Genomic DNA, 51,689 nt, shown 5'->3' on the forward strand with positions numbered 1-51,689 from the left:
ATCCGTCCACCGAAGACACCATTGATGCAAACGATGACCTCGTCACCGGGTTCGATCAAATTCGTAGCGATCGCTTCCATGCCGGCCATGCCGGTCCCCGAAACGGGGAACGAAAGTAGGTTTTTGGTTTGGTAGACCTCACGAATCAATTGGCATGTTTCATCCATATACTCGATGAATTGCGGATCGAGATGTCCAAGCGTCGGAGCACTCATCGCACGCAAGATCCTTGCCGGCACCGTGCTTGGCCCAGGCCCCATCAGGATGCGTTCACGAGGATTCAGCGGAGCGAAGGGGGAAGTCGGCATCGGGATGTCTTCGAGATTCGAGGGAAAGAGTCGAGGGAGAAGGAGAGCCCGAAAAAGGAGGGGCGCACAACGTCGAGGCCCCTATCTTATCGATTTTCTCTCTACCATTCGACTCGAGTTTAACGCCAGTCGTCATTTGCGCTGTAAAAGACGTCTCTGCGGATCGCAACTTGGGTGCGAGCGAGCGGCAATTTTCTTTGATTGGCACCCGTACTGCGCGGGCACCTCACGCGTGGTCGAGGTATGATGTCCCACTGAAATCCCTCCATTGCCACCTGCCTCCTTTAGGATTCCATCGATGAAATTGCAGCTGTGTGCCCTGTTCGTGTTGCTTGTCGCCGTTTGCCCGGGCGCGTTGTTTGCTCAACAACGCCTCGACCCTGTTCCGCTGATTTTTGACACTGACATCGGCAATGACGTCGACGATGTCTTGGCACTGGGCATGATCCACTCGCTCCAATCTCGTGGCGAATGCGAGTTGCTGGCTGTCACGATCACGAAGGATCATGAACTTGCGGCACCGTTTGTCGACGCAGTGAATACATTCTATGGTCGCGGAGACATTCCGATCGGCGTCTGTCGCAGCGGCGTGACCCCAGCCCCAGGGAAATTCAATTTACTCGCCACCCAGCGTGATAATGGCAAGCTCCGTTATCCACACGATTTGACCTCGGGCAACGATGCTCCCGACGCCGTGGCGGTGCTACGGAAGTCGCTTGCCGATGCAAAGGATGGTTCGGTCGTGATTGCTCAAGTCGGTTTTTCTACGAACCTTGCCAACTTGTTGTCGTCAAAAGCGGATCGCGTCAGCCCGCTCTCCGGCGCCGAATTGATCAAACAGAAAGTGCGTTTGTTGTCGATCATGGCCGGTGGTTTCACCAATGGCCGCGGGGAATACAATCTGATCAAGGACATTCCGTCCGCCAAGGTCGTTGTCGCCGATTGGCCCACGCCGATGGTATGGAGCGGATATGCCGTTGGGTTGTCACTGGCCTATCCTCACCAGAGCATCCTGCGTGATTACGGATACGTCGAGCATCATCCCCTCGTGGAAGCCTACATGCTCTACCAACCACCACCGCATGACCGGCCCACGTGGGATTTAACCAGTGTGTTGTACGGGGTGCGGCCCGACCACGGCTACTTCGAGTTGTCCGAGCCTGGGCAAGTGCTGATCGCCGATGATGGGGTGACGACGTTCAAGGCCGCTGCCAATGGTCGCGATCGTTATATTTTGGTTCGCGATGATTTGCGATTCAAAGTGCTCGAGGCGTTGCAGTTGCTTTCGAGTCAACCGCCGAGCAAATGAGCGTCGCCGGATGTCTCCGGCATCCGCAGCGACCCGCGTAAAATGTCACCCGACGTCGGAGGCGTCGGGTGACATTTCGCTTGGAGGACGCGTTAGGCTTTTTCGAGCAAGTCAACAAACGCCCGCATCCATGCCGGATGGGCGGGCCAAGCGGGCGCGGTGACGAGGTTGCCGTCGACGTGAGCCGAATCCATCGTCGCGGCTGGATCGATGTACTGGCCGCCGCTCAGGGTGACTTCGGGGCTGCATGCCGGGTAGCAACTGCACTGGCGTCCTTTTAGAACGCCAGCGGCCGCCAAGAGTTGTGGCCCATGACAGATCGCCGCGACCGGTTTGTTGGCGTCGAAAAAATGACGCACCAATTCGAGGACGTTCGCGTTGAGTCGGAGGTATTCTGGTGCCCTTCCGCCGGGAATCACCAGCGCGTCAAACGAGGCCAGGTCCACGGCGTCGAAGTCGGCGGTGATCGCGAATCGATGGCCGGGCTTCTCCGAATAGGTTTGGTCGCCGTCGAAATCATGGATCGCCGTGGCGACGGTGTCGCCGGGCGATTTGCCGGGACAGACCGTTGCCACGTCGTGGCCAAACGTTTTTAGGATCTGGAGTGGAACCATCGCTTCGTAGTCTTCGACATAGTCGCCCACGAGCATCAAGATTTGTTTACTGACCATAACGTCCAATTTGCTGAAGAGGGGGGGACTTAAATTCAGCTGAAAAGCTGAGGCGTTCGCTGTGCCCATTTAATCATCCGAGCTCCCATCGTGCCATTGGTGGCGAGATTTCGCCTTAAAACCGGTGTAATCCGCTCGTTTTGAGTTTTCATCCGGATGATTTCGGCGATCGTTCGCCATCGCGGAAATCAGCGATTAGAATAAACGAGACTATTCTCGTTGCTCGTCCCCTCATTTTTTGAGCTAGGTGTCCGCCGTGCGCATGCCCTCCGGTTTTCGCTTTTTCAGCAATCTGCTTCCTGTTTGCCTGATCATCTCGATGGGGTTCACGGTGTCAGAACCTCGGGCCAGCCATGCGGCCGATTTTTTGACCGCCCAGCAGGCCAGCCAATTGGGGTTGGTCGAGGCGTGGCGGCGGCAGACCGAAGTGCCTGTGGGGGCTAAATCGATCGTCGATCAGCAGTTGTTTGTGCATGCCGAGAATCCACATGAGTACGTGGAGGTTGTGGCGATTGAGAAACAGCCGGCTCCCGCGAACGAGAAGGCTGAGGCCGATGCGCCGAATCCGCCAGCCCCAGTTGCCGCCGACGCAGAAAATGCTTCCGCAAACGTGATCGTGCGAATTCCTACCGATCGTGTTGACGCCCACGGTAACGCGATCGGCAAAGCCGAAGCGGAGCGTTTGGCTCGCAATGAGCTTCGCCGCTTAAAGCGACGGGGCATCGAAGGCAAAATCGAAACGCGAATTGTTTCCCGCGTTCGTCTGTACACACTGGGCAACGATGGAACGTTGGAGTGTCGTGATGCGGAAACCGGGGAACCGGTTTGGATGGTGCGGGTTGGCACCGAGCGACTTGGCTACAAAGCGATCGGCGTCGGAGAGCACTTTGTGACCGTCATTAACGGTGGTAACCTCATCAAAATTGACGCCCTCAACGGCGAGATGATCCAATCGGTTCGCACGGTCAATATCCCTACGTTGGGAGCCATCAATACCGGCGACTTCGCCGTGATCGCTACGATCCAAAACGGAATCGAGGGCTATCCCCTCTTTGATCCCTCGCGATTGCCGTTTCGCGAACGCGTAGCTGGACGCGCCTTGGCGCTGCCCACCAAAGTCCCTGGGTCCACTCGAATTGCCTGGGGAACCGACCAAGGGTTTGTGTATTGCATGGAATCCGAAGGGGAGCCCTCGGTGATGTTTCGCTTGAATACCGATGGTGTCATCAATGGGCGCATCGCATCCGCCAGCGGAGGTCGATTTTTCTTTGGTTCCGACAGGGGGCAAGTCTATGGTCTCGAAGCAACGCGAACCGGCAAAGTGCTTTGGAGCCGCCCCTACGGTGAACCCTTCTATGACGAGCCGCTCATCGCCGGTGAGCAATTGTTAATTCGTACCACGTATGGAAGTCTGTATTCGCTCAGCCTCGCTGATGGCATCAGTACATGGCAAGACTTTGCCCCGAACGTTGATAAGGTGGTGGGGGCGATCGACGGCAAAATCTATGTGACCACGCTCAGCGGCGGCTTTGCTGCCTTGGATTTGAAAACTGGCAAGCCACTTGAGATGTTTTCAGGGATTCGCCCTGAGGTGTTGATTCGCAACATCATGACCGATCGGATGTACCTTGTCGGTCGTACGGGGACGGTGCAATGCTTGCGCGGCATCGATGCGGACCTTCCCACGATCAGGGAAGGTTATGGCGTTAGTACTGCAGCGCCTGAGAAGAAAGACGAGAAGAAAAAGGAAACGAAGCCCACCGAACCTGCTGACTTTGGCGTCCCGGCTGGGAATGACCCGTTCGCCGCGCCAGGTGCTGATCCCTTTGCCGCGCCGGGAGCTGATCCGTTTGCCGCCCCGGGCGGTGCCGATCCGTTTGGCGGAGATCCGTTCGGCGGAATGTAAGCGTTCCCGTCGTGGATCTTGCTAAAGGTCCTTCCTGCCTAAGCAACTAGGCAGGAATGATTCGATGTAAACCGAATCTTGATTCGGTCCCTCGTTGACGCGTCGGGTTGTAAAAAACTCGCAACTTCGTCGCTTATGCGTCGTCCGATGAATCCAACGGCTTGATCTGGTCGTTGCCGTCTTCCATCTCTTGGATATAGCGACGCAATCGCTCTAGCTCGTCCTCGGTTCCCTTCAACTTCAACATGTTCTCGACTCGCTTGACGAGTTCGACTTTGTTGACTGGTTTGCTGAGGAAGTCGTCCGTGCCTGCGGCAACCGCACGCTCGATGTCACCGAGTTCGTTCAGCGCCGTGACCATCAATATCATCACCCGGCTTGTCGCCGGATTGTCTTTGACCTGCTTACAGACCTCAAAGCCACTGAGCTTCGGCATCATCACGTCGAGCAGGACTAGGTCCGGCTCAAACGACTCGATCTTATCCAGCGTGTCTTGACCATCGACGGAGGTTTCCGTGTCACAGTCGACGCCAATCAAGTAAGCCTCGAGCAGTTCTCGGTTCGCAATGTTGTCATCAGCAATCAGAATGCGGTGCATGGCGTTTTCAGAATCGTGGACGATGTTCGAGAGAAGTGTGACAACCCGTCGTTGGGTTGCCACGGATAGAATTGCCGATTGCGTGCTTGATCCGCACTAGGCGGTGGCGTGGTCGCCTGCAGGAACGGGAAAGCTCTTGCAAAGTTCGCGGATCTCGTTGCGAATCGATTGATGCATCGATGCATCGTCCGAATTCGACAACGCTTGATGGATCCAGCCCCCGATTCGCTTCATTTCATCGGTTCCCATTCCGCGAGTCGTTAACGCGGGGGTGCCGATGCGAATGCCCGAGGGGTCCATCGGCTTACGCTGGTCAAACGGAATCATGTTCATGTTGACGGTGATGCCGCATGCTTCGAGAACCGCTTCGGCTTTCTTGCCGCCCAATCCAACCGCGGTCACATCGACCAACATCAAGTGGTTGTCGGTGCCGCCGCTGACCAACGGCAATCCCGCAGCCATCAAGGTCTCGGCCAATGCTTTGGCGTTCACCACCAAGGATTTGCCGTACTCTTGAAACGCCGGTGTCATCGCTTCGGCGAAACAGACCGCTTTGGCCGCGACCATGTGCATCAGCGGGCCGCCTTGGGTGCCCGGGAAGACATTGCGGTTGACCAGCTTCAAGTGTTCTTTCTTGCAAAGGATCAAGCCACTGCGTGGGCCACGCAGCGTTTTGTGCGTCGTTGTGGTGACATAGTCGGCGTACGGCACCGGGCTGTTGTGTTGCCCCGAGGCGACCAGGCCAGCGTAATGAGCCATGTCGACCATCAATTTGGCACCGACATCGTTCGCGATTTCTGCGAAACGATCGTGAGGGATCTCGCGGGGATACGCACTCGCTCCGGCAACGATCAGCTTGGGTTTGTGCTCGCGAGCCAGTTTGGCGATTTGATCAAAGTCGAGGCGGTGGTTTTTTGCATCCACCCCGTAGCTGTGGAAATTGTAGAGCCGGCCGCTGATATTCAGCTTCATGCCGTGAGTCAGGTGGCCGCCCTGAGCTAGGTCCAATCCGAGAACCGAGTCGCCGGGCTCTAAGCAGGAAAGGTAGACCGCGGTATTGGCTTGCGATCCAGCGTGCGGTTGAACGTTCGCTTCCTCGGCGCCGAACAGCTTTTTGGCTCGTTCGATCGCCAGCGATTCGGTCACATCGACATGCTCGCAACCACCGTAATAGCGGCGTCCGGGGTAGCCTTCCGCGTATTTGTTCGTCAAAACGCTGCCCGCAGCCTGCATAATTGCCAGGCTGGTGTAGTTTTCGCTCGCGATCATCTCCAACCCGTCCTGTTGGCGGGTGGCTTCGGCTTGGATGGTTTCCCAGATTTCAGGGTCTTGCTGCTGCAGCCAATTCATGAGTTTTTTTAGGGGGGGAGAAGGATAGAAGTGAGCTTGCGATCTTCGCACCACGGCGGCCACGATTGTCGACCGCAGAACGCAAAGCGTCAATGTCGGGAAAAGCAGGGAATTAGTGCAAAAACGGAAATCCCAGGCGTTTTTTGCCTGTGCAATGCTGAAAACACTCTCCCTTTAGGGAGGGGCGGCCGCGTTAGCGGCCGGGGAGGGTTGGTGGCGCTGAGCTTGGTGGCGCTGAGCCTGGCACGTTGCACCCTAACACCACGGTGCCTCACCCAGAGCCGGCTATCGCCAACTCAGACCTCCCCAGCGGGGAGGTGAAGTCCATGTGCGCCAAACCGTGCGCCGGAGCTGTCTACGACAGCAGTTCGGCGGCCAGTTCTTTTTTGCACGCCCCGATGACTTGGCCAATCAATTGGTCCGCTTGTTCACCACTGAGCGTGCCGTCGTGCAATTGCAATGACACCGACATCAAGACGCGTTTGCGATCCTTGCCGTCTTTGGCCTCGTCGCGATACGTTTCACAGTAGCGAACGCCCGCCAGCTCATCGCCCACCGCCGCCCGGACGACTCGTTCCAACTCGCTCCAGCGGACCGATTCGGCAACCACAAAGTTCAAATCGCGTTCGACCGACGGGAACATGCTGACGCTCTGTTGTTGAGGAACGAGCGAGGCAGCCTGCAGCAGAGTCGGTAGCGAAAATTCGGCGGCAACGACCGGTGCCGGTAACTTCCACGACTTCAGCACCTTTGGATCGACGATCCCGAGGTAGCCCACCATCCGCGTGCCACAGCTGACCTCGACCACGGCGCCCTTGGCAAATCCGCTTCGCTCGATCGCTTTGACTTGCACGGCATCGGCGATGCCCATGCGTTGGCACAGCGTTTCGATCGCTCCTTTCATTTCCAAGTAGTCGCAACCCGAAACCATAGCCAACGAGTATTGCTCGCTCGGCAACGCTTCGTTGCTTTTTTGTGGCAAGTAGATGTGCGCGATCTCGAACAAGTCCGCGTGAATGCTGGCCGAAGCCCAGTTGTTCGCACGCCCTTCGAGCAGGCTGGGGATCAACGAGCGGCGGAGTGTGCGAGCTCCCTTTAGCATCGCCGTTTCGGTTTTCAACGCTGCCAATTCCGTCCACGGGCTGAGCGATTCGTCAAGCTTGTTGGTCACGATGCTCGGCGTCATCGCTTCGGAGTACCCCGCGCTGGTCATCACCAAGCGAACGCGTTCCATCGCGACATCAAAGTCTCGTTTGCTGCTCGGTGCGACGGGGATCGGAGCATCTTCGGGGATGTTCTCGTAACCATGGATCCGCGCCACTTCTTCGATCAAATCGGCCTCGCGTCCCAAGTCATGTCGCCACGACGGCGGCACATACGTGTCGCTACCACTATCGTGCTGGCAGCCCAATTTCACCAGAATCCGCTCGATCTCTTCACGATCGATCTTGATCCCTAGCACGCGTTCGACTTGGCTCAGTCGCAACGTGACGGGCGCGTTCGGCGTGATCTCCGGCGCAGTGTCGATAACGCCCTGAGCCAATTGGCCCCCTGCGGTTTCTAGGATCAATTGACAAACTCGGCGGCTCGCCCAATCGACGCCGACGGGATCGACGCGGCGTTCGAAGCGGTAGGACGATGGGCTTTGCAATTTCAATTTACGAGCCGCACGGCGGACCAGTAGCGGTGTGAAAACCGCAGCTTCGATCACGACGTCGCTCGTCGCGTCATCGACTTCCGAAACCGCACCGCCCATCACGCCGGCGACCGCTTGAGCTGACTTGGCGTCCGCGATCACGCACATCGCTTCGTCGAGTTCGTAGTTGCGATGATCGATCGCTTCGATCGTTTCCTTTTTCGCCGCTTGGCGGACCACGACTTTCTGCTCCGCGATTTTGCTGTAATCGAAGGCATGCAGCGGCTGGCCGCACTCCATCATCACGTAGTTCGTGGCGTCGACGACGTTGTTGACCACACCGATGCCGACCGCCTTGAGGGCGTTGGCCATCCACTCGGGACTTGGTCCGACCTTGATCCCTTGGATGACTCGGGCGGTGTAGCGAGGGCAAGCTTCGGTGTATTGGTTTTCGACGCTCAACAGCGATTCGATTTTCGGCCCCGATTCGCTGAGCTCAATTTCAGGCGTTTTGACGTTCAAGTCGTACAGCACACCAATTTCTCGGGCGACGCCGAGATGTCCCAGACAATCGCCACGGTTGCTGGTCACTTCCAGATCGATCACGACGTCACCGTCGACGGTGGTGGTTTCTTCGTGGTTCAGCCCTGACAAACTCAGGCGGAGAGCCAATTCTTCGTGGCTCATCGGCAGATCGAGGTAGCGGGAGAGCCAATTCCAAGAAACGAGCATCGTGGTAGCAGTGGGGTAACAGGGTGAACGCGAGCGAACGAGACAGGCAATAGGTTATCCAATGGGACGATTTCGCAAAACCGATCGTCTCGTTTTCCTGTCCGGAACACCGTTTCGGTGCGATTTCGAAACCCTCCGGTTAGCAGAGCGGGGCAAGCCGTCCGGTCGCAGCGAGCAAAACGTTTAATTTTGACCGGGCGACCTGTGCCGCTCCGCACCGAGCCTGGAATCAGGGAAAATTTCACAACCAACTTCCGCAACAATCCGGGCTAGCGAGAACGAGCGTATTGGATTAGCATCTTCAGAACGTTGATTCAAACGTCCCGAACGCGAAGGGAAAGACACTTGTCTTCCCCGCCGTCGAGGGGGCGTTAACGACGAATCACGGGCCGTAGCGAAGCCTGGATATCGCGCCACACTGGGGGTGTGGAGATCGCTGGTTCAAATCCAGTCGGCCCGACTATTTAAAACGCCGTAAGTCTTTGTTTAATAAAGGTTTACGGCGTTTTTTCGTTAGTGTATTAAACTCGGGGGGAATTCCATTTAGCGCTGAACTAGAGCGTTGTCCCTGCTGGTTTCATGGAGGCAACGGAAACCGGAGGTCTCGCCCCCATTTTTAGACTCGGCGGAGCGCTGGCAGCCATTTGGCAAATGGCGTGATCCCGTTTCGGAACGTCCATTCGAAAATGACCTGACCCAGGTTCCTTGGTTTCCACCTTGAGGTCCTAGTCTCGACCGTCGAAAGCTTGCTGCAATTCGGCAATGTCCAATTTTTTCATCGTCCAAAGCGATTCAAGCATTCGCTGCAACGCTGCTGGATTGTCGCTGGCCAGCCATTGTTGCAGCGGTGCCGGAACGATTTGCCATGACATCCCGAACTTGTCTTTTAGCCAACCGCAAGCGGTTTCGGAGCCGCCGTCCGCGGTAAGGTTGCCCCACAGCGTGTCGATTTCGTCTTGAGTATCGCACCATACGGCCAATGAAAACGCATCCGTGAATTTCCAATCTTGCCCCGCGTTGAGGGCAACGAAGTGCATGCCGCAGAGTTCAAATTCTACTGTCAGCACGGAACCGTGCTCTGGGTTTTTGACCGTCCGTACCATCTTCGAATTGGGCAATGCTGAGACGTAAAACGTCGCCGCCTCTTCGGCGCGATCGAAGTAAGACAGGAACGGCGTAATTCTTTGTTGGATTTGCACTGAGGGCTCCTAAGTAAGCGAATGAATGCCGAACGTGTTGCCTTCGGTATCGGTTGCCAATGCGATAAATCCGTATGGGCCGATCGAACTCTTGGGCTTGCCGATTTTGCCACCCGCGGCTTCGACGCGTGAAGCTTCGATGTCACAATCAGCGGATGAAAAGTAAATCAGGGTGCCGTTGCCGTTCGGTGCGAATCCGTCCATCTTGCATAGCGCACCGGAGGCTCCGCTGGCTTCCATGTCCATGGGAAAGGCCAGCATTTCGATGTCCTTGGTGGGCGAATCCAAGCGGGTCAATTCAATGCCCAGCACCGTTTCATAAAATTGCCTGGCGCGGTCCAGGTCTTGAACGTAGATTTCAAACCAACCGACGGGATTGTGATTCATGAGATTGCTCCAATTGTTTGTGTCGTCTTAAAGCCCGATGAAACCTAATGGTTTTGGCGCTCGTTATTTAGGTCCGGCAACGGAAACAGAGGTCTGATTTCAACCGTGCCTTTCTTCGCGGGCGGCAACCGCGCAGCGATCGCGATCGCTTCGTCGAGGTTGTCGACGTCGATGATGTAGTAGCCGCCAAGTTGTTCGGTTGTCTCTGCAAAAGGACCGTCCGTGATCATCCGGTTGCCATCGCGAACGCGAACACTGGTGGCGGTCATTACCGAATGAAGCGGCGCCGAAGCGATCCACTTGCCTTGCTTTTCAAGTTCCTCGCAAATGCTCATCGACTCGATCATGCACTCGGTACGTTCGTCTTCCGTCCAGCCGCTTTCCGTGCCGTAGATCAGTAGCATGTATTTCATTGTTCGTTCTCCGGAGAATTTGATTGTTGCTTCCCAGCCGCGAGCCGAAATACGTCGGGATTACGCAGTCCGAGTGCGACCCACACGACAACCCCCATGATGATCGGAATAAAAAATGGCTCGCCGACACGAACATGCGTTGCTGTGGCACCGCCCATGTAAGCCGCGATCAGGATCGCGGCAACGAATGATGTCCGTGGAACGAGAAACAGAATCGAAATCGCAGCTTCGACAATGCCGATCTTGAACATCACCTCTTCCGTCCAGCCCATGTTGGCGAACATTTCAGCTTTGCCCTCCCACTGAGTGACTTTGCCCATTGCGCTAGCCCCGATCAGGAAGAGGGCGATTAAAACGCTCAGCCCCCATCCAATCATTCTCAATTTCTTTGATCCGCCTGTCATTTCTTCTCCCGTTTCTTCGTTGGATTTGGTTGATTGAATTCAAACGCACGTGCTTGTGATGGGATGCAAGTCGAATTGCACCGCGTTGCTTCGGACGTCAATTGTCCGTGTGCGTCAGGGTTGCTCTGCGGGGACCATCACCATCCATCCGACGCCAAATTTGTCGGTTACCATTCCATACCGCGGCGACCAGAAAGTCTTCATGAGCGGCATGTCGACGTGGCCGCCTGCGGCGAGTGCGTCAAATGCGGAATCGGCGGCGGTTTCGCTTGGAACTGACAACGCCAAGCGAAAACCATCGAGCTTTGAGTTGTCGTCGCAACCATCTGACGCCATGATCGTCATCTTCCCGATGGTAAACGACGAGTGCATGATCCTGTTCTCGAATCCAGCTTGCAACATGCCATCAGGCACTGGATCGGGACTTTCGTTGAAACGCATTTTCATGACGACGCTCGCGCCGAGCGCCTGCTCGTAGAATGCCAGAGCCTCTTCACAACGACCGCCAAAGAACAAGTACGGTTGAACCGAAGCTTCTTGCAGCGACATCTTTTGCAACAAGGAGGCTTCTTGATCGCGGATCTCGCCTTGGGGGTCGTTCTCGGCAAAGTCCTCCATCTCGTACAGCGGACGGATGTCGATGTCGGAGTCTTCGAGCATGGGATTGGGGCAGCGTTTGACCCATTCCACCGCTGCCTCGATTGAGGCGACTTCCCACAGCCAGAAACCGGCGATCAGTTCCTTCGTTTCCGCGAAAGGCCCATCGGTCACGGTTCGATCGTTGCCATGAAAGCGAACTCGTTTGGCTTCTGAGCTTGGCTTGAGTCCTTCGCCGGCTTTCATGACGCCAGCTTTGACCAGTTCCTCATTGAATTGGCCCATTGCGGTAAGCAATTCCTCGCTGGGCAATTCACCCGCTTCGGAACGCTTCGTCGCTTTGATGATGACCATGACCTTCATTTTTCGTTTCCTTGTTTTGGTATCCAATCGGTTGCAATTGTTTTTTGGAAGCCGCGTCAATTGGTTAGGTGCGAGTGTGTTTGCCAGCCATGAATTGTCTCCATTTTCCATCGTCAGCTTGCAACTCGCTGGTAAACAACCAATTTTCGTTGTCGAGGATTTCGATGGTGTCGCGATACTTGCAACGACCGCTGCCGTCGAACGCCGGGCCTTCGGATTCGAGTGGTAGTCGTTTTCCCGATTCGTCAACAACGCCCTGGTAATGCCAGATGTTGGTCATCATGGAACCGACAAACGTGCCGACATATTGCTTCCGTTGGGGGTCGTAACCGAGTGTCATGATCGAGGACCACAATTCGGCTTCCGACGATTCGCCGCTACTCTCACAGATCAGCCACATTCCGCCGAGCGACCGGCAATTCATCACACCCAATGTGGTTGAAATCTTGCCATCGGGCTCTTGGCATTCGTGCTCAATCTTCCACTGGCCGATCAGTGGGTCGAGCCATTGGTGTTCGTGCTGTGGTTTAGCGAACATGGTTGTTTTTTATCCTTTTTCTAAAATGGAGTAGCCGTTGATGGACAGCGTGGGGCGTCCGCAAACGGCATTTCGATACTGGCTTGCGTTGCTGAGTGTGTCTCTGAGTGATTTAAGCATCTCGGATGCCGAGGAAGATGATGCTGAGGAAGATTGAGAGGCAAACGATCGCAGCAACGCCTCACGCGATTGAAGTCGTGTGCAAACCGCTCGCAGACCCATCCAGGTAGCGCCGCCCAGGTAGCGCCGCCCCACTACGGTTCGGATTTTTTGAATTTCTGCGTGCACGCCGCGATCAGTTCATTGGTTTGTTCGTCCGCCGGTCGGATTTCAAACGGTCCCATCTTCACCCCCGGATGATTCGACATCAGTGCGATCGCATGATTCAAGTCGCGGGCTTCCAACAGCAAGATACCGCCGAGCATTTCCTTGGTTTCTGCGTACGGACCATCGGTCACGTCGACCGAATCGTTCTTGATTCGTAAGGTCACCGCGTTGCGAGCCGATTGCAGTGCTTCGCCGCCGAGAAAATGCCCGCCGCGACGCAGTTCATCGTCGTAAGCAAAGCACTCCTCCATCATTCGCGTGCACTCCTGTTCGGATAGCGATTCCCACTTTGACTCTTCAATAAATCCCATGCATACAAATTTCATGTCTTGGTCTCCGGGGTTGGGTTGAAGCACAAGCATCGTGCGATTCGTTGGCGTTTATGTCTTAGTCGATCGGCGGGGACCAAAATCGACATGCTTCCCAAAAAAAATAAGAAAGCCTCTGAAATGCGGTCGTACCCGCCTTCGGTAGCCAACGATCGATTGCCTTTCATGTTTGACCTGAGGGTGATTGACGATCTGGCGGTTGCCAGAGTGGCTCTCGGTCCGATGCGGAGCCGTTTGCTGTTTGAGCATTCGGAGCCTGAGTCGGCGTCCCCTCCCTGAGTCGGCGTCCCCCCCCCTTCTGTCGCGGCGTGCTGGGATCATGAACGCGGTAGGTGGGAATCATGAGGCAAAGGCTCATCCCCCTCCAGTCCTTCGGATACTCGAAACGAATGGCTGCTCGGTTCACCCATCCAAAGTCGATTTACCCAACGAAAGGCGTTTCGCCCAGCGAAATGCAGCTGAGGACCGCGCCCATGTGTGACGAGCCCTCCCTTCGGGGCTCGCCGATTCACAACCAACGTGCCGAATGTGCCGTGAGAATCAAAAGGGGCAGTGAAGGGAGCAGGGTGGCTGAGGGGAACAAGGTGGCTGAAGGGAACAAGGTGGCTGGTCATTTTCATGACTGGCGGGCGTCATGAAGTCGAATTGAGCGTCACGATTTTCTTTGCCAGGAACCGTCGTTCCGGCTCCTGCTTTGCCAACATCAAGGCAAGCTCGAAGGCCGCTTTCGCATCGGTGAATCGGCCTAAGCGGTTCAGCAGTTCGCCTCGTGCCGCATGGATGAGGTGGTAGCTCGGCAACTCGCCCCGTTGAATAATGTCGTCAATGATTTCCAATCCGGCGGAAGGGCCATCATGCATGGCGATCGCTGCCGCCCGATTGAGTTCAACGACGGGAGACGGGGTTGTGTGAAGCAACGCATCGTACAGTTGGACAATGTAGCCCCAGTCGGTTGCCTCGGCTGACTCGGCGTCAGCATGTGCAGCTGAAATAGCGGCCTGGATGGTGTAAGTGCCGACCGAGCCCGTTGCCATGGCTCGATCGATGAGTTGCTTTCCCTCGGCAATCAGTTGCCGATCCCAGAGTGACCGGTCTTGATCCACTAGCAAGACAATATCGCCATCGGGCGTAAGGCGGGCTGAACGACGAGATTCGTGCAGTAGCATCAGCGATAAAATGCCCATCACCTCTTCGGCGGCCAGTAATTCAAGGACGAGCCGAGCAAGTCTTATCGCTTCATCGGAGAGATGGGTTCTGATCAATGAGTCACCCGATGAAGCCGAATATCCTTCATTGAAGACGAGGTAGATCACCGAAAGCACAGCGTCCAATCGGTCGGGCATGTCCTGTTTCGACGGAATCACATAAGGAATTCCGGCGCAACGAATTTTCGACTTGCCGCGTACAATTCGCTGCGCCATGGTCGATGGATTGGTGAGAAACGCACTCGCGATTTCTTCGGTCGTCATCCCGCAGACCTCTCTCAGCGTCAACGGAACCTGGACTTTCGGGGCAATCGCGGGGTGACAGCAGGTGAAAATCAATCGCAGGGTGTCGTCTTCGATCTCAAGGGCCGCCCGGCTCTCGTTGGCTTGTTCAATTTCCTCAAATCGAGCCACAACTTCTGGCCGCAGTTCGGTCAATCGGCTCCTTCGCCGCATGATGTCGATCGCATGGAAACGCCCGGTCGAAATCAGCCACGTGCGTGGATTGTCGGGTACCCCTTCGACCGGCCACTGCTTCATCGCGGCGGCGAATGCCTCGTGCAAGACTTCTTCGGCAAGGTCAAAATCACCGAGCAAGCGAATCAGCGTCGCAAACACCTGGCGAGACTGGCTGCGATAAACCTGCTCAACAAGTTCAGGGAGATTGCTCATCGAGACGCTCCCGCTTGGTTCAATCCCGTTCGAAGCGTCCGTTCCGTCCAGCTCGAAGCGTCGTCGAGCCGTGCTGCGTTCCGACGACAAGGTCGGCGCTGTTGATGACGACGACGCTCCACAAGTTCCGCCTTTTCAAGAACACTGAAGGGGTTGGGGGATGGACGCCATGGTGACATCCAACGTCTTAATCCGTTGCGAGACTCTACTTTCGCCCCTAGCCCACTCGACGAAAATTGACGGGCCGTGTGAGGCCGAGAGCGTGTGAGGCCGAGAGAGCTTGAAACGAAATGGTCAGATCGCCTTCGGCCATGAACGGTTGCTCCTAATCTTAATCCTACTCTTACTCTTAATCATCAAGATTCGCGAGGCCGGGTTTGCGTCGAGTCGGGGTTTGCGTCGAGGCGGGGCGATGCGCGGTGACCGTCGCCGGCATTTCGGGCACTTCGATGGGGGGAACCACGCCAACGTTGCCTGTGGCAGTGAGTCTCAATCGCTGAATATTCGAGTCGTTAATTTCCGAGTCGTTAATCGTCTGGTCGCTCGTGTTGTCAACACAAACCGATGGCGACCGCCTCATTGACGCCGAGGTTGCCCCGCTGTCGCGGCTCTCCTGCGTCCGGAAGCAATCGAGATGGCCGAGCGTTGCCATCGAGCGTTGCCATCGAGCGTTGCCATCGAGCGTTGCCATCGTTCGGATAACGATTCAAGGCAAGATTGGGGATTAGGAACCCTGTTCATGGCCGAAGGGCGTGAAGGGTTGCGAGAATTTTTCGTTCATGACTGCTGACATTTTTCTTCGTCGCCATCGTTCAAGCCGTGGCCCTCGATCCAGCAAATGATGAGACGGACGCCGTTTTCACGGCGCGAATGACGACCGTTGCGATCCCCACGCCGTTCCGCATCCCCTCAGTAGGGCGTTGCTGGACCGATTCCGCTAAACATTTACGCTCCTGCGTCGAGCATCGAGCCTTGCGAGAGGAGTGCAAAAGCGTACGCTTTAGGCTCATTCTCTCCTTCCGCGTGCAACTTTTGACGGCAAGTTAACCATCCATGACGGGCTCTTTATTGGCGGTCTATTGTATTTTGATCATTGCCGGATCCGTCACGGGGGGATGGTTGCCTGCGATCATTCGGATGACCCATTTGCGAACTCAATTGCTGATGAGTTTCGTGGCCGGATTGATGCTGGGCATTGCGATGCTGCACATGTTGCCACATGCGTTTCAACTGATGCACTCGGCGCCGTTGGCCGGTGGAGCTGCGTTGGGGGGGATCGTTGCCATGTTCATTCTGCTACGCGCGTTCAATACGCACGCTCATGGGGCCATTGAAACCTCCAGTGGCGAAGCGAGCGGGGCTGGCCACGACCATAGCCACGATCACGATCACGACCATGATCATGGCCACAAACATACTCATAGCCACAAGCCATCCCGAGACATTGGTTGGCTGGGAATGTTGCTCGGGCTGGGCTTGCACACGCTGATGGACGGCGTGGCGCTCGCGGCGAGTGTGACCGCAGAATCCCACCACAATCCGTGGTTGGGACTGGCGGGGCTGGGGACGTTCTTGGCCGTCGTGTTGCATAAGCCGCTCGATGCCTTTGCGATCACATCGGTGATGCGAAAGGGAGGCTGGACATCGACTCAGCAAAGCTTGGTCAATTTGACGTTCTCGTTGGCGTGCCCCATCGGTGCGATTTTGTTTTACATTGGTGTGAACTACCTGTCCGCTGACGGAACGCTGTTGGGGTGGGGGTTGGCGATCTCAGCGGGCTTCTTTATCTGTATTTCGCTATCGGACTTGCTGCCGGAAGTGGCGTTCCATGATCATGATCGTTTAAAGTTGACCTCGGCGCTGCTGATCGGCATTGCCTTGGCCGTGGGGATCGAAAGTCTGCCTGGGCATAGCCACACCGTCACCCCACCGGTTGTGGATGCGGTGACGTTGGAAATGGCAAGCGAGACTCCCTAGCGCGGGCGATTCACCCGGGAAACGCAGCGCGCTCGCAGCACGATTCGCCCCCTACTCAGAACGCCACCGCGGAAGCACCGCAGTCTCTGGTGGTTCTGCTTCCCTTTCACGGCAAGGATTGACGCGTGCAAACGATCATCGATTGGTTGGCGACATTGCAATGGGAGCGACTTGTTCCCGAGTTGATTGGCAAGGCATTGGGCTTTTTGACCGGTTTTGCCGCCAGTTGGTTTTTGTTGTTTCGGCGTCGGCTCAATGCAATTCAGCGGATGCAATCGGGCGATTCAGATGACTTTATCTTTCAGATGCATTGTCTGTTTCCCTCCGCCGGCAACGACGATCAATTCGTGCTGTTGTTTCGCAACGTGGCGCCGAAAACCACGCTGAATGATTTGTATGACAACATCGCCGTGCGTGAGGTGCTGAAGGAAATTGCAGACCAAACGACGCTCGAGAATCCAATATTGCAAACGCAAGGAACGCTTGGGTTTGAGCTGCTGAACGATGCGGTCGGGCATCTCGCCGGCTTGTTGGCATCGACGCCGTTCAAACGCGAGGCTTGGTTGTTTGCGATGACCTGTGAAGATCGCCAAGTGGTGCGTAAGAAGTGCGTTCGCTGCTTTCTGATTCGGCCTGCCGATTTGGAGCGATTCTTGGATTGGCAATGGTGCCAAACCAACGTCTTGGTTGAAAAACCGTGGCATTGGTTTCGGGTCGTGGCATTGCACCGGATCGCGTGTGAGTGGCAGCTCGAGCAGCAGATGGCGATCCAAGAGGCAGATCGCGGGCAAGATCATGAGATGCCGCTCGTCGACAAACAGGTCCGTCACGATCGTGTGCGGATGTTGTCGCTAGGGTTGAATCAGGATGAAATTCCCGTCGGTCAACCGCATCGGATCGATTGGGAACGTCATCTACCAAGTCTCGAGAAAATGGGGCTCCGGTTAGCCGCGCCGCGACCCGACGAGGTGAGTCCTGAGGAACCGGTTCCACCCCCGTCGTGATGAACGCGGTACTGCGAGCGGATCAAGTCCGAATTTGATCGCGGGGAGTCAATCACCTCGAGTCAATCGCGGGGAGTTGTCCGGTTGTGTCGTGGCGTGTCTTGTTGTGGTGCGGTGTCGCAGACTCGCCCTGTTCCCTCGGCGACCTGTGCTTCGCAAAAGGTTAGACTACCGCATCGCTGTACTCCATTCACGCTCTCTCAACCCCCACGCACGCCTGCAATGCTTCAAGATCCCCCCGTTTCCGATTACGACCTGCACTTCGAATTGTTTGGATTTCGGGTCCGAATTGCTTGGTCGTTTTGGCTCGGAGCTTTAATTTTTGGATTTTATTTGGTCCGCGCCGTCGATGACCGATTCATTGCATCCGGAGACGGCAGTCCAGGAAAATTGGCGCTGCTAATCTTGTGGGCGCTATGCATGTTGGTCTCGATTTTGATCCATGAATTGGGGCATGCGTTTGCCTTTCGTCAGTTCGGTATTCAGTCTTCGATTGTGCTTTATCACTTCGGTGGGCTAGCGATTCCGAGCTCGACGTTTGGTACCGGTCGCGGGTCGGGACAGCTAAACGAGAAGCAAGATTTATGGGTGGCTTTGGCTGGTCCTCTGGCCCAAATCGTCTCGGCAATGTTGTTAGTCGGCGTCTTCGTGGTGTCGGGATTTCGAGTCGAAGCCCTGGCCTGGATCGACAGCGTGGTGCCCTTGGGTTTGACCAAGATTCCGGGGGTGATGGAGGGCGATCCGATCACCAGTTCCGGCTTGTATGCGTTGGTGTTGTTCTACACTTTTCCTAGTGTTTTGTGGGCGCTTTTGAATTTGGTTCCTGTTTGGCCACTCGATGGCGGACGGATCATGAACTCGCTTGTGCTACTCAATGGTGGACGTCGCGAACAAGCGCTTTGGATCAGCGTTTTTGCTGCGGGGTTGTTGACGCTGTATGCGTTTAACCATCGTCAAACGTTTATGGGCATCTTGTTTTTGTCGTTAGCGTTTAGCAATTACCAAATGTTGCAACAGACTGGACGTTGGCGATAAAAACCATGATCGATTTTGAAGTTCAAATGCACCGCATGCGTGGCAGCGGTGGTCCGCGCAAAAGCGAACTTCGATTTCAATCCACGACGCATCGCTTCGTCGACGCGTCGTGAAGATGGACGCTGCGATTTTTGATGTCCGTTGATCAAATCGAGATCAGCAAATCGATCGCGCAGCGACGTCACGTAACAAAAAAAACTTTCTCTGCAAGCGCATTTTTCATGAAAAAGATGTTGCGGAATTCTGAGAAGCGCGTACAGTTACGCGCAGTTTCTAAACGGTTGAAAGCAAGGGCATCATTGATGTGGATCATCAACGCTCTGAGATTCAACTTCCAATCACGATTGGTGAGCCGTGGCCGGTGACTTTTAGAACGCGGTTCTAATAAAGTCACAAGGACTCACCAACGTGCCCTTTCTCGCGGAGGAAGAACGTGGCCAAGAAAAAAGCAACGAAGAAAAAAGTAACGAAGAAGGCTGTAACCAAGAAGCCTGTTACCAAGAAAGCAGCAACCAAGAAAAAGGTCGCTAAGAAGGCTCCTGCTAAGAAAGCACCGGCCGCTAAGAAGGCAACCAAGAAGAAGGTAACCAAGAAAAAGGTAACCAAGAAGAAGGCCGCTAAGAAGGCTCCTGCGAAGAAAGCACCAGCGGCTAAGAAAGCTACCAAGAAGAAGGTCACCAAGAAAAAGGTAACCAAGAAGAAAGTAACCAAGAAGAAAGCCGCTAAGAAGCGTCGCTAGTCTTTGAGGGGCTTCCTTCACTCGACTGAGTGGCAACGGAGTTCAAAAAGCCGCGTCGGAGTTTATGCTCTGACGCGGCTTTTTTTTATGCCGTAAGTGACAACTCAATGCCAATATGGCAGCTTCGCGTTGATCGCAAGCGAGACCAACCCAAGGGCGGAGCATCGCCGATCGCGGGCACGATTCGCACTCGCGATTGCGTTCGCACCCGCGATTGGATGATCGCAGAGCGTGCCTACAGCGTTGGCAAACTGGGTTTCGGTGGGTTTGCGGCGGCCTTCGATGCGAGGGCGCGGACGAGTGCTTTCGCCGTCGTTTCGAACGGCTTTCGAGCGCGATCATTTTCGCAAAGCGCGGTTGCCAACCGCCCTTCGTCTCCCGCGGTCCGCAGTTCAATGTCGATCGGCAATGCACCGAGGAATGCAATCCCCAGCTCCTCGGCCTTCGCTCGCGCTCCACCGCGTCCAAAGATGTCGTAGGTCTTGCCACAGTCCGGGCACGTGAATCCGCTCATGTTCTCAACCATCCCCAAGATCGGAATGTTGACCTTGCGAAACATGCTGATCGCCTTGATCGCATCGAGCAAAGCGACTTCTTGTGGGGTGCATACCACCACGCTGCCCGCAAGCGGCAGCGCTTGCGAAAGCGTCAATGCGATGTCACCGGTTCCGGGGGGCATGTCGATCACGAGGTAGTCGAGTTCGCCCCAATGGGTGTCGCCTAAAAATTGGTTGATCGATCCGTGTAACATCGGACCACGCCAAATCACCGCTTGGTCGGGCTCGACAAGGAAGCCCATCGACATCACCGGCATCGGCGGACGACCGCTGTCATCGCTTAGCATGATTGGCTCGATCTTCTTGTCGGAGTTCACGGCGGGGCGACCGGACAATCCCAGCAGGTGCGGAACGCTAGGGCCGTACACGTCGGCGTCCATCAATCCGACCTTGCTGCCGAGTTGTCGCAACATCAATGCGATCGAAGCTGCCACGGTGCTCTTGCCGACCCCCCCTTTGCCGCTGCCTACTGCGATCACGCTTTTGACGCGTAGACCGACTTGGCCGAGGCGTGCGGGAGGCCGCACGTGCTCGATGACCTCGACCTTCGCTTGAGTTCCTGGCACTGCAGCGACGATCTTGGCTTCGATGGCTTCGGCCACCTCCTCCGCGATCGGTTGAGAGTGGGACGTCAGCGCCAACGTCACGGTGGCGGAGTGGCCTTCGACTTGGACGTCCTTGATTTGCCCCATCGAGCCAATCGGACGTCCAGTTTCAGGATCAGGAAACGATTCAATCGCAGCGCGAACAGAGTCAGGATTCAAAGCGGACATGGATATCGATTCAAAGAAAGTTGAGGGGTTGCGTTGCACAGGCGACTCGCCCGCGTTGTGAAAAAAATCGGGCCAGTCGCCCGCACGATGGATTCGAACCAGAAAGGTTGACCGCAATGCACCGCCATGGCAAGTCGGTAGCCGAATCAGTCCCGACGCGTCGGCGCTGCGAAACAACGCCGATTGATTCGGGCGGCGACGTTTTGTAGCGATTCAGGATTGCGTAATTGGATGGCGATACCGAACTCGGAGATCGCGGGGTGCAACGAGCTCGGAATCCGGGTGATGCCGGCCAATTGAATGACCTCCGGGAACGCCCAGCGGGTCTCGGTGATGATGCGGCACTTCGCCGCAATCGATTTGGGGGCAAGTTCCCAGAGTACGATCACGGGGGGGCGTCTGCGAAACGTCCGCTTGGGGTGACGGCCGGCAAGTCGGCCAGAAAGCAGGTTGGGAAGCTCTTCCGCGTCGCAGGAAATCACGACGGGAACCCATGGCTCCGCCAGCCCCTCGGCAGCGAAGCGACGCGCAGCGTCGGCCCAGCGGTTGCCCTGCTCGCAAACGAGCCAGGTCACGTCGTCGGAGGACTCAAGCAATTCATTGGCGATCGCTTTCATGTCTGCTCGCGATCCGCAGGCGAGGCAGGCTTCTTAGCGGTGGTTGTCGGCTGGGCGTGCTTCGGATCGCTTGTGACCGACTCGATTCGGCGTAGCAATCGCGAGCGTGTGATACCAAGCAAGCGGGCCGCCGCGGCGCGGTTGCCGTCGCTCGCCTCCAACGCGCTATGGATCATCTTCAATTCAAACGACTCAAGCATTTCGTCCAACGAAACACTTTGCACCTTGCGACGTTGTGCGACATCACCGGGACGGAATGAGCGTATCGCCAGAGGGAAATTTTCGGGGCCAATCGCGTCTCGCGTCGCACTTCGCACCGCGTGCCGCATCGCGGCATCGAGTTCTTCGAAATTGTTCGGCCAAGGATAGATGACCAACGCGTCAAGCGCCGCGCGACTTAGTCGTTCACCCACCCCTTCGCCTGCGGCATGACGTGCATCGACGACCGCGGCTGCTAGCAGTGGGATGTCTTCGCTGCGAGAGGAAAGGGGATCGATGGTGACGGTTAGCGAAGCGAGTAGATCGGCCAGGGCCGCGTCGACGGGTGGCTTGGCCCGCTCGCTAACGTTTGCATCGTTGCTGGTGCTCGTGCTCGAGATCGCGTTGGTATCAATGCACGACGCGTCGCTGCCAAGACCGAGCAACCGCAGACGGCCACTGTGCGAGAGCAGCAGGTGAACCAGATGTCGCTGAGCATCCAGCGGCATCTCATCCAACCCACGTACCAAGACCGTCGCCTGGGCTTCCGGCGAGCTTGCGAGTTGATTGACGACCGGTACGATCGACGCATCGAGTAGTTCAGGGTCCATCAAGGGGCCGTCGACGATCGCGATCGCTTCGCGCGGCGCCGATTGTTGGTGGATGCGCATCGCGATGGACTCCGAATGACACCCCGTGGGGCCAAACAGTCCGATGTGAGTGCGCACCGAGGATGCGACCTGAATTCTGGCTCGCAGACGTTTCGCCGAGGAGGAAACGCCAGCCGTGGCGATGGTGGCGATGCCCGCGTGGCGTTTTCGCCATGCATCGAGTTGTTGCCGCACCGCGGCCGCGTCGGCAAGTTCCTCGTCGGCCACGCGGTCACTAAACTGTCCACCGATCGCAATCGTTAGCCCCGACTCGCCTTGTCCCACGCGGACGAAGCGAACGTCGATGGGGGCGATGCGACGATTGGCATCGCCCGCGGGCTGGACACGCAGCGAAGCGGTGCCGCGCCGATCGAGCCCCGGAGGGGGCGAGAGCGTCGCGGCGAGCAGATCGAGGGGATCGTTTGAGAGCGGGCTCCCTGCGATCGCACGACGCTGCAGCAGGTGGGCTCCGTCGATCCCCAGCCATTTCGCTGTCGCAGCCGACAGGTAAATGAGTTTGCCCTTAGGGTCGATCGCCCAAAACGGTGCATCGGACGCGTCCAGTAGACGCATCAAGTTGCGGATCTTTGTTCCTGCGGTCATGGATTCGGTGTGCTCGCGACTTGAAACCCCGCAGACGCTTAAATGGGAGCCCCTCAGGCCGCCATTGCGCCGCGAACGCTGTCCCAACAGATTGCGGGGGGTTCCCCGCCTGCCGAGTCGCGTGTCGGTTGAGAGACGCAACGCAGGAGCCTGGGGACGATCGCAATCGAGGGCCCTGGTTGGCTCTCAGCAGCTGAGTGCTAGCGTTAGGAGTGCTTCGCCCTCGAAGCAGGGTTGCTTCGTCCTAGAACACGTCGAGGATAAAGTGATGGCCTTGGTGAAAGCGGCGACTGCTGGGGTAATAGTTGTGCCACTTCTTGTTGTACACCGGAATCCGCATTTCCTGGGGATAACGATGGTACAGGCTATCGCTGCTTTGGAAGTATTCTTGGCTGTAAAAGTTTTGCGGGTAATAGACGTAGGGGTAGTGATAGAACCGGTTCCAATCACGGGCACCCGCTTGCCCGCCCCAATTTTGACCATAAGCGCGTTGGTCGGCCGAGGCCGAATCGGCCAACGCAAAACAACTGCCAAACAAGACAGCGGCAAACAATAAATGGCGGAGCATCCGAGGCTCTCCCTCTGAGGGGCGACAAGTGGAAGGCCAAAATGGCCCGTGTGGTATCTCGCAAACGTGCGTACCGTCACTATCGGCACATCTGGTATCATCGGTTGAGTCGTTTTGGTCTGCGATTTTAAAGCGGAAATGTGTCACGATGATGGCTCACCCCCACCCTCGACTTCTCGGTTCCCCTCGCCTGCACCTATGATTGGGTGTTCGCCATGATTCCCTTGATGACGTTGCTATACTGGTTGCTATACTAGGAGCACGATCAATGGGGGGCTGCGTCCCTTGGTTTGTCGTCCCTTGGTTTGTCCTTTCAACTTGGTTCAATCTATGTCGTTTCGTATTTTCACCACCTCTCTGCTCGTGTTCGCCGTGGGGGTGAGCAGTTTTGTGGGGACAAAAACTTTGGCTTGTCCCTTCTGTAACGCGGTATCCCAAACGCTGCGTCAAGAAATGGCCGTCATGGACGCCGTGGTGATTGCCACCGCAGTCGACCGCGAATCCGCTCGTAACGAAGAAACGGGCGAAGTGCTGATGAAGATCGAAAAGGTGCTCAAGGGCGACACGCTTGTCAAAGTCGGCCAAGAGGTCAATGCGATCTATTACGGCGATGTCAAAGCGGGGCGGTCCTTTATGCTTTCCGGAGTCGATCCCCCTAAAATGCAGTGGTCGTGCCTGCCGCTCAGCGAGCGAGCCGAAGATTATGTGGTGAAACTCACCCAACTGCCTGACGATGACCTGACTCGACTGCGTTTCTATTATCGCTTCCTGCAAGACGAAGAAACGATGCTCTCGCGAGACGCTTACGACGAATTCGCAACGACACCTTACCCGGTGATCAAAGCACTCGCACCGGAAATTGATCACGCCGCATTGGTTAGCTGGATTAATGACCCAGAAGCGACCGTTGAACGCCGCCGCTTGTATCTGACCTTGTTGGGGGTTTGTGGTGACGAAAAGGACCTGCCGATGCTCGAAGCCCAACTTCGCAGCACCCAAAAGAGCTCGCGCAGCGGTCTCGATGCGTTGGTCGCTTGCTATTTGACCCTGTCCGGCGAAAAAGGCCTCCCCGTGATCGACGAACTGTTCCTCAAGAACAGCAAGGCTCCCTACGCCGATACCTACGCGGCGATCATGGCGATTCGTTTTCACGGGACCGAGGGCGAAGTGATCGATCGTAGTGCGTTGGTCGAATCGCTGCATCATGTGCTCGACCGAAAAGACCTGGCCGATCTTGTCATTCCCGACCTCGCTCGCTGGAGCGATTGGAGCCAGGTCGACAAGATGAAGCAGTTGTTTATCGAAGCGGATGCCGACAACAACTGGGTTCGCGTCCCCGTCGTGAACTACTTACGCGCCTGTCCACTGCCCGAAGCGGACGCCGCACTCAAGGAGCTGGAGAAGGTCGATCCCGAAAGTGTCAAGCGAGCCAATACCTTTTTCGCGATTCCCGTTCCTGCCAAGGATACGACGGGCTCTAGTTCTTCGGTTATCCGAAAATCGAAGGATCGTGACTATGCCGTGCTCGGTCCCAATGCAGGCGATTCGAGCTCTCGCGACCGTGGGAGCTTGGCTGGCGCTACGGCCGCCAATTCGCCCGTGCTGGCGGCTTCCTTTGCTGCGAGAACCGGTGCGGTCCCCGCGAACCCTTGGCGGTTGGCTTACGTAGTTTCCTTGGCGCTCTCCACGATCATGATCGGGCAGTTTTTATTGCTTTCCGGTGGTCCCGCCGCTGTCATGATTCCTGTGGAAGGGCCTAAATAAGTTGCCGCGTCTTTCCCGATTCAAAGAAACCAATGTCAGCTGAACTTCAAATGTCATCGTCTAGCGATGCGGTCGATTTCCCGTATCGTGCGGTCAGCCGAGCGGCAATTGCATCGATGATCTTCTTTGTCTTGGCGCTGCCAGGACTGATCCCCACCTTCTCGCCGCTGTTGATTTTGACAGCCGTGGGAGTGGCGGCAGGGATCGTTGGACTGCGAGCCACGAAGCAATTTCCCGACGAATTTGGCGGCGGGGCTCTGGCGAAATTTGGTTTGATCGCAAATGCCGCGTTGCTGCTTTGTGGGGTCTCGCTGCACGTCTATATTTACTTGACGGAAGTCCCCGAAGGCTACACGCGTGTTCCGTTTCAGGAACTCCAACAACCGCAAAGCGTGCCGGACTCGCCGACGCGATTTGCCTATGACATTGACGGCGAAAAAGTCTTTATTAAAGGCTACATTCACCCCGCCTCGGGCGGCGGAGCATTGCGACAATTCATTCTCGTTCCCGACCTCGGGACCTGTTGCTTTGGGGGCCAGCCCAAAAGTAGTGACATGATCGAAGTCACCGTCGCGCATGGGAAAAATGTCAAAGCGGGGCTAACCAAACGAAAACTCGCTGGAAAATTCCAGCTCAATCGCGCTCCCCAGAAGCTGACTGATTTTGACAACAACATCTTCTATCGACTAAAAGCGGACCAAGTCCGCTAGAGTCGGGGCCTGTCCTCGCTCGGCGAGTCACTCGCATTGTCCGACCCCTCCCAAAAAAACGTCGGCCAATCGAACCCCGCGTGTTATCCCTCAACGTGCACTCCCCTTCCAAAGACAAATCGCCATGCCTTGGTACAACACCGCACTTGCCCTCCTGGTCGTCGCCATTCCATCGGTCGTGTGGGCCGATTCACCGAAGTCGAGTGCGAACGAAGGGGCGTCCACGCGGTCCGCTTCCACTTCTCGGGAGAGGCCAATCGAGAAGGTGGCGGGGGTCGTCGAACGCAAAAGCAGTGAGGCGTCGATCGCCAAGGGAGACATTACCTTTGACGATTTGAAGTTTGAAATCGAGAAGGATGCCCCGTTTGCAAAGGAGGCGCTGTCGCAAGACGTCAAGCGACTCGATGGCATCAAGGTCAAGCTGCGCGGCTATATCCTGCCAAGCACCTTGTTCAAGGACACCGACATCAGCGAGTTTGTGCTCGTGCGTGATAACCAGGAATGCTGTTTCGGACCTGGTGCGGCGCTGTTTGATTGTGTGATTGTCGAGATGCTCCCAGGCCAAACGACCGACTTTGTGACCCGCCCGGTGACCGTCGAAGGCAAGTTCAAGATCGATACGGAAAAGTACAAGTATCCCGGCGGCAAAGGCCCTCGCGGGGCAACTCATTTCGCGATCTTCAAGATCGACGGCATGACGGTCAAGTAATCAGCGGGATGCGGATGCTTCGGCATCGCTCACCTGCTAGCCAGGCTGCGTCAATGCGCCGGAGTCATCGGTACAGGACCTAACTACGCCACGTGATTGCGCCGAACTCGGTGTGATCATGCCGCAATCATTGCTTCGGACGCGTCGCCGCGGAGGTGCTGTCACTCAAGGCCCACGTCGCGTTTAGGCAAAATCGCTACATCGCCGTTCGAAGCTGCGTTACTGCATCGGAAGTCAACGGTTTGCCGCCAATTCCCCAGTCCCCGCTGCTGACTTCCTCAACAATCACGACCGTCTTTTCACGTAGGCTTTCGCCCTCTACCGAGACGATCGCATCGGTGACCCTCTCGATTATCTGTTGCTTTTCATCCGCAGAGAAAACGTGTTCGATCACTTTAATGGTTGCAAGTGGCATCTAAAGCACTCCTTTCACGATCGAAGGTCGATTGAATCGCCATCATAATTTTAGGAGATTCAGCGAACGGGGACAAATCGTTGCCGTCTTTTCACGCTCCAAACCATGTGCCTCACATAACTGATGTTGGGTCGGCGTCGTCCACTTGCGGTGTGTATTCGCTTTGCCCGCGCGCCGCATTGAACGCCTAGCGTGTTGCCGGCGTTTCACGACCGAACGGTCCTGCGGGTAGCTCACCACAGGCTTGCAGGGCGAGGACCGCGAAGGCGCTGCCGACATTGGAGATCAGGTTGCCGCAATCTTTGACCGGGGACGGGGTGAACCATTTACCGCTCTCACGCTGATTGGCGTGCATCCATTCGACGCCACGCTGCAACCGCGCGTCGTTCGCTGGCAATCCGAGTTCCCGGGCGATCACGATGATAAGCCCGGTGCCATAGCCATCGCTGGTCTTGGTTTGCAGCGGACGGTCGTCGGGGCGGGCGAGTCCCTTCCAATCGCTCAGTAGTGCGGAGGTGGACCAGCCGCCGTCCTCGAGTTGTAAGGCAAGCAGCTCCTGCAGCGTTGCGTCTGGATTCGTTGGCGATGCCGTCCACTCGCACCGAGCACCACGCGAGCATGGCACGATGGTGTAGCGATTTTGGCGGATTGTCGTCAAAGTACTTGCGCAGCTTTTCAAGACCTGCGCGGGCCTGTGGCGTATCGGCGTACTCGTCCGGGGCGATGCCGACGGTCAGCGCGGCGAGCGTGAGGCCATAGTGATCGTCGATCTCCAATGGCGCGTAATCACAATCGGGCCAATTCCATCCGCCATCGGCTCGTTGGATGGTCCACATGATCTCGAGCGTCTCTCACGCGACATCGCTCAGTTTTCCAGTGGTTTGCAGGTCATTGAAGGTTAACCCCGCAGCGACGACGATCGTCCAAAAACCGTGGCCTTCGGACAGCGTTCGCTGTTGCCAACGCTGCCGGCGATAGTCTTCGTAAAAACGACGAACTTCGCCTGAGTCTGGCTGGATCGTGCTGAGTGCGGGCCGCGCCGCTAGATAGAACAGATTGGTATGGCAGGTTGCGCACTTCTTGGTCTTTTGCCAGTTCAGTGCGGAGCGATCCAGGTATTAAGCAGCGTGGGTCGCGGAATACGCTTTCGCGATCGGCTCGTCGGGCGAGATCTCCGGTAAGCCTTCTTCCACGTCGTTCAGCGTGATCGGTTGTTGGCCGATCGCAGGGACGCCAACAAACATCAGAGCAGCGAAAAACGTCGGTAAAATCGGTCGCATCGCAGCAGGTTCCTTGGCAAGTGAGATGGGGCCAGTATAACGTTTTCTCACCACGCAAACCGATCCATCGCTGTGAAGCGGAACGGCGCACGCGGGCTGTCGATTGGATCGACCGCATGGTCCCCAAGGTGCGACGTGGGTCGTGATTTACCGAGTATCGCTCCAATCTCGCTTGCTGACTCGTAAAGCGTTGCTTACTCGTCAAGCAACGCGGCGATGTTCTCAATCGGACGACCGATGGCCGCTTTTTGGTTGTGAACGACGATTGGACGTTCGATCAACTTTGGATGGGCGGCCAACGTGGCCAGCCACTCGTTGTCGGACAGCGATTTGTCGCCGAGCTGCAGTTCGGCAAACAGTTTCTCCTTTTTGCGAACCAGTTGTTCTGGTTTGATTCCCAGCATCTTGACGATTTTGCCAAGCTCCTTCTCGCTGGGCGGATGCTCCAGGTACTTCACTACATCAAATTGGATTCCACTCGATTGAAGCAGTTCCACCGCTTCGCGAGATTTGGAACAGCGAGGGTTATGGAAAATCGTTGTCATGTTTCGTTGATCAGTAATGAAAGGTTGGCGGGGAAGAAAGGTCAGTGCGGAGATTGCCCGTCCGAACCATCCGGTCGGTCGCAAACCCGCGGTGGTGAACGCCCGATTGTATTCGTAAATCGTGTTTCGGGCAGGGAGTCGGAAAGCGACCGTGTGCGGTGTTGATGTTGTTTCGAAAGCCTGTTTTTGTCGCGGCTCCGGTGCACCGAAGTGATTCTGTCACGCGATGAGACGCGTTGTAATGAACAAGTGCGAGCGGTGCGGGGTGCGTCTGGATTTGCTTGCCCCCTGAAACGGTGGGGTTCTCCTCGCTTGCTTGGACTTGTTGCATTGCGAAACGCCAGCCTATAGATTTGTAGGTGACTTTATGGACCCTATCTGGTCACGTTAGGCAACGTTGACGACCTCAATCTGAATTTAAGGTAACCTCTGGTGCGATTGTTTGCGGTAACTGTATTCATGGCAGCGGTGGTGACTTTAACGGTATCGGGGTGTGGTCCGGCTGCGGACGGGCGCGTGGGGGTTTCGGGAAACGTCACGCATCGCGGTGAACCGCTCCCATCGGGCAATATTCAATTCGTTGCGGTCGATGGATCGCAGATGGCCGGAGCGGCCATTGTCAACGGATCCTACGCCCTTGCCCCGGAGCAAGGCGTGTTTCCTGGCGAATTCACCGTTCGTGTCTCTGCGGCAAGTGAAGATACCGCAGTTCCAGTCCCCGTCGAAGGAGAAGCCCCGGGCGATCCTAGTTTGTTTGCGCCCCGCCAAGAATTGATTCCTGACGAGTACAACGCACGCAGCACGCTATCCACTCAGATCACGAGTGACGGGCCGAACACCTACGACGTCGAGATCCCATAGAGGATGCGAGACATTTTTGAGTAATTGCTTGTTGTTCTTTTTCTTACACTGGACTGAGGTCTGGGAGGCTGAAGATGAAACGTCGAAATGGGTTTACGCTTGTCGAATTGTTGGTCGTGATTGCGATCATTGGCGTCTTGGTCGGGCTACTATTGCCTGCGGTGCAAGCCGCACGCGAGGCGGCGCGGCGGATGCAGTGCAGCAATAACTTGAAACAGGTTAGCTTGGCGATGCACAACTACCACGACTCTTTTGGGTCGTTCCCGGCGGGTGCCTGGGGTTGGGGCTGGGGGACATGGGTCGTTGCTACGCTTCCCTACATTGAACAGGGGAGCTTGTATGAGCTGTATGACCATGGCAAAAAGTATGACATCCCAGATACGTCAGGACGTTATAGCTCGACGACCAATCGGCAAGTGACCGAGCAGCGTCTCAGTGCTCATACTTGTCCCAGCGACATCCCGGGCACTTACTCAGAAATGCCGCTCCATAACTATGGTGCGAACTTTGGCAACACCGATTATGCCCAGGCCGCCAACCTGAATGGCGTCGTGCACGGCGGCGCGCCCTTTCGAGTGGTCAACAACGGTGATCAGGATATTTTCAAAAAGTTCCGCGATGTCATCGACGGCACCAGCAATACTTTTCTGTTTGGCGAAATTTTGCAAGGCTTGGCTTCCAACGATCTTCGTGGGATGTCGTGGTGGGGGATCAATAGCAACTTCACCACCTATCTGCCCCCCAATACTAGTCTGCCCGATCGCTTGCACACGACGAGCTATTTTACAAATCAACCGGAGATGAATCTCCCCTGCGCGGTATCGACGACGACCGATCCCACCATGTTCGCCGCGCGGAGCCGCCACCCCGGCGGTGTTCAAGTCGGGTTATGTGACGGTTCCGTCCGGTTCATCACTGACTCGATCAACTTGAATACCTACCGAGCACTCAGTACCACTCAAGGAGGCGAGGTGGTGGGCGAATATTGAGTCGGCATTCAGCCGCAAACGGCGTCAACCCAACGGGCATCGGAAGCGTCGGCAACGACGCGGGGAAGCAAAGCGGGAAGAGGCGAATCCCCTTGCTTTGCGAATCCCTTGCTTCGCGTGCCCCTTGCTTCGCGAATCCCTTGCTTCGCTTGATAGGCACCGCCGAGGATTTCGCCGACGGGGTTATCTCGCCGGCGGTCTGCTAATCTTTGCGGCCCAAGATCGTTCGCATCGACGAGGAGACGTCCGGGTGTTCATAAACCCGGTCGATCATCTCTGCATAGACTTTGCTGAACCGTTCATTTTCGGCCAGATCGCCAAATACCGACTTCAGTTTCAGGAACGACAATTTGTCATCACCCGTTCCTTTGGCGGCCTTGTGCAAGTCATCTTTTAGCTTGTCCACGATTTCCAGTGGCTTGCCATGCTGGTCCACGCCTCGGTCGCTGTAGAAACACCAAGTGGCGATCACCAACGCCGCATATTGGACGCTGCCACCGCGCTGCAGATTCTCCATGACCGTCGGGATCAAGAACACAGGAAGTTTGCTGGAGCTTTCCAGACAGATCCGTGGAAGGCTGTCTTTAATATTCGGATTCCCGAATCGTTCGATCAGAGTCTCTTTGTAGGCATCCAGATCGATGCCAGCGACGGCGTCCAGCGTGGGCGTCGCTTCGAGGTCCATGAACGCGCGTAGATACGTGGCAAAAAGTTTATCAGTCACACACTCATCGATGGTTTCGTAACCAAAAACCGACCCCAGAATTCCCAGCACGCTATGGCCCGCATTGAGCAACCGGAGCTTCATCGTTTCGTAGGGAGTGACATCGGGGACGAACTGAACCCCGACCTTTTCCCATTCCGGCCTGCCATTGGAAAAGCGGTCCTCGATAACCCATTGGCAAAACGGTTCGCAAGTGACCGGCCATTCATCCTGCAAACCCAATTGATCGCTCAGGTACTTGATATCGGCTTCCGTGGTCACCGGGGTGATTCGATCGACCATTGCATTGGGGAAACAAACCTCGCTCTCGATCCACTCGGCCAGTTCGGGATCCTGTCTGCGTGCAAAACCCAGTAGCATTTTTCGGGTCAGGTTTCCGTTGTGCTGGATGTTGTCGCAGGACTGGACCGTAAATGCTGGCAGCCCCAGGTCTCGCCGTTTTCGTAGGGCGGCCGTTAGGTATCCGAACACCAATTTGGGATGGGTCGGGTTCTCGACATCGTGCTGCGCATCAGGGTTGGTGAAATCGAATTCGCCGGTGTTGGTATCCATGTTGTAGCCGCCTTCGGTGATCGTCAGCGAAACGATTCTGGTATCGGGACTCGCCATGGCGTCGATCACTGCCATGGGGTCGTCACACCCTAATAGGAATCCCATCAGCGACCCCATCACCCGATTTTCGATCTTTCCATCGGCGTGTTTAAGAATCAACGTGTACAGAAAATCTTGCTGCTCGAGCACGGCAGCAATTTTGCGATCCTCTGGCCGCAAGCCGACGCCGCAAATCCCCCACCCCGACGCGTCTCCGGTCTTCAGCAACGCATCGGTGTAATAGGCTTCGTGCGAACGATGGAACCCACCCACCCCCACATGCACGATCCCAGCGGTCAAGCGGCTACGATCGTATTGGGGACAAATGATTTCGCCGGACAGCTGCGGGAGGTTTTTCTGATTCAATGGAGTCGAGTGGTTCATGCGATTCTCGTTGTGTCTTGATAATTCAGGAACGGTTTATTCGGCCAAATGCTTGTTGAGTGCTTTGTCCCGTCGCAGATGCCAATAGGCAAATACGAAATACGTGACCGTGAAAACGAATCCCCAGGTATAAAATGTCGCGGCATTGCTTTGGTAGCTCAGCATGTCCGGACTCCAAAACATGACCTTGATTGCCAGAATCAACGTAAGTGCCAAGCTGGTTCGGGAGACGACACGCAAGCCTTTGGACAGCAGGGAATGATCCTTCACTGGCTCGCCTTCGGTGATCGCTTGCTGGGTCTGGAATTCCTTGATCGCCGTGTTCCTCTCCCGCTCGGCCTGTTCTTCAGCCGGATACTTCTCCGCAGCCCCATACTGCTTTGCCAACACGGTGTACAACAGGATCGTGAAGACCCACGTTGGCAGAAACAGATAGTAAAACGACATCACGTTCATCGCATTCAACCCGAATCCGAACGCCAGCCCGGCGATCCAGGAAGCGACCGCTGGAGTGCTGTGATTCAGCTTGCGGTAGGTCATCCAGTATCGAGTGAACCCGATGCGCGGAAAGAGGACGTGCTCGGCAAATACAATCGCCCCCACCGGCACGACCAATAACCCCGCATACGTCAGCAAGGGAAGCATTTGGCCAAACACAAATGGAAAACAGGCGATCACCACGGTCACACATCCCACCGTGAACGTAACCATTTTACGTGAATGATTGTGGAAGATCGCCTGGGCGGCTAACCCTGCCCGATACAGATTCGCGTTCGCCGTCGTCCAGCCAGCGACAATCACAATTACATATCCCGACCAACCCAAGGCGTTGTACGCTACGTCCCCCGGATCAAGCTGGGCGATGGTCGACTTCAGCAGCACCGCCGCCCCCGCCCCCATGATGCCTGAGGCAATCCAGGCGACATAGTGCCCAAACAGCATCCCCGCACTAGTACACAATCCATAGATCGAACGTTTTGCATAGCGCAACAACGCCATGTCGATCAAACCAAAGTGCGTGATCGTATTGGCCGCCCAGGCGAAGCCGATCACTTCCAACAATCCGATGCCTGGGGCTCCGTTGCTGTCCACTCCGGTCCAAATCGTCTGGTCTCCAATCGTGATGAATTCTCCGATGCTCCACAGTTCGGTGCGGCCCAGCACCGATTCCGCCAGCGCCGGGAACAACACTAACGCACCGCTGATAAACATCACCACCAACCAGGGCCCGCAAATCCCCGAGAATTCGGCAACCGCATTAAAGCCATACATCGCCACCAGCACGACGATCATTCCAACGGCCAGCACGACCAACACGAACAATCCATTGGTGGGATACCACTGCAATTGCGCAGGAATATTGAACAACAGCCGCACCGCTGTGCACGATACCGTAATCATGGCTGCCGAGATGACCGTAAAGATCAGCACGTTGGCCCAGTTGTAGAGGTTGGTCATCGAGTCACCGGCGATCTTGTGCAGATACGTGTACAGACTCAGCCGGGTTTGCACCGCAATCGGCGCGGTAATGAGCGTCCAACTGAGGATCGCCAGCACATTTCCGATCAACAGTCCGATCAGAATGTCTTGCGTCGTCGCCCCCAAAGCGACGAAGGTCGCACCGATCACAAACTCGGTCGCAGCGACATGCTCGGCTGCGTACAGACCGACGAAGTGCGTCCAGCCGTGAAGCTTATGATCGGGAATCGGCAGCTGCTCCGACTTCATACTCGCAATCGACTGCGGGTCCGTGCTGATGCTCATGATGTCGTCATGGGGTGATAAGTAAGATTGGATAAGCCGCGCGGGACACCGGTCGTCGGGGTCTCGCTATCGGGTCATTGTCGCAGGTTCGGTTTCATTACGCCAGTTTCGAGACGTTCGCAAAGTTCCAAGAGAGAGGCAGCATCGTGTTGCTGCTGCTGCGTGGAACACGATTTGCGGCATTCAGGTAATTTGCGGGAGGTTTAGCATTATTTCTCCAACCCATGCATTGTTATGTTCCATCGACGTTGTTTCTCGCTGCTGGCGATTTCTCTGGTCTTATCGCTCCCCTCGTTCGCCCAACCGACCCAACAGCCCAGCGCTGACGATGCGGAGCAGCAAGCCAATGCGCCGGCGGAAACGGTCGCGGTCGCAGGTGTCGTTGACGATGCCGCGATTCGCCAGCGGTTAACAAAAATTTATGACGCCGCCAGCAAAGCGGGATGGTTGACCAACAGCGAAGTCATTCTCGACAGCGGCATCGTCACGCTCAAGGGACAAGCCGACACCGACGAGCACCGCGAATGGGCATCCAATGTCGCGCGAAAGACCGAAGATGTGGTCGCCGTCATCAATGAACTTACCCTCGATGACAGTGTGGATCTGCAAAGCACTCAGGAAGTGGTCCAAAGCTCTCTGACTGTCCTTTGGACTGACTTTCTGAAGCGTTCGCCGTTGTTGATCGCAGCGCTGTTGGTGCTCGTGATCACTTACCTATTTGCCAAAGCGATCGCGTGGATCACCCACCGGTTACTCGACCAACGGGGGATCCGCTCGAGTCTCAAAGACTTGGTGTACCAACTGACGTCCATCGCCGTTTGGATTGTGGGGCTGCTCGTTGCGACGGTGATTGCGTTCCCAGGCATGACGCCCTCCAAAGCGTTGACGGTGCTGGGGCTCGGTTCGGTGGCGATTGGATTCGCCTTCAAAGACATCTTCGAAAACTTCTTCGCGGGAATTTTGATTCTTTGGCGGTACCCGTTTGATCGAGGGGATTTCATTACCTGCGAAGGCCTGACCGGCAAAGTCGAACAGATCACGATTCGCAATACCCTGATTCGACGACTCGACGGCGAGCTAGCCGTGGTCCCAAACGCGACGCTCTTCAAGAACAACGTGGACGTGTTGACGAGCCAACCGCAACGCCGTGTGCGGCTGATCTGCGGCGTTGCTTATGACGAGGACGTCGACGAATCGCGGAAGGTCATCGAATCAGCGGTTCTGTCCTGCGAATCGGTCCAGGGCAAACGGACCGTTGAAGTCTTTGCTCAAGAATTTGCCAATTCCAGCGTCAACTTTGAAGTGGCATGGTGGACGGGATCCCGACCGATCGATATCCGTCGCAGTCGCGATGAAGTCGTCGCGGCCATCAAGCGTGCCCTCGACGATGCCGGTATCGAAATCCCCTTCCCGTATCGAACGTTGACTTTCAAAGACCCCGCGATTGCCCAGGCGATTGGGGCGGCGGTCGAAACCCCGCAGCCCGACGAAGCCCCACAGCCAGACGAGCGCTGAAATAAGGCGGCCCTGAAACGCGGCGGCACTGAAACGCGGCGTCCGGTTCGTCAACCGCCCACCGCGCCGCCATCACGACTGCCTCGCCCCTTTCCCGTACAATCAATCCCTTGCAATCCGTCTTCGCTGAAGACAGGATCGGACCGCGTGGGTCGCACAGTACGTCAATCGCACAGTACGTCAATTGCACAGTACGTCAATTGCACTGTGACCATCCATCCTTTGACCACTCATCCGGCATGTTCCGATTTTATCCCATTTCTCGACTTGCCACTGGAACGCATTTGCCATGTCAAGCTCAAGCAGAATGTCCGCGGCGATCAAGCCATCGTTGATCGTCGTACCGCTGTTTCTATTGCTCTGCGGCGTGGACGCTGCGAACGCTCAAACCAGTGTGGCGGAGACATCGCGTCCCAATATTTTGTTTGTCTTCGCTGACGATTGGGGGCGCCAGGCGAGTAGTTATGCCAGCGTCGATTCGATCAGTCGTGCGGTCCAAACACCCCACTTTGATCGCATCGCCCGAGAGGGAGTGTTGTTTAAGAACGCCTTCGTGAACGCACCGTCGTGTACCCCTTGTCGCAGTTCGTTGGTGTCGGGGCAATACTTTTGGCGGACCGGGCGAGCTGCGATTCTGCAAGGCGCGGTGTGGGACATGACGATTCCAGCTTGGCCACTGTTATTGCGAGACGCGGGCTATCATCTTGGCAAAAGTTATAAAGTCTGGGGGCCGGGAGTGCCTGCGGATGCACCGATCGGCGGCAAGCAGTATGCGTTTGAGAAAGCCGGCCGTCAGATCAACCAATTCTCACAGCACGCAACCCGGTTGGTTGCCAAGGGACAAACGGTGGTCCAGGCCAAGCAGGAATTGTTGGAGCAGGTCCGTGCCAATTTTGCCACATTTTTGTCGCAACGAGATCCCAGCCAACCCTTTTGTTTTTGGTACGGGCCCACCAACGTGCACCGCAAATGGGTGCGCGGTTCTGGCAAGTCGTTGTGGGGGATCGATCCTGATGCGCTCCAGGGAATGCTACCGCCATTTTTGCCTGATGTTCCGACGGTGCGTGAGGACATCGCGGACTACCTGGGCGAAGTCCAAGCGTTCGATGCCTCATTGGGGGTGTTGTTGCAGGAATTGGCCCAATCGGGAATGTACGACAATACGATCATCGTCATTAGCGGCGATCATGGGCCAGCGGGTTTCCCACACGGAAAATGCAATTTGTACGATTTTGGGACGCGGGTCAGCTTGGCGGTGGCGGGGCCGAAAGTGCCGGGGGGACGCGTCGTCGATGATTGGGTCAGTCTGCCCGATTTGGCTCCCACCTTTCTCGAGGCCGCCGGGGTGGAGATTCCCAGCGTGATGACAGCCCAGAGTTTGTGGCCCGTGTTGCAAGCGACCACGCAGGGACAGGTCGATCCGGATCGCAAGCAGGTCTTTATGGGACGCGAACGGCATGTGGAAATGGCACGCCCTGGGTATCGACCCTACCCGCAGCGTGCCATTCGCACGCCCGACCATGCGCTGGTGATCAATTTCAAACCCGATCGTTTCCCATTGGGCGATCCCTACCGGCTCGATAGCGATAATCCGCCGACGACCCAGCAGGTACAGGAGAAAACCTTTGTAACATTGGCGGATGAGGATGCGGGCCCGACCAAGGCGTGGTTGGTCGATCATCGTAACGACTCGCAGTGGAAGCCCATTTACGAAAATGCGTATGGCAAGCGTCCGCGCGAAGAGTTGTTTGACATGCGTACCGATCCCCATCAAATGCACAATGTGGCTGGCGATCCCGCCTATGCAGACGTGCTGAGCGAGTTGCGTGACCGTTTGATGGACGAGCTCCGTCGCAGCGGGGATCCGCGAGTCGTAAACGATGGCGAGTTTTTCGAAACGCCTCCGATGGCCGGCCCGCTGCCCGACGATGTGCCTCATCCCAATCGCAAGCTGAAGTGATGGGGCGCGATGCTAGGAATGGGCGTTCGACCTCTCACAATCGGTCACTTCGTTTCCCGCTGGATCGCTGCTCGCGGGATCTGGCTGCGGAAAGTCTTCAACATGGATTGGTGCTCGGAAGCTCCGGCCAAATTGGTCCACTCGTTCGGATCGTTGGCCATATCGTACAGTTCTTCGCTCGCGTCGTCGTAACGAATGTATCGCCAACGATCCGAACGCAGGGAAACGTTTCCTGGGTTGAACGAAGTGAGCACGACTCGATTGGTTGAGAGTTCGGGATCATGCAGCAGTGGAACAAGGCTTTCGCCATCGAGCGTTTGGCGAACCGATACGTCACACAGTTGTGCGAGCGTGGGGTAGAGGTCAATTAAACCCACCGGGCGGTCACACGTTTGGCCGAGACGTTTGTAGTTCGCCGCCATTTTCTTTGGCGGCACGACCGCAAGCAACACGCGTGTCGACCGTTCCCATCCGGTCCATTTGCCCCAATGCTGCTTTTCGCCAAGATGCCAACCGTGATCACTCCATAACACGATCACCGTGTTGTCGCCGTATTCGCTGCGATCCAAACCATCGAGCAACCGCCCGATTTGTGCGTCGACGAACGTAGTGCAGGCGAGGTAGGCCTTGACCGCTTCTTCCCATTGGCCGTGTCGGACGACCGTGCAGTGCAACCCCGCCGTGTCCGCTTCCAATGCCCAGCGCCGACCCGTCGTCCCCAGATCATCCAAGTCGGAATTCCGATACGGGGGTAACTGGATCGGTTGCCCTGCAAAGCGATCGAAGTAGGGTTTCGGTGCCCAAAGCGGAATGTGGGGGCGATAGAATCCAACCCCCAAAAAGATCGGTTTGCCGTGCGACTTGCTCAACTGTTCAATGGCCCAGGTCGTGATCTGAGTGTCACCCATGGCCGAATCGGGGACATCGAGTGGGCCCCAGTCAAACGACTCACCACCGGCCTTGTCTGGATTTCGATCTGAAGGCATGCCATTGAGGGGAAGCGTGATCGGATCGGAGTGGTCAACGACGACGCGATGCCTCGGATGGTCCGTCCCTTTGGATGGCAGTTCTTCTTCGGTGTAAGCGACGGCATCGCGGGTGAAAGGACTCCAACGTTGCTCGACATCGAAGTGCTCGTCAAACATCTTGCGATTCGCTGCGGCACCGGAGTGTGTCAACTTGCCCGTGCCCAATGTGTGATACCCCGCCGCATGGAACGCTCGCGGCAGCAGTTGGAAATCGGGATGGTGCTGAGGTACCTTTTTACTTTTGTTAGACCAGACGCCTGACCTCCAAGGCATAATGCCGCTGAACACCGCGGCGCGGGACGGATTGCAGGCCGGCGATGCGCAGTGAGCATTAGTAAACAGGACTCCTCGCTCGACCAGCCGGTCAATATGGGGCGTCTGTGCTTGCGGATGCCCACCAAGGCAACCGACCCAGTCATTCAAGTCATCAACGGCAATGAAGAGCACGTTGGGACGATCGCTTTCACGGGGGGCTTCGCCCAAGGCCAGGCCGCCCCAGAAAGGAATTAGTAGGCAGAGACCTAGAACCGCCGTCTTTCGATTCATGTTGATCGTCCTCATTCGTCGACCTCATTCGTGAACCCCAACGCGTCGTCACCGTGTCCGAACGCAGCCCTGTTGGCTCGAGCCCGTTGCGTCGAGCTCGTTGCGTCGGTCATTCAGTATAAGCTTTCCAAATCATCGTGAGCCCGCAATTCTGGTTCGTGTCTCCTTTGCCCCCGCGTTGGATTCGCTTGAACCACCCGTCGCTAACGCGTCCGATCACCGCTGCGTTTGGGCGCCGCCCCGTTTCGGGGCGATCGTATCTCAACGCAATGGTGCTTCGGCATGAAGTGCGTTTTTGATGGGCGAATCGAGTCTCGACGGGGGCCGATTTGAGCTATACTGATGCCCACTTGTTTCAACGTCTCCCCTCAGTGGCTTCAAGGAAAACCATGAAAGATTTATGCGCAGCGGCGATGGTGCTGTGTTTTGCATCCGCTGCTTCACCGTCGTTCGGCGATAATCCAAACTGGCCACAGTGGCGGGGTCCTGCTGGCAGCGGCGCGACGTCGACGGTGGACGTGGTAACCCAGTGGGGGCCAGACCAGAACGTGAAGTGGCGGATCGATTTACCCGAGGCTGGCAATTCAACGCCAATCGTGTGGGGCGACCGAGTCTTTTTCACTCAGCCGCTCTCGGAGACGAAACAGCGAAGTTTGTTTTGCGTCGATCGCAAAACGGGTCGCGAAATTTGGCGGCGCGGCGTGAAATACGACAAACCCGAGACTTCTCACAAAACCAATCCCTATTGCTCGGCGTCGCCGGTCACCGACGGCGAGCGGGTGATGGCTTGGTTCGGCTCGGCCGGGCTGGTGTGTTGGGATTTCGACGGCAACGAATTATGGCGTCGCGAACTCGGCACTCAGGAGCACATGTGGGGCTACGGCTCGTCACCGATTCTGTACGAAGACTTGTGCATTCTGTTGTTCGGTCCCGGAAACAATGAGTTCATGATCGCCGTCGACAAAACCACTGGCGAAACTCGCTGGAAGCGGGACACGTTGGATGACGAAACCGAACGCGCCCTTAGCGGTCCCGAGAATGACGGCAACGCCAACGATTTTACTAGCGAAAAAGAACGCAGCGAACGACTTCGCGGCGCCTGGAACACTCCCATCTTGGTTGAGGTCGATGGCCATGTCGAACTGGTCGCCATGCTGCCTCGCCGCGTCAGCGGATTTAATCCATTGACCGGAGAGCGGCTTTGGACCTGTGGCGGCGGAGCCCCGTTGGCGTACGCTTCGCCGATCGAGTCCGACGGCGTGGTCGTTGCCCTAGGTGGCTACAACGGCGCGTCGATGGCCGTGCGGGCGGGCGGTCGTGGTGATGTCACGCAGACTCATCGAATCTGGCACAAACCTCAGGATACCGGATGGTTGGGAACCGGCGTGGCTGACGATGGTTCAATCTACATTTGCAATGCGGGCGGCGTGCTGAGTTGTATCGACGTACAAACCGGCGAAGAGCTTTGGAAGGCACGCAGCGGCGGCGGGGGGACATGGTCTAGCATCACTCAAACCGGTGACGGGCGAATGTTCCTGCTGACCAAGTCGGGCACCACCACGGTCTTCACGCCCAATCCCAAAAAGCTCGAGCAAATCGCTGAGAATGCGCTCGATGAAAATACCAACGCGTCCGTGGTCGCCGCAGGCAACGATATCCTGATTCGGACCGACAAAGCCCTCTGGTGTTTTGCCGAACAAGTATCTGATTCCGAGTGAGTCTCGAGTGAAGCCGCGCCACGCAGACCGATTTTGAAGTGACGGTTGTTGTGGTCGTGGAGTGACCATTTCGATAGCCTCGGACTTGAGTCCGAGGCGTTTTCGTCAAAAGGCATTCAATCAACAAACGCGTAACGCACCGGCTTGTGATTTGCGGTCCCTTGAACGTCTTTGACGTTGCCGAATTTCTCTGCGTTGCCACTCATTTCTCTTGAGAGGGCCATCGCCGGTGGGCTATTCTTCACGCAGGTATGCCAACAAATCACGTAGTTCTCGGTCGGTCATCGTGCTGACCAAACCTTCCGGCATCATCGATGTCGTTAATTCATGACGCTCAACAATATCTGAGGTTGCAAAGGCTCGCTCGCGACCCGTGTTGTCACGATAGATCTCGTTCCCACCCCCTCCATCACGCAACAGCAGACCGACGAAGGTGCGTCCATCCTCCAGGATCAAAGCGCGAGGGAAAAACTGGGGGGCCACTTCGCGACTGGGTTGTAAGAGCGCCGTCAACAAGCTCGCTTGATCTCCCTGGGCGTGGACCGACGACAAATCGGGACCGACGACGTTCCCTCGGCCTTGCCGACGATGACAGGAACCACAATTGCCAACACTGGCATGATAAAAGATCCGGCGTCCTGCCTGGACGTCGACCGCTTCGGTGACCGCCGAGAGTCGCTGTTGCCATGCGGCAAGGTCGTCCGGCTGGGGACGACCGCGGGTAAGTGAGTCGGGGGCCAGTACGGCGGCGACAAGCTTGGCGCTCTCGGGAAATCGAGGTGGCAACTGCTTCAGACTTTCTCGTTGCGAGTCTGAAAACGTCGCGAAGCGGAGCGAACGCAAGGCTTCTTCACGCACAGACGCCGTTTCGTTGGCCGCCAATTCGATCAGCGCGGTGATCTCGTCGTCCGTTGGGCTCGCCAGTCCGGCAATCGCATCGGCACGCAGCGACGTTGCGTAGGAATCCTGTTGTGCTGCCTGTAGCAAACGCTGTCGCGCAGCCGGCGTTCCCTGTGCCGTCAGCACGAAAACCACTTCGCTCAGCAAGGTCGGGTTGTCCAACGCGATCAAGCGATCCAGCAGATCTTCATTCAATTTCGAGTGATGCGGATCGAGCAATCTCAATGCGAACGCACGTGTTTCGGCCGTGGAGGTTTCGTCTTGCACACGTTGGATCAAAATTTCCGAACCGGTCACCCCTGCACGCGGATTGCCGCTGAGGATGTTGCGGGTCGCCAGCCCCGCTTCGAACAATCGGTAATCGTGGGTACGTGCCAGATGTTCTTCCACCTCGGGTAGAAATGCGGTCCTTTGCTCTTCGGCGATCCAGCGAAGGGTTTCAAATCGGAGGTCGGCAGTCTCGTCTTGCCAAAAGTGACGAATCCAGGAATCGTTTTTTGCAGAGGCCTTGCGGATGGCCAACAGCATCGTGATTCGATCCGGCGTCGAGTGTTTCGACGCGGCGTCGATGGTGAAATGGTCCGCGCGAGTTGCCAATGCATCGATTGCCGCGCGGGCCACAAACGGATCTTGCGAACGCGCCGCTTCAAAGAGTTGCGGCTCGCTAAAGCCTTCGCCACCGGATCGTAATTTGGCGGCCAAACGGGCCGCTTCGGTGGCGGGCGGTAACGTCATGGATCCGAGCCAATCGGCAGCCTCAGCATCGATCTCCAACTTCCAAACTCGCCCCTTGCCGTGCAGTTGGTACGAACCGACGACCCAGTCCGCCAGATAGAAAACCGTCGCCGAAGCTTGGGTGATACACGTGGGACGGAAGAAATCGCTGCCCTGCACCAACACTCGTCGCTCGCTGCGAAAGCTTGCCCCGTCATCCTCAAGCGGATAATAGTCGATGCGATGGTCGGTCCATGAAGGGACGATCAAACCGCGACCCAGAGGCGCGATCCCGCAGGGCGCTTCGCCAACCGAATGGACCATCGGAAGGGTCCCCCGCAGCTCGCCATTCCAGCAAACAAACGGATGGAATGCGGATTCGCCATACAGACGCTGGAAACCGTATTCGCCACCTTCGACGACGTGTAACAGCCGACAAGGTGGCAGGGCGCCGGGATCATTCTCGGCGGCGAAGATCGTGCCGTCCTGGCGAACGCACAATCCAAAGGGATTCCAAAATCCCTTGGCAATCCGGCGCAGTCCTTCTCCCGACGCAGTACAGCGAAACACACCCCCTTCGCCCGTTCCGCGGACCGTGTTGCCGTCGTGACCTCGCAGCGTCCACTGTTCCCAATAGTTCTCACCTAACGAGAACAACAAGTCGCCGTTGGGATGCCACGCCAATCCCGCCAAACCATTGTGCGGGTAGGTCCCTTTGGTCTCAAGCTCCGCGATCGTCTCTTCCTGATCGCCGACCCCATCGCCGTCGGAATCACGCACGCGCAAGATGCGGTCTCGTTGAGCCAGATAAACCCAGCCGTCGCGGCCCAGTTCCAAGTCCATCGTCGCGACGGTGCGGTTGTAAAACACACGGCGCCGGCCGTCTGCAGCAAAGACCACGATTTCATCATGGGTCGGCCCCGAATAGTCGTCCGGCCGAAAGTGCGTATGGCTGGCGATCACCCATACGGCTCCGTCATGGTCGACGTCGATGCCCGTCGGAGTCATGATCTCAGGATGTTCGGCCACCATCGTCAGCTTGACTCCCCGCGATGGGAACTCCAATTTCGGTGCAAGCGTATCGGTTGTCGGAGCAATGGCTTCGGCAGTCTCCGCTCGCACGAACACCGCAGGCATCGCTAAGACAACAAGAAACAGAATCGATCGAAACATCGTGCGGTTGCCGTAGGGTAAGAGGGAAAAGCAAAAAAGCAAACGGTCGCGGTGGTGGGAAGGCGCACGTCGCAGCGGTAGAGGACACACCACCCTACTCTAATCGAACCACCCTACTCGGATCGAACCACCCTACTCGGATCGAACCACCGTACTCGGATCGAATCGACATAATCGAATCGAGCCGAGCCGGCGTTCGGGAGACCGCGCAGGGCCCTCAGAAGTTTTCCGAGGTGCCGTGCGGCGAATTACCTTGATGCGGTGATCCCCATTCCCACAGTTCATTCTGACGTTCCAATCGCGTCTTCGCCGCGGCATCTTTCCATCGACTCACAGCTTGGCAGCCGCCGGGAAATCTAGCGGCGTGTCGTGGACATGGTTAAAGAGGTTCGAGAACGTGGCCAGACCAATGTAGCCGATCGCCTCGGCAATCTGGCCATCGGTGTATCCCGCCGCTTGCACCGCCTCGAGTTCCTCGTCGGAGACAAATCCTCGCGACGCGATGACTTTTTGTACAAACTCCAACAAGGCATTGAGTTTTTCGTCGGACGAGAGAAATCGGCGTGCCGCAAGCGTCTCTTCGTTTGATAATCCCACGTTTTTGGCCAGCATCGTGTGAGCCGACACGCAATAGTGACAACCGTTCTGTTCGCTGACCGCCAAGTAAATCACCTCGCGGTCTTGTGGAGAAAGCTCACCCTCCGCGAGTGCGGCGGTCATGGATAGGTACGCCTTCAGTGCAGCGGGGCTGTTGGCCATGCCTTGAAAAATGTTGACGACTTTGCCCATCTGGGACGTCAATTCGTCGTAAGTTTCTTTCAGCGGTCCGCTCGTTTGGTCGGGGGTGACAACATGCAGTCTTGGCATCTTTCAATTCCTTTTCGATTGACGGAAACAACATCGAGGCCCTAAGCCGTGGAAAGCGTCCGCCATCCTACTGGCAATGAGGCAAGCCAAAGGGGCGGAGCCTCTTGCGGAGGTTTGCAAACTTTCCTCGGTCGAGCTGATGTGGAAATTTAACAGATTTAGAGAGTCGTGACTGTCAAGCGGGGGCGGCTACCGTATATCGGCTCTCCACGCGATCGAAATATCGATCATGGAGTACCAATTCATCCATCGAATGATGTCGCCGGATCGCTGCAACGAAATGAAGAACGCTCGCCAACGCGACAACCGATTGAGCGACAGAGCACTCGGGCGACGGAAATCGCCATGCGACACCCACAGCGACTTGCGCCGAATGACGGTGCTTTTTGAGTCTCGTCCACGATCGAGCTGGCGATGTCGCGGGAGGCTTCGTCGTGGGTTGGAGCGTTTTGCGTAAATCATTTTTTTGGGTATATTGAGGGGGCATTATCAACGCAGCGGTTTTGCCATTTTTCTTTGTTTGTGCCCCATTCTGTTGCCATGAGAGCGTCGTTGCGGCACCCTCAACGGAAATCGAAGCTTGAGTTGCTCATCAACGTGTTTTTTACATCTAGCCATCATTTTGATTCCAGCCGAGTTCCGCTCCTGCCTCGGCCCTCACGTAAACCCGTTATTGAGGTGACCGAATCGTTTTCCTATTTTCGAGCCAGCCGTTTGCTTGACGCTTGGCAGGCAGGTTTGCGTGATCCACGATGGACACCGCGGCGCGAGGAAGGATCGGAGGCGAACCCGTGAAAGATCCTCTGGCGTCCACCTTGGATGATTTGATTGCCGACTTCCTAGACGAAGCCGAGCGAGGACACGATGTCTCGCCGCAGCAGTTCATCGCGGCCTATCCCGCGCTGCGTGAGCCGTTTCTGCGATTTGTTGCGCAGCACATGCCGATCGACAAGTCGGCAAAAGAAGACACCATCGCCGGACAGACGAGCGATTTGGGCACGATGTCAGAGCGGCCGCAATTGCCATCGGACTACGGCCGTCGAGTGGGCCGCTATCGATTGATCCGCGCGCTCGGCAGCGGGGGCATGTCGGTCGTTTATGAAGCGATCGCCAGCGACAGCTCCGAACCGGTGGCGCTAAAGGTGCTGCACGCCTCGGTAGCCAGCGATCGGGGAATGCGACAACGATTTCAGAGGGAAGCCGAGACGATTCGATCGCTGAATCACGAGCACATCGTTTCTTTGTGTGATTTTGGGACTCACGACGAGACGTCGTTCCTGGCAATGCGGATGATCGATGGGGAAACTTTGGCCCAACAGATCATGGATTGCAAGCAGCGTGCGCTTGGGCAGCACGAAGCGGAACGAGGCGATTCGGAACCCGCTGAGAACGAGACGGGTAACGAGACGGGTGTGGATTCCCTCGCCACCTCCGATGCCGAGTCCGGACGTTGGTCGATGACCGAAATGGCCGCAGCGATGGCGAAGGTGGCGGACGCATTGTTCCACGCGCACAGTCGTGGGACGATCCATCGCGATGTGAAACCCTCCAATCTCTTGATCGATTCCGATCGCAAGCTGTGGTTGACCGACTTCGGATTGGCATCGGCCGGAGAAGCGCAGACGGTGGTCACCCGAACCGGACAAGTCATCGGGACGCCACACTACATGAGCCCCGAGCAGGCTTCCGGGGCCATCGACCAGATTGACCACCGCTCGGACATCTATTCACTCGGGGCAACCCTCTATGAATGGGTGACCCTACATCGGCCCTACCAAGGCGACCGATTTCGCGTGTTGTTGGAAATTTCGAGTGGTCGGCTGCGGCCGCCATCCCAAGTTTGTGAAAACATCCCGCCGCCTCTCGAAGCGATTATCTTAAAAGCGATGTCGTTGTCCCCCGCGGACCGCTACGCATCGGCGGCGGAGATGGCAAACGATCTGCTTCGGTTTTCTTTAGGAGCCCACGTTACCGCGCGTCGCCCCGGACCTGCCGACTTGGCGATGCGTTGGCTCGCCCGCAACCCGAGGACTTCGATCTTCTCGACGCTCGGTTTCGTCGCTGTCGTTTTGCTCGTGATGCTCATTCAATACGTTGCGGGGCAGCGATTGTCAGACGTCAACACGCAATTGCATTCCAGCAACCAAGCGATTGAGCAATCCAACGCCGAGCTGGCCCAGACCAACCGTGATCTCGACCGCAGCCAAGCTCGACTGCGCCGACATCTGTACGTTGCCGACATGGCATCGGCCTATCGAGCCTATGCCCAGCAGGACCTCAATGCCGTCAACTCGTTGCTCCAACGCGAGCTCCCGGACCACGCGAAATCGAATTTAGGACAATCAACCTCGAGCGATCTCGATCTCCGAGGATTCGAGTGGTGGTTGTTAAGAAATCTGTCGCGTCCGCCGGAGGTCTTGACGCTCGCCGGGCACGACGGACCTACCACCGAAGCGGTTTTGATTCCAGACACGAAACAACTGCTCTCGGTCGGCGAGGACGGTTGGGCCCGACATTGGGACTTGCTGTCCGGACGCCAGTTGAATCGTTGGCAAGTTGGTGAAAAACTCAACGCCGTCGCCGTTTCACCGGATGGGAAAAAATGGGTCACCAGCGACAGTGTTTCTGAGGGTCTCAATCCGGTGACGTTGCGTGACCGGAGCTCGGGCGACGTGATTGCTCAATTGCGAGGGCACGAGACCACAGTCGAATCGGCTGCCTTTTCACCGGATGGGAAATGGATTGCCACGGCGTCACGCTATCACGAGGTCCTGGTTCATGATGCCAAGGGTAATTTTCGCGGTCGTTTGATGACGGGATCTCGAAACGAGTCGCTCGGTTTCTCTCCCGATGGCAGTCAGTTGATCGCGGTCATCCGCGAGGAAGCCGACACTGATGCCGGAACACGGCAGCGTTTGCGTTCCTGGAGCCTCCCCGATTTGCAACCGGCTGCGGAATGGGAGTTTGAATTTGGTCCCTTCGTCTTTGCACTCTCCGCGAACGGAGAGCGGATCGTCGTGGCCGATGGGAACAATTGGGCCCTGTATCGGTGGGCGGATCCAGAGCCGATCGTCGTGCGGACCGAGATCCGCGGCCGGATGCGTTGCGTTGCAATCGATTCCAACGGTAGCCGTGTGGCCGCCGGCTGTGATAACGGATTGCTCTATGTCTGGGAGATCGATGGCAACGATCACAAAGGCGAGATGCGTCCGCCCCGAGTCATCACGGCCAGCGATCAAAAGATCACCAGTGTTACGTTTGGAGAAGACGAAAAAGTCATCGCCAGCTGTGAAGATGGAACGTTGCAGGTTTGGTTCCCTAATCGAACCAAGGTAGAGCATCCTACGTTTGGCAGGTCCACTCGCGCGATCACCCTGCGACCGGCTGATACCGATGTGCTATTTTTGCGAGGCGACAACGGGGACATCAAGCGGTTGACGTTGTCGACTCGGGAGGAAGTGAAGATCGCCCACGTCGATGCCGATGAGCATTACAAACTGGCCCTCTCCTCCGATGGAAAAAAACTCGTTGCGGCCGCGCCGGGCGAGGTTGTGGTTGTGTCGGCCGCAGAGGGGAGGGAGCTGCATCGCATCGATCACGATTTGGACGAAAAAGCTTGTCGCGAATTACTCTTCGTCGACGACGATCGGCGTTTGTTGGTACTCTTCAACGACCGGCTCCGCGAATATCAAACCTCCGGGTGGGCGATGACAAAGGAGCGGTTTTTGCCCGGTGATGGCGCAGAACTGATGCGCTGCTCGCCCGACGGTTCCACCGTGTTGGTGCTTAGTAGAGACACGTTGCGTTGGTACGACACCCAAGACCTTGATCTGATCGCGGAGTATCCCCGACAGTTTGGTTTGTTCGCATGGGCCGGCTATTCCGAGGACGGGCAAACCATCGCGACAGGGTATCAGGATGGCACAATCGAGCTGCTCAATGCGGTGACGCGAGCGCCCGTGGGCTTATTGCGAGGACACCGAGATCAGGTTAGTGGGCTGAAGTTCATCGACGGCGATCGAACGCTGATCAGTTCCGCATCCGACGACGAGATTCGCTTCTGGGATGTGGGTAGTGGCCGTGAGATTGGCGTCTTGGATGCCGGAAGAACAAAATCCGAGATCCTCCATTTCAGCCGGCCACTGCAACAACTCTTCAGCTTCGGTCCCCGCCGCCCGATCAAAGTCTGGTCAGGACAGCGGTTTAGGTAAGGCGTTTAGGTTGCGAGGGTGCGATAACTTCCGAGTCGCACAAGCGAATGGGGGAGTCGTTTGGTGTGACGGTTTCGTTGCCCTTTTGATTTCCGTTGTCATGACTTTCTTTGTGTCTGCTTGCCAATTGCATTGGTTTGCCACTTGGTGTGACCTTTGGCCGCGACTCGTATGTGACCACCCGCCACCGTGATTCAAAACTCAGGTTCACCGTCGCACACGGCAAACACGCCGTTGTCGGATTGTAACTCGGCGTCCGTTTTGGCTGCGCTGCGGTGATCGGACTGTTGTGCCTAAGCGTTCCTGTTCACGAGCGGTTAATACGTGCCACAACGCACGTGTCCCTTAGCATCATCTCAATCACTGAACAACTCAATCACCGGACGCGTCGGAATCCAGCATCAACTTCGCTGGTGGAACCGGCGTCAGACGCTGGACGTGCACATAGTAGGCTCCACAAATGGGCTTGGCATCGCTGTCGTTGAACCAAGTTTGCATCGTGGTTCGACCGATCGGCAGCGAGAGTTCGAAACGCACGGAGGATGCATCGGCGCTGACTTCCGCTCGCTGCTTTGTGTCTCCGACGCGAAGGGTTGCGTATGCAACTGGCCACGCGGGGCCCCCGGTCAATACGCCGTCAGTGACCTGAGTTTCATCGACACCGTCACGAAGTCGCAACCCGGAATCCTGAGGCCAGCGACTCAGGGTGAACGCGTATTTGCCTGCCGCTGCCACCTCGATGTGCCACAGCCCATTCTTGCGGACGCCACGGCGGACCTGACTTTGCTGGTCCACGAACACATCCGCCCACTCACACGCGGTCAGTTCGACCGGGTTCTGCGCCTCGTGTCCGATCACCGACGGCTGGAATTCCCGAGCGGGCTGCTTCACTCCGTCCCACCAATCGTTTAGGTGCGAACGCATGGTGGCGACCACGGCTGGATGACGATCGATGACGTTGTGTTCTTGTAAGGGGTCGGTCTTCAGATCATACAACGCTTTGTCTTCGATCAGCCGCCATCGCTTCCACAGCACAGCCGCCCTTTCGCGACGCGGGACAGCAGGATTCATCGGGGTAGTTCGCACCGCTTTGAACGGCATTCGGCTGTAGTTGATGACCAGTATCCGCTCTTGGGAAACCTGCGTTTCACCACGCAGGACTGCCGCCAAAGTGATGCCGTCGCAGTGATCGACGGAGGAATTCGGGATCCCGATCAGATCCGCCAGCGTCGGTAGCAGGTCCTGGACTTGGGTCAGCCCAGGCACATCCTGGGGTGCCTGCAATCCACCGGCGGGCCATCGGATGAAGCAGGGAACGCGATGACCACCTTCCCACAGCGTCGTTTTGCCGCCCTTCATATTGGCGTTGAAATATTGAGGACCGAATGTGCTGCCGTTGTCGCTCAGAAACACAACCACGGTGTCTTCACGCAATTGATGTTCTTGCAAAAACGTTTCCAATCGCCCGATGTTTTCATCGATGTTGGCACACATGGCCAGAAAGCGAACTAATTGTTCTTCCACCTCCGGGGCAAGGTCGGGTAAATCGCGGCGAACGGTACGCAGTGATTCGCGAACGACCGCAATATACTTTTCCGGTACAAAGTGAGGCTGGTGAGCCGCAGCGGTGGCCAGGTAGCAAAAAAACGGACGATCGGCGGCGACTTCGTCTTGCATCCACGACATCGCTTCATCGAACAACACATCCGTGGTGTAACCGGAGTACGCTTGGCGTCGCCCGTTGTGGATGTAGGTGTCATCGAAGTAATCGTTCTGCCATTGGTCAGGCACGGAACCAATATGCGACGAAGGAAACCAAAGGCTTTCTCGGAATCCTCGATCCTGAGGTCGATAGGGATACGTGTCACCTAGATGCCACTTGCCGAACAACCCTGTGCCCCAACCCGCGTCGGCAAATATGTTGCCCATCGTGGGGAGCTCGCGGCGCAGCAACGTGCGTCCGCTGCTAACGTTCATGGCCCCGTTGCGGAGTGCGTCGACGCCCGTCATCAACTGACCCCGCGTCGGCGTACACATCGGTGCGACGTGAAAGTCCGTTAGCCGGATGCTTTGGGAAGCCAGACGATCCAGATTCGGTGTTTGCAGGACTGGATTACCGTGAGCCGAAAACTCGCCGTAGCCCTGGTCATCGGTGATGACGACGATCACATTGGGACGCTTCGCCGACGTCACATCGGCCATCGCGCTGCTGGCGATCACCAGCATTAGGAGTCCGACGACGAGGCGATTGAGAAAGGAGATCATGACAGGAACGAAAATGGAGACTTACTGGTGACGGGCTTACTGGTGACGGGCTTGCTCGTAACGGGGGATAGCGACGTTCGCGTGCCTCGCCCCCATGCCGAGTCGCCACGTTGTCGGCTCGGTGACCACCGGGCGACCACCGGGCGCCGACAAGCCCTCCCAAGGTTTCCCTGCGTATAACCTTCACGAGGACTCAGCCGGTTTGACGAATGCTAAGAAAGACGAGGGCTAAGCAGGGAGGCAGGAATGATTGGGTGAAATCCCATTAGCCGCTTGGGCGTTAGCCAAATGGCACTCATTTTCACATTCCAGGAACATTATGCTCCCAACCACATGTGATTGGCACTGAATTTGCGCGAGCGGTTTGGTTTTCTTTTGACTGCCAAAAAGA

44 protein-coding genes and 1 tRNA gene (1 of these 45 only partly in view) are annotated in these 51,689 nt (G+C 56.6%); 16 read left to right on the forward strand and 29 right to left on the reverse strand.

The features are described 5' to 3' along the window. Positions 1 to 308 carry the start of a pyridoxal-phosphate-dependent aminotransferase family protein gene (locus tag Pla52o_RS19865; RefSeq protein ID WP_146596385.1) on the reverse strand. It extends 811 nt beyond the left edge of the window, so 308 of the gene's 1,119 nt are visible here — the first part of the coding sequence; it begins with the start codon at positions 306 to 308; the stop codon falls past the left edge of the window. 298 nt (positions 309 to 606) lie between these two features. On the opposite strand from Pla52o_RS19865, the gene Pla52o_RS19870 reads away from it, so the two are divergent. Next, positions 607 to 1,617, forward strand: a complete 1,011-nt coding sequence (locus Pla52o_RS19870; protein ID WP_146596386.1) for a nucleoside hydrolase — start codon at positions 607 to 609, stop codon at positions 1,615 to 1,617. Positions 1,618 to 1,709: 92 nt separating this feature from the next. Here the strand turns inward: Pla52o_RS19870 and Pla52o_RS19875 are convergent, their stop codons facing one another. Next, positions 1,710 to 2,288 (reverse strand): DJ-1/PfpI family protein, encoded by a 579-nt coding sequence (locus tag Pla52o_RS19875; RefSeq protein ID WP_146596387.1) that lies wholly within the window; start codon positions 2,286 to 2,288, stop codon positions 1,710 to 1,712. Positions 2,289 to 2,619: 331 nt separating this feature from the next. Between Pla52o_RS19875 and Pla52o_RS19880 the strand changes: the two genes are divergently transcribed. Then, positions 2,620 to 4,194 carry an outer membrane protein assembly factor BamB family protein gene (locus Pla52o_RS19880; RefSeq protein ID WP_197169381.1) on the forward strand — a complete coding sequence of 525 codons (1,575 nt, stop codon included), beginning with the start codon at positions 2,620 to 2,622 and terminating at the stop codon, positions 4,192 to 4,194. 133 nt (positions 4,195 to 4,327) lie between these two features. On the opposite strand, the gene Pla52o_RS19885 is transcribed toward Pla52o_RS19880, so the two are convergent. From Pla52o_RS19885 to pheT, 3 genes are all read right to left on the reverse strand, one after another. Next, positions 4,328 to 4,792: a response regulator gene (locus Pla52o_RS19885; RefSeq protein ID WP_146596389.1), complete on the reverse strand. Its 465-nt coding sequence runs from the start codon at positions 4,790 to 4,792 to the stop codon at positions 4,328 to 4,330. 96 nt (positions 4,793 to 4,888) lie between these two features. After that, complete coding sequence (locus Pla52o_RS19890) at positions 4,889 to 6,142, reverse strand: serine hydroxymethyltransferase (RefSeq protein WP_146596390.1); 1,254 nt, start codon at positions 6,140 to 6,142, stop codon at positions 4,889 to 4,891. Between the two features lie 355 nt (positions 6,143 to 6,497). Further along, complete coding sequence (gene pheT / locus Pla52o_RS19895) at positions 6,498 to 8,510, reverse strand: phenylalanine--tRNA ligase subunit beta (protein ID WP_146596391.1); 2,013 nt, start codon at positions 8,508 to 8,510, stop codon at positions 6,498 to 6,500. A 385-nt stretch (positions 8,511 to 8,895) separates the two neighbouring features. Between pheT and Pla52o_RS19900 the strand changes: the two genes are divergently transcribed. Next, positions 8,896 to 8,970, forward strand: a tRNA-Pro gene (locus Pla52o_RS19900). A 265-nt stretch (positions 8,971 to 9,235) separates the two neighbouring features. On the opposite strand, the gene Pla52o_RS19905 is transcribed toward Pla52o_RS19900, so the two are convergent. The 9 genes from Pla52o_RS19905 to Pla52o_RS19945 all read right to left on the reverse strand — a co-directional run bounded on the left by Pla52o_RS19905 (position 9,236) and on the right by Pla52o_RS19945 (position 15,635). Then, the gene (locus Pla52o_RS19905) at positions 9,236 to 9,709 is read right to left on the reverse strand and encodes a VOC family protein (protein WP_146596392.1); all 474 of its coding nucleotides are present in this window, start codon (positions 9,707 to 9,709) and stop codon (positions 9,236 to 9,238) included. A 9-nt stretch (positions 9,710 to 9,718) separates the two neighbouring features. Next, a complete protein-coding gene (locus Pla52o_RS19910) occupies positions 9,719 to 10,096 on the reverse strand; it encodes a VOC family protein (RefSeq protein WP_146596393.1) in 378 nt (125 codons plus the stop codon). A 44-nt stretch (positions 10,097 to 10,140) separates the two neighbouring features. Next, complete coding sequence (locus Pla52o_RS19915; protein ID WP_146596394.1) at positions 10,141 to 10,509, reverse strand: YciI family protein; 369 nt, start codon at positions 10,507 to 10,509, stop codon at positions 10,141 to 10,143. Next, a complete protein-coding gene (locus Pla52o_RS19920; protein ID WP_146596395.1) occupies positions 10,506 to 10,913 on the reverse strand; it encodes a DoxX family protein in 408 nt (135 codons plus the stop codon). The genes Pla52o_RS19915 and Pla52o_RS19920 overlap by 4 nt, the downstream gene beginning before the upstream one ends. Before the next feature lie 114 nt (positions 10,914 to 11,027). After that, positions 11,028 to 11,873, reverse strand: coding sequence for a YciI family protein (locus Pla52o_RS19925; RefSeq protein WP_146596396.1), 846 nt, complete (start codon positions 11,871 to 11,873; stop codon positions 11,028 to 11,030). A gap of 64 nt (positions 11,874 to 11,937) precedes the next feature. Beyond that, on the reverse strand, positions 11,938 to 12,411 hold the full coding sequence (locus Pla52o_RS19930) for a DUF1579 domain-containing protein (protein ID WP_146596397.1): 474 nt from the start codon (positions 12,409 to 12,411) through the stop codon (positions 11,938 to 11,940). A gap of 254 nt (positions 12,412 to 12,665) precedes the next feature. Continuing rightward, a complete protein-coding gene (locus Pla52o_RS19935) occupies positions 12,666 to 13,064 on the reverse strand; it encodes a YciI family protein (protein ID WP_146596398.1) in 399 nt (132 codons plus the stop codon). A gap of 635 nt (positions 13,065 to 13,699) precedes the next feature. Further along, on the reverse strand, positions 13,700 to 14,944 hold the full coding sequence (locus Pla52o_RS19940; RefSeq protein WP_146596399.1) for an RNA polymerase sigma factor: 1,245 nt from the start codon (positions 14,942 to 14,944) through the stop codon (positions 13,700 to 13,702). 349 nt (positions 14,945 to 15,293) lie between these two features. Then, the gene (locus tag Pla52o_RS19945) at positions 15,294 to 15,635 is read right to left on the reverse strand and encodes a hypothetical protein (protein ID WP_146596400.1); all 342 of its coding nucleotides are present in this window, start codon (positions 15,633 to 15,635) and stop codon (positions 15,294 to 15,296) included. A gap of 362 nt (positions 15,636 to 15,997) precedes the next feature. Between Pla52o_RS19945 and Pla52o_RS19950 the strand changes: the two genes are divergently transcribed. The 4 genes from Pla52o_RS19950 to Pla52o_RS19965 all read left to right on the forward strand — a co-directional run bounded on the left by Pla52o_RS19950 (position 15,998) and on the right by Pla52o_RS19965 (position 19,699). Next, positions 15,998 to 16,921 (forward strand): ZIP family metal transporter, encoded by a 924-nt coding sequence (locus tag Pla52o_RS19950; protein WP_146596401.1) that lies wholly within the window; start codon positions 15,998 to 16,000, stop codon positions 16,919 to 16,921. A 125-nt stretch (positions 16,922 to 17,046) separates the two neighbouring features. Then, positions 17,047 to 17,925 (forward strand): hypothetical protein, encoded by an 879-nt coding sequence (locus Pla52o_RS19955; RefSeq protein WP_146596402.1) that lies wholly within the window; start codon positions 17,047 to 17,049, stop codon positions 17,923 to 17,925. A gap of 222 nt (positions 17,926 to 18,147) precedes the next feature. Next, positions 18,148 to 18,960 (forward strand): site-2 protease family protein, encoded by an 813-nt coding sequence (locus Pla52o_RS19960; protein WP_146596403.1) that lies wholly within the window; start codon positions 18,148 to 18,150, stop codon positions 18,958 to 18,960. Between the two features lie 433 nt (positions 18,961 to 19,393). Further along, positions 19,394 to 19,699: a hypothetical protein gene (locus tag Pla52o_RS19965; protein WP_197169382.1), complete on the forward strand. Its 306-nt coding sequence runs from the start codon at positions 19,394 to 19,396 to the stop codon at positions 19,697 to 19,699. 235 nt (positions 19,700 to 19,934) lie between these two features. On the opposite strand, the gene Pla52o_RS19970 is transcribed toward Pla52o_RS19965, so the two are convergent. From Pla52o_RS19970 to Pla52o_RS19985, 4 genes are all read right to left on the reverse strand, one after another. Continuing rightward, positions 19,935 to 21,029, reverse strand: coding sequence for an Mrp/NBP35 family ATP-binding protein (locus Pla52o_RS19970; protein ID WP_146596404.1), 1,095 nt, complete (start codon positions 21,027 to 21,029; stop codon positions 19,935 to 19,937). Between the two features lie 146 nt (positions 21,030 to 21,175). After that, positions 21,176 to 21,646 (reverse strand): hypothetical protein, encoded by a 471-nt coding sequence (locus tag Pla52o_RS19975; protein WP_146596405.1) that lies wholly within the window; start codon positions 21,644 to 21,646, stop codon positions 21,176 to 21,178. Further along, positions 21,643 to 23,097, reverse strand: a complete 1,455-nt coding sequence (locus Pla52o_RS19980) for a helix-turn-helix domain-containing protein (protein WP_146596406.1) — start codon at positions 23,095 to 23,097, stop codon at positions 21,643 to 21,645. The genes Pla52o_RS19975 and Pla52o_RS19980 overlap by 4 nt, the downstream gene beginning before the upstream one ends. A 244-nt stretch (positions 23,098 to 23,341) precedes the next feature. Next, positions 23,342 to 23,665 carry a calmodulin-binding protein gene (locus Pla52o_RS19985; RefSeq protein WP_146596407.1) on the reverse strand — a complete coding sequence of 108 codons (324 nt, stop codon included), beginning with the start codon at positions 23,663 to 23,665 and terminating at the stop codon, positions 23,342 to 23,344. Between the two features lie 330 nt (positions 23,666 to 23,995). Between Pla52o_RS19985 and Pla52o_RS19990 the strand changes: the two genes are divergently transcribed. The 3 genes from Pla52o_RS19990 (at position 23,996) to Pla52o_RS20000 (ending at position 26,848) form a co-directional block, all read left to right on the forward strand. Then, complete coding sequence (locus tag Pla52o_RS19990; protein ID WP_146596408.1) at positions 23,996 to 25,429, forward strand: hypothetical protein; 1,434 nt, start codon at positions 23,996 to 23,998, stop codon at positions 25,427 to 25,429. 32 nt (positions 25,430 to 25,461) lie between these two features. Next, a complete protein-coding gene (locus Pla52o_RS19995; RefSeq protein WP_146596409.1) occupies positions 25,462 to 26,139 on the forward strand; it encodes a DUF3299 domain-containing protein in 678 nt (225 codons plus the stop codon). A 124-nt stretch (positions 26,140 to 26,263) separates the two neighbouring features. After that, positions 26,264 to 26,848 (forward strand): DUF3299 domain-containing protein, encoded by a 585-nt coding sequence (locus tag Pla52o_RS20000; RefSeq protein ID WP_146596410.1) that lies wholly within the window; start codon positions 26,264 to 26,266, stop codon positions 26,846 to 26,848. 196 nt (positions 26,849 to 27,044) lie between these two features. Here the strand turns inward: Pla52o_RS20000 and Pla52o_RS20005 are convergent, their stop codons facing one another. The 4 genes from Pla52o_RS20005 to arsC all read right to left on the reverse strand — a co-directional run bounded on the left by Pla52o_RS20005 (position 27,045) and on the right by arsC (position 29,088). Then, positions 27,045 to 27,263 (reverse strand): tautomerase family protein, encoded by a 219-nt coding sequence (locus Pla52o_RS20005; protein WP_146596411.1) that lies wholly within the window; start codon positions 27,261 to 27,263, stop codon positions 27,045 to 27,047. A gap of 187 nt (positions 27,264 to 27,450) precedes the next feature. Continuing rightward, a complete protein-coding gene (locus Pla52o_RS27780; RefSeq protein ID WP_315852966.1) occupies positions 27,451 to 27,921 on the reverse strand; it encodes a hypothetical protein in 471 nt (156 codons plus the stop codon). 460 nt (positions 27,922 to 28,381) lie between these two features. Then, complete coding sequence (locus Pla52o_RS27785; RefSeq protein WP_315852967.1) at positions 28,382 to 28,594, reverse strand: hypothetical protein; 213 nt, start codon at positions 28,592 to 28,594, stop codon at positions 28,382 to 28,384. A gap of 143 nt (positions 28,595 to 28,737) precedes the next feature. Continuing rightward, entirely contained in the window at positions 28,738 to 29,088 is a 351-nt protein-coding gene (gene arsC / locus Pla52o_RS20015; RefSeq protein ID WP_146596412.1) for an arsenate reductase (glutaredoxin), read from the reverse strand. A gap of 432 nt (positions 29,089 to 29,520) precedes the next feature. Here arsC and Pla52o_RS20020 point away from each other — a divergent pair, with 432 nt between their 5' ends. Both Pla52o_RS20020 and Pla52o_RS20025 read left to right on the forward strand, forming a co-directional pair. Then, entirely contained in the window at positions 29,521 to 29,949 is a 429-nt protein-coding gene (locus Pla52o_RS20020) for a hypothetical protein (protein ID WP_146596413.1), read from the forward strand. Between the two features lie 74 nt (positions 29,950 to 30,023). Then, positions 30,024 to 30,938, forward strand: a complete 915-nt coding sequence (locus Pla52o_RS20025) for a DUF1559 domain-containing protein (protein ID WP_146596414.1) — start codon at positions 30,024 to 30,026, stop codon at positions 30,936 to 30,938. Between the two features lie 202 nt (positions 30,939 to 31,140). On the opposite strand, the gene Pla52o_RS20030 is transcribed toward Pla52o_RS20025, so the two are convergent. Together Pla52o_RS20030 and Pla52o_RS20035 are read right to left on the reverse strand one after the other, a co-directional pair. Then, positions 31,141 to 32,637 (reverse strand): mannitol dehydrogenase family protein, encoded by a 1,497-nt coding sequence (locus tag Pla52o_RS20030; RefSeq protein WP_146596415.1) that lies wholly within the window; start codon positions 32,635 to 32,637, stop codon positions 31,141 to 31,143. 36 nt (positions 32,638 to 32,673) lie between these two features. Continuing rightward, a complete protein-coding gene (locus Pla52o_RS20035) occupies positions 32,674 to 34,401 on the reverse strand; it encodes a purine-cytosine permease family protein (RefSeq protein ID WP_146596416.1) in 1,728 nt (575 codons plus the stop codon). A 234-nt stretch (positions 34,402 to 34,635) separates the two neighbouring features. Between Pla52o_RS20035 and Pla52o_RS20040 the strand changes: the two genes are divergently transcribed. Together Pla52o_RS20040 and Pla52o_RS20045 are read left to right on the forward strand one after the other, a co-directional pair. Then, positions 34,636 to 35,916: a mechanosensitive ion channel family protein gene (locus tag Pla52o_RS20040; protein WP_146596417.1), complete on the forward strand. Its 1,281-nt coding sequence runs from the start codon at positions 34,636 to 34,638 to the stop codon at positions 35,914 to 35,916. A gap of 289 nt (positions 35,917 to 36,205) precedes the next feature. Beyond that, positions 36,206 to 37,876, forward strand: coding sequence for a sulfatase family protein (locus Pla52o_RS20045; protein ID WP_231612496.1), 1,671 nt, complete (start codon positions 36,206 to 36,208; stop codon positions 37,874 to 37,876). 44 nt (positions 37,877 to 37,920) lie between these two features. On the opposite strand, the gene Pla52o_RS20050 is transcribed toward Pla52o_RS20045, so the two are convergent. Continuing rightward, the gene (locus tag Pla52o_RS20050) at positions 37,921 to 39,450 is read right to left on the reverse strand and encodes a sulfatase (protein ID WP_197169383.1); all 1,530 of its coding nucleotides are present in this window, start codon (positions 39,448 to 39,450) and stop codon (positions 37,921 to 37,923) included. Positions 39,451 to 39,839: 389 nt separating this feature from the next. Here Pla52o_RS20050 and Pla52o_RS20055 point away from each other — a divergent pair, with 389 nt between their 5' ends. Continuing rightward, positions 39,840 to 41,168 (forward strand): outer membrane protein assembly factor BamB family protein, encoded by a 1,329-nt coding sequence (locus Pla52o_RS20055; RefSeq protein WP_146596419.1) that lies wholly within the window; start codon positions 39,840 to 39,842, stop codon positions 41,166 to 41,168. 234 nt (positions 41,169 to 41,402) lie between these two features. Here the strand turns inward: Pla52o_RS20055 and Pla52o_RS20060 are convergent, their stop codons facing one another. The 3 genes from Pla52o_RS20060 to Pla52o_RS20070 form a co-directional block, all read right to left on the reverse strand. Beyond that, positions 41,403 to 43,955 (reverse strand): PVC-type heme-binding CxxCH protein, encoded by a 2,553-nt coding sequence (locus tag Pla52o_RS20060; RefSeq protein ID WP_146596420.1) that lies wholly within the window; start codon positions 43,953 to 43,955, stop codon positions 41,403 to 41,405. A 330-nt stretch (positions 43,956 to 44,285) separates the two neighbouring features. Further along, positions 44,286 to 44,822 (reverse strand): carboxymuconolactone decarboxylase family protein, encoded by a 537-nt coding sequence (locus tag Pla52o_RS20065; RefSeq protein ID WP_146596421.1) that lies wholly within the window; start codon positions 44,820 to 44,822, stop codon positions 44,286 to 44,288. A gap of 189 nt (positions 44,823 to 45,011) precedes the next feature. Next, positions 45,012 to 45,284 (reverse strand): hypothetical protein, encoded by a 273-nt coding sequence (locus tag Pla52o_RS20070; RefSeq protein WP_146596422.1) that lies wholly within the window; start codon positions 45,282 to 45,284, stop codon positions 45,012 to 45,014. Positions 45,285 to 45,613: 329 nt separating this feature from the next. Between Pla52o_RS20070 and Pla52o_RS20075 the strand changes: the two genes are divergently transcribed. Then, positions 45,614 to 49,033 carry a WD40 repeat domain-containing serine/threonine protein kinase gene (locus tag Pla52o_RS20075; protein WP_197169384.1) on the forward strand — a complete coding sequence of 1,140 codons (3,420 nt, stop codon included), beginning with the start codon at positions 45,614 to 45,616 and terminating at the stop codon, positions 49,031 to 49,033. Positions 49,034 to 49,405: 372 nt separating this feature from the next. Here the strand turns inward: Pla52o_RS20075 and Pla52o_RS20080 are convergent, their stop codons facing one another. Then, positions 49,406 to 51,298, reverse strand: a complete 1,893-nt coding sequence (locus tag Pla52o_RS20080) for an arylsulfatase (RefSeq protein WP_146596424.1) — start codon at positions 51,296 to 51,298, stop codon at positions 49,406 to 49,408. Positions 51,299 to 51,689: the final 391 nt, after the last annotated feature.

It is taken from the genome of Novipirellula galeiformis, from assembly GCF_007860095.1.
GTDB classification, from domain to species: domain Bacteria; phylum Planctomycetota; class Planctomycetia; order Pirellulales; family Pirellulaceae; genus Novipirellula; species Novipirellula galeiformis.

Bases quoted from the DNA above. Each gene is read 5' to 3' on its own strand.
- Pla52o_RS19870 (WP_146596386.1), top strand. From the start codon at position 607: ATGAAATTGCAGCTGTGTGCCCTGTTCGTGTTGCTTGTCGCCGTTTGC.
- Pla52o_RS19875 (WP_146596387.1), bottom strand. From the start codon at position 2,288: ATGGTCAGTAAACAAATCTTGATGCTCGTGGGCGACTATGTCGAAGAC.
- Pla52o_RS19885 (WP_146596389.1), bottom strand. From the start codon at position 4,792: ATGCACCGCATTCTGATTGCTGATGACAACATTGCGAACCGAGAACTG.
- Pla52o_RS19890 (WP_146596390.1), bottom strand. From the start codon at position 6,142: ATGAATTGGCTGCAGCAGCAAGACCCTGAAATCTGGGAAACCATCCAA.
- pheT (WP_146596391.1), bottom strand. From the start codon at position 8,510: ATGCTCGTTTCTTGGAATTGGCTCTCCCGCTACCTCGATCTGCCGATG.
- Pla52o_RS19910 (WP_146596393.1), bottom strand. From the start codon at position 10,096: ATGAATCACAATCCCGTCGGTTGGTTTGAAATCTACGTTCAAGACCTG.
- Pla52o_RS19915 (WP_146596394.1), bottom strand. From the start codon at position 10,509: ATGAAATACATGCTACTGATCTACGGCACGGAAAGCGGCTGGACGGAA.
- Pla52o_RS19920 (WP_146596395.1), bottom strand. From the start codon at position 10,913: ATGACAGGCGGATCAAAGAAATTGAGAATGATTGGATGGGGGCTGAGC.
- Pla52o_RS19925 (WP_146596396.1), bottom strand. From the start codon at position 11,873: ATGAAGGTCATGGTCATCATCAAAGCGACGAAGCGTTCCGAAGCGGGT.
- Pla52o_RS19930 (WP_146596397.1), bottom strand. From the start codon at position 12,411: ATGTTCGCTAAACCACAGCACGAACACCAATGGCTCGACCCACTGATC.
- Pla52o_RS19935 (WP_146596398.1), bottom strand. From the start codon at position 13,064: ATGAAATTTGTATGCATGGGATTTATTGAAGAGTCAAAGTGGGAATCG.
- Pla52o_RS19940 (WP_146596399.1), bottom strand. From the start codon at position 14,944: ATGAGCAATCTCCCTGAACTTGTTGAGCAGGTTTATCGCAGCCAGTCT.
- Pla52o_RS19945 (WP_146596400.1), bottom strand. From the start codon at position 15,635: ATGGCAACGCTCGATGGCAACGCTCGATGGCAACGCTCGATGGCAACG.
- Pla52o_RS19950 (WP_146596401.1), top strand. From the start codon at position 15,998: ATGACGGGCTCTTTATTGGCGGTCTATTGTATTTTGATCATTGCCGGA.
- Pla52o_RS19960 (WP_146596403.1), top strand. From the start codon at position 18,148: ATGCTTCAAGATCCCCCCGTTTCCGATTACGACCTGCACTTCGAATTG.
- Pla52o_RS19970 (WP_146596404.1), bottom strand. From the start codon at position 21,029: ATGTCCGCTTTGAATCCTGACTCTGTTCGCGCTGCGATTGAATCGTTT.
- Pla52o_RS19975 (WP_146596405.1), bottom strand. From the start codon at position 21,646: ATGAAAGCGATCGCCAATGAATTGCTTGAGTCCTCCGACGACGTGACC.
- Pla52o_RS19980 (WP_146596406.1), bottom strand. From the start codon at position 23,097: ATGACCGCAGGAACAAAGATCCGCAACTTGATGCGTCTACTGGACGCG.
- Pla52o_RS19985 (WP_146596407.1), bottom strand. From the start codon at position 23,665: ATGCTCCGCCATTTATTGTTTGCCGCTGTCTTGTTTGGCAGTTGTTTT.
- Pla52o_RS19990 (WP_146596408.1), top strand. From the start codon at position 23,996: ATGTCGTTTCGTATTTTCACCACCTCTCTGCTCGTGTTCGCCGTGGGG.
- Pla52o_RS19995 (WP_146596409.1), top strand. From the start codon at position 25,462: ATGTCAGCTGAACTTCAAATGTCATCGTCTAGCGATGCGGTCGATTTC.
- Pla52o_RS20000 (WP_146596410.1), top strand. From the start codon at position 26,264: ATGCCTTGGTACAACACCGCACTTGCCCTCCTGGTCGTCGCCATTCCA.
- Pla52o_RS20005 (WP_146596411.1), bottom strand. From the start codon at position 27,263: ATGCCACTTGCAACCATTAAAGTGATCGAACACGTTTTCTCTGCGGAT.
- arsC (WP_146596412.1), bottom strand. From the start codon at position 29,088: ATGACAACGATTTTCCATAACCCTCGCTGTTCCAAATCTCGCGAAGCG.
- Pla52o_RS20025 (WP_146596414.1), top strand. From the start codon at position 30,024: ATGAAACGTCGAAATGGGTTTACGCTTGTCGAATTGTTGGTCGTGATT.
- Pla52o_RS20030 (WP_146596415.1), bottom strand. From the start codon at position 32,637: ATGAACCACTCGACTCCATTGAATCAGAAAAACCTCCCGCAGCTGTCC.
- Pla52o_RS20035 (WP_146596416.1), bottom strand. From the start codon at position 34,401: ATGAGCATCAGCACGGACCCGCAGTCGATTGCGAGTATGAAGTCGGAG.
- Pla52o_RS20040 (WP_146596417.1), top strand. From the start codon at position 34,636: ATGTTCCATCGACGTTGTTTCTCGCTGCTGGCGATTTCTCTGGTCTTA.
- Pla52o_RS20045 (WP_231612496.1), top strand. From the start codon at position 36,206: ATGTCAAGCTCAAGCAGAATGTCCGCGGCGATCAAGCCATCGTTGATC.
- Pla52o_RS20050 (WP_197169383.1), bottom strand. From the start codon at position 39,450: ATGAATCGAAAGACGGCGGTTCTAGGTCTCTGCCTACTAATTCCTTTC.
- Pla52o_RS20055 (WP_146596419.1), top strand. From the start codon at position 39,840: ATGAAAGATTTATGCGCAGCGGCGATGGTGCTGTGTTTTGCATCCGCT.
- Pla52o_RS20060 (WP_146596420.1), bottom strand. From the start codon at position 43,955: ATGTTTCGATCGATTCTGTTTCTTGTTGTCTTAGCGATGCCTGCGGTG.
- Pla52o_RS20065 (WP_146596421.1), bottom strand. From the start codon at position 44,822: ATGCCAAGACTGCATGTTGTCACCCCCGACCAAACGAGCGGACCGCTG.
- Pla52o_RS20070 (WP_146596422.1), bottom strand. From the start codon at position 45,284: ATGATTTACGCAAAACGCTCCAACCCACGACGAAGCCTCCCGCGACAT.
- Pla52o_RS20080 (WP_146596424.1), bottom strand. From the start codon at position 51,298: ATGATCTCCTTTCTCAATCGCCTCGTCGTCGGACTCCTAATGCTGGTG.